This is a genomic window from Rhodococcus sp. KRD175, assembly GCF_017168275.1.
Classification (GTDB): domain Bacteria; phylum Actinomycetota; class Actinomycetes; order Mycobacteriales; family Mycobacteriaceae; genus Rhodococcoides; species Rhodococcoides fascians.
The window spans coordinates 375184-432516 of the sequence record NZ_JABFAQ010000015.1; the positions used below are offsets into that span (position 1 = coordinate 375184).

Consider the following 57333-nt stretch of genomic DNA (forward strand, 5'->3'; position numbering starts at 1 on the left):
TTCAGGACCAGTCATACCAGGGCGTAACGTCACTGTGACGTATATCGACGACGAGTGGTCCCGAAAACGGCAAGTTGGATCGAAAACTATTGTGATGCACTAGGTTTCGAGGATCTTCCCCGATCACCAGGTAGCGCGACCCCGTCGCCTATCCTGGTCGAGGAGAGAATCGGCTCCCCACCGAGAATCGAGCGGTGGAACGACTGCACGGAGGCTGAGGTACGCGGTGTCGGCGATGGTGACCGGAGTGACCCTCGGCTCGTTCGAACATCTGCCGGCACATTCTCGGCGGTGTAGCTTCTGGGTCCTCGATCCCACGTCCGACGGCGCGGCAGTGGACCTCGAATTCGAGAACGAGGTGTGGCTGTCGACGATCATGCTCGAGTGGGGATCGTGCGGACAGCTGTTGTCCGTGGACGGCAACACGATCGGGTGTGCGCTGTATTGCCCGCCCCGCGCAGTTCCTCGGGCGTCGACCTTCCCTACTTCGCCCGTCAGTCCCGACGCGGTCCTACTGACCCAGCTTCGTATCGACTCCCCGGCCGATGCGGATCTGCACTCGGCAACCCTGATTCAGGCCGTGGTCGGCGATCTCGTCAATCGTGGTGTTCGTGCCTTGGAGGCCTTCGGCATTCGCCACAATGCGGACGACGCGTCGCCGGCAATTCCCAACGCGACGGCACATGCGACGTGCTCGGCTGCGACATGCATGATCGACGCCGACTTTCTGGAGAAGGTCGGCTTCGAGGTGGTGGCGCCGCATCACAGGTTCCCGAGACTCCGCCTCGAATTGGATCGCGATCACGGGTGGAAGCAGGACGTCGAATCGGCGCTCGAGCAATTGCTGGTGGCGGCGAGTATCTCGGTGGTCGACATCGAACAGAAGTCGACGGTCGGAGCTCGCTGAACAACGGGCTCCGACCGATGGCTCGGGAGCGCCGTCGATCAGGGACGGTCGGCGGCTGCGAGTTCCTCGGCCAGTAGTTCAGCGAACGTGAACGTGCCGGTCGGTTGGTCGTCCTGACCCAGGAGGTACAACCGCTTGACGGCGATCAGGATTGCTTCGGCAATGATGTCGCGGAATCGCGGATCGCTCAGTACTTCGACGTCGGATTCGTTGGTGAGGTAGCCGAGGTCTATCTGGATGGTCGGCATGTTGGTGAGCCGCAACAGATCCCACGTGCGACCGTGACTGCGGCAATCGAGAAGTGGTGTGCGAGCAACGATTTCGCGTTGCACGTAGCTGGTGAGGACCTGGCCGATCATCGAGGTGGATCCGTGCGAGTTACCGAAGTGGAAGCTGGCCACTCCATTGGCCACAGGACTGGTGCTCGATGCGCAGCGCAGCGAGATCATCAGATCTGCGCCCCAGGCGTTGGCGGTCTCGGCGCGGTCGGCCACCGACGGGTTGGTGCCCCGTGCACGAGAGAGGAACGTTTCCATTCCGGTCGCCGCCATTCGGCCTTCGAGACGACTGGCCAGATCCCACAGAATTTCCGATTCGGAGACGCGTCCGAATGTGCCGTCGACGATGCGTCCGGTGTCGGCACCACCGAGATCGGGGTCGATGACGATTCGCTTACCCGTCAACTGTGGGCCGGATTTGCGTACGAGTTCTTCCTCGCTCATCGCGTGGGGCGATCCACCGGTGACGCGGGTTCCGAGGAGGTCGAGCGAACGCAGTGTCGCCGGGCCGCAGATACCGTCGGGTGCCAGACCGATCTCGCGTTGAAAAGACGACAGGCCCTCGTGCGTCTTCGGACCGAAGAAGCCGTCGACGCGCTCGTTGTAGAAACCGAGGTCCTGCAGGCGTGTCTGCAGGGTAGCGACGTCGTCGCCGTACAGCGGAGCGGACAGCTGGTAGATCAGCGTGCGGGCGCCGAGGTGGTAGGACGCTTCTTTGAGGGCGCGGTACGTGGCCGGACCGACGACGCCGTCGACCAGTAAGCCGCGATGCTGCTGGAACGCGCGGACGGCACCGTCGAGGGCCCGGTCGAACACCGATCCCGGGGCCGTCCAGTGGCCGTCGTCCATCGGGCCGGGCGGAACCACGGCCTCGTGGAGGAAACCGAGTGCCGAGAGAGTGCCGCGGACCTCGGCGACGGCGGGTCCGGAATCGCCGTGACTGAGCTCCTGCATCCTGGAAAAACCCTCTCGATCGTCCTGACGGTCAACACGCACTTCGATGCGCTGATGTGCCGACGCAAGCATCGGCACATCAGATGATTGTCGCAGAAAGACAGGCTTCTGCGGCAATCCACACCAAGCGTGGGTGAGTCAGATAACGCCTTCGAGGTCCTTGAGCAGCGCGGCCTTGCCCTTTGCGCCGACGATCTGCTTGACCGGCTTGCCACCCTGGAACAGGATCAGCGTCGGGATGGACATGACCTTGAAGTCCCGAGCCGCCTGCGGGTTGGCATCGATGTCGAGCTTGGCGATGGTCAGCTTGTCCTTGTGCTCGGCGGCGATCTCCTCGAGAACGGGAGCAACCATCTTGCACGGGCCGCACCAGGTGGCCCAGAAGTCGACCAGAACGGGCTTCTCGCTGGTCAGAACGTCGTCGACGAACGACGCGTCGGTGATGGTGACTGTGCTCTTGTCGTCGGACATGTGAATCTCCTCGGTGTGGGTCTGCAAACAGGTGGTGGGGCTACCGGTCAGGCGTTGACGGCGTCGACCGGCTGATCGGCGTGCTCGAGTGTGTTGGTGGTGATGTCGCCCTGCTCGGCCAGCCAACGCTCGGCGTCGATGGATGCGGTGCAGCCGGTACCCGCAGCGGTGATGGCCTGCTGGTAGACGTGATCGACGAGGTCGCCTGCAGCGAACACGCCTTCGACCGAGGTGGCCGACGTGGGCGATGCGACCTTGACGTAGCCGGCATCGTCGAGTTCGACCTGGCCCTTGACCAGCTCGTTGCGAGGATCGTGGCCGATCGCCACGAACATCCCGGTGACGTCCAGAGTCGTCTTCTCGCCGGTGACTGCATGTTCCAGAGACAGGCCGGTGACGCTGGTGTCGCCGAGCACTTCGAGAACCTTGGTGTCGGTGAGGAAACGAATCTTCTCGTTCTTCTTGGCGCGCTCGAGCATGATGCGCGACGCGCGGAACTCGCTGCGGCGGTGCACGATCGTCACGCTGCGGGCGAAGCGCGTGAGGAAGGTTGCCTCCTCCATTGCCGAGTCGCCACCGCCGATGACGGCGATATCCTGGTCGCGGAAGAAGAACCCGTCGCAGGTGGCGCATGCGCTGACGCCGCGTCCGAGGAGCTTCTCCTCACCGGGAATGGAGAGGTACCGAGCGGCTGCGCCCATCGCGAGAATGATCGCGCGAGCTCGGTAGGTCTCGCCGCCCGCCGAGACGGTCTTGATCGGCCCGGTCAACTCGAGCTCCTCGACGTCCTCGGTGCGGATGTCGGCACCGAAACGTTGCGCCTGTTCGCGCATCTGTTCCATCAGATCGGGGCCCATGATGCCCTCGCGGAAACCGGGGAAGTTCTCGACCTCGGTCGTCGTCATCAGCGCGCCGCCGAACTGGGTTCCCTCGAAAAGGATGGGCTCCAGCTCAGCGCGGGCCGCGTAGACACCGGCGGTGTATCCGGCCGGTCCCGAGCCGACGATGATGAGATCGTGAACCTTGGGGGTACTCAATGCAGACCTTCCGATCTTGTGCGGCGTGTTCTTGGCGTCGACGCGAAAGTGCACTGAGCACTGCCTATCGACGTACATCTGGTCAACACCACCCTAGAGGCAGTTGTTCCCCGGTGAGAGATGTGTCAGCCGATATCGCGACGCGTGAGGACATCGGGATTGCCGCCGCGGCAATCGTTGCCCACTGCCAGAGCGATGAACTGCGCCGGCCCGGCCCCGGCGAGGACGAGGAGAGTTCCCTGTCGGCCGTCGATTCGAACCTGACTGGATCCGAGAACGGTGGCGGCGGGGTCCACGCCGTTGGCGTCGAGACACGCGGCCAGGTCTGCCGGATCCGACAGGCTGCCGGGGTCTCGTTTACCGATGACGGTGAACGCGACGTTCGAGTCGAGATCGGTGGAATCGAGAACGAGGGACGAGTCGGGTGGCGTGGTCCCCGGGTCGGCTACGACGGGATCCGACGTGCCCGGGCTGTGCAGGACGGCGGCGAAGGTGACTGAACCACCCGCGAGAAGTGCTGCAGCAGCGGCGATTCCGACGATCACGTGCCGGCGTGTACGCGCGCTACGTGGAGGTCTGCGAAGCGGAAGGACATCGGCGGTACGGTCCGCCGACTCTGTGTCGGCCAGGGTCTCGAGGGTGCGATCGATCTGCCGGGCGACGTCGGCGGGAACGGGCACAGTGCCGTTCGGATCCTCGCCCAACTCGTGCAGCCGAGCAGTGACGGTGTCCAGTGTCGCCAGTATTCGCATCGCCTCGGCGTCGGCACGCACCAACGGCCACAGCCGACTGCTGACGTCCTCGGGTAGCGCATCTGCATGCAGATCGGCCAGCAACTCGGGTGAGAACGGGGCACCGGGTAGAGCGTCGGTGTTCGACGACACGTTCCTGCCTCCCTTCGCCGAGTCTTCTTTCCCTCTCACACGGTTTAGACGTGAGGGGTCTAGATTCGGTTCCCTGCGTCCTTGAGGTATGCGAGCTGCGTCGACAACTTGAGTCTGCCGCGAGCGCATCGACTCTTCACGGTACCGGTGGGAACCCCCAGCAACGCTGCGGCGTCGGCCACCGAGTAACCCTCCATGTCCACGACGACCACCGCCGCTCGCTGGTCGGGCGGCAGCGTCATCAGGGCCTGTCGGACGAGGATGCTGGTCTCGGATTCGGAGATTCGGTCCCGAGGCGACACCGGTTCGTGACTCTCGTTCTCGCTCAACGGAACCGACGGACGTGCCTTGTTTCGGCGAATGCGATCGAGGCACGCGTTGACGACGATCTTGTGCAACCAACTGCGGACTGCAGCGTCGGCGCGAAACGACCCGGCCGTTCGATGCGCGGAGAGCAACGCCTCCTGCAACGCGTCGGATGCGTCCTCGGGTGTGTAGCTCGTGCGGCGTGCCGTGAGCCACAGGTGTTCCTGATGGCGATGGATCAACGTGGCGAATGCGGTCGGCTCACCGGCTGCGTGAGCAGCCAACAATTCCGCATCCGTGCGCTCCCCCAGCGCCGAATCGATACGTTCGGTCATACGAAAACGGCTCCCCCCGTGTTAACGCATTGGGGGGAGCCTAGGCCATCGATACCGCGAAGTACGAAACGAACGCGATTTGCCTCTGTATCGCCGGTTTTACGTGTCGAAACCGATCCCGGAGATCGAGGTAGCGATGCGGCCACCCTGCTCTCCGAGGGTGGTGATCCACACCAGGACGTTGCCGGTGGGTTCGGTGCCGTCGAGCGCGATGTCGGTGCGGCCGTTCTGCAGAGTGGCTTCACCGAGCAGCGTGGTGTCGCCGAGGCTCGGTGAATCGTTGGGAGCGGACCTGATCTCGACGACCGTTCCCGGCGACGTCGATTCGATCCACGCATTCTTCAACGTCGACGACGGGATGGTGACGAGCAGTCCGACACCGTTCTTCAGCGCAGGGAACTGCTGGAAGTAGGAGTCGGTGGTCCACGCCGTGCTGGGGTTGTTGTCGATCACGTTCGATGCCGTACCCGGGTTGTCCGCAGACCCCTGTGGGGAGAAGACGCTGACATCGCTCATCGCGACGGGCCCACCTGTCGGTGCCGGGGGCGCAGCGGTGTCGCCGGCCGGCGGTGCGGCAGCCGGGGTCGTCAGTCCGAACTCCTGGCTGTCCAGCGGCGCATCGGTGCTGTCGCCCGCGATGGAGGTGAACAACCAATAGCCGGCGAACGCCAGAATCAGCACCGTCAGAGCGCCGAGAACGGCGATGGCGATGTTGGTTCGCGTCGACTTCGCCTTCTCTGCGGCCAGCTCTTCCGGGTCTGCGAGCGAGTGACCGCTGGCTCCCGGGGCACGCTGGCCCAGTCGCAGTGCCGGCATCAGGTCGGTCTTGTCGTTGACCACCGCGGCCTGATCGAGAACGTGCTGCACCGTCGCGGCGGTGCGAATGCCACTGTTCTGCTCGAGCGCTCGTACCGCGACGGCAGAGATCTCGAACGGAACGTCGGGGCGAATTTCGCGAGGCTCGCGCGGCGCACCCTTGTCGTCCCGATCGGCCGGACGCATGCCGCCGACGCTGCGCAGGGATGCCGCGTCACCGGGAACGACGGCTTCTCCGGTGGTGTCCGACAACGGCCAGCGTGCAGTGATCAGGGCGTAGAGCATGGCACCGAGACCACGGACGTCCGAACTGGAGTCGGCGTCCGCCAGAGTCGCGGGAAACGCCAGGACGGCGTTGCCGCTGGTACTGATGCGTACGCGATCGGGGTGGTCGATCGACAGCGCGCCGCCGCTGCGGTGCGCAGCCTCGGCCGCGGCGGCCAGGACCTTGATCGCACGAGCGGCACCGGTGGGGGCAGGAACCGTATCGGCCATCTCGCGCAGCGAGCGACCGGGAGTCCACTCGGCGACGACGATGCCGCCGGAGCTACCGCGCACCACGTCGAGCACCCGGGCGAGGCCGGGAGAGTTGATCCGACCGAGGCGCAGCGTCCGGGACAGGATTGCCTGCGGGCCCTGAGTGCGGTCGTTGGGTGACGCCGTGGACTGCTGATCGGCGTCGACGAACGTCAACGCGACCTCGCGGTCGAGCTTGACGTCGTGGGCCTGCCAGAACTTCAGCCCGCGAGCTCCACCGTGCGGTGCCAACAGGCGGTAGCGTCCCCCGGCCACCGAAGCACCGGGAATCAGCGTCGGTCCGCGAAGGGTGCGCCCGGGGGCGTCCGCGGTGGACTGGTCCTCGGCTGGTTTTTCGGCAGCTTTGTCCGTTGTCGGCTTCGGTGCTACTGGTGTGTCGACTGCAGCCGATTTCTTCGTCGCCTCCACCGGTGTGCTGTCGGTCTTCGGCTCGGCCTTGCTCGCGTCGTCGACCGGCAGCTTCGCCTTCGAGATGGAGACGGTCTTGTCGGACGGCTTTGCCGCCAGCGCTGCCTTGGAGATCGCGATCGTCTGATCCTTGGGAGCGGACGCTTTGGTTTCCTTCTTTTCGGTGGCCTCGGCACTCGACGCTGCCGCCGACTCAGGCGTGCTGGGTGTGCTCGGCTTCTCCGAAGAATCAGGTGCTTTCGAGTCCGCTGTCTTCGACTCGGGTGTTTTCGACTCGGGTGCTTTCGACGACGCAGCAGACTCGGCCTTCACGGGCTCGGTGCGGTCCTGGGTGTCGACTTCGACTCCGCCGCTCGTTCGGTCGGCTTCGTTTGCTGGAGACTGTGCCGGCCCCCCAGCAACATCGTCGTCGGTCACTGTTACTCCTTCAGGCGAATATGCCCCGTGTTGTTCTACAAGCGGTCGACCTGCAGGGGCGTCTGCCCCCGGGTGCCGTTGACCAGGGTACGGGAGTCGATCCCGCGCAGTGTCCCATGTGGGCTCGGTTCGAATAACCGGAATCACGCTGGTTTCCGCGGCAGCCGGATCAGGCACCGAACCGGACGTCACAGGCTCGGGCGGGGCCGACCGTCCGAGGACCCGGCGGACGAGCCGGCTCAACGCGACGGTGACGGCCAGTACTTCGGGAATCTTGCCGAACCACAGGATGGAGAACGTGATGCCGAGCATGATGACGGCGTCCATCGCGACGCGCACGAAGTTGCCGATCCAGCCGTTCGCCATGGCGTCGAATCCGACGATCCGGTCGATGGCGAGCATGGCTGCGCCGCCGGCCAGCGAGGCGATGAGAACCAGCCAGACAGTCTTCCCGACGTTGGCCATCCGCAGGTTGCCGAGGCTCTTGTGCAGCAGGTATCCGCCGATGACGGCACCGGCCGTGTAGCCGAGGCCGGTCGCGGTGCCGAGGAGCAGCACCACCTGCTCGGGATCGGATGCGACGATCGGCGCGAGCAACGACAGGCCGATCTTGACGGCGGTGATGCCGAGCACGATCCACGTCGGAGTCCAGGCCTGCTCGCGGGCGTAGAACACGCGCAGGTGGATCAGGACCAGGGCGTACGGGATAAGGGAGAACGCGGACCAGCTCACGGCCTCACCGAGCCGGTTGGCGTCGGGCGCAAACTTGCCGAACCCGTACAGCGCCTCGCCCACCCACGGCCCCGCGAAGGTCAGGAACACGACGATCGGGACCATCGCGACCATCGTCAATCGGGTGGCGACGGAGAGATCGTCGACGACCGAGGGCGTGTCACCGTTGGCGGCATTACGACTGAGTCGAGGCATGATCGCCGTCAGAACCGTGACGCCGAGAATGCCGTACGGCAGCTGCAGCACGATCCAGGCCTGGGAATAGATCGTGGGGCTCGCGTCGTCGGCTCCCGACGAGATGTTGGTGGCGACGATCAGACCGATCTGACTGATGACGACATAGAGCACGATCGCCGCCGCCATCGCGCCGAACTTCTTCAAGCGCGCGTCGAATCCCCACAGTGGGCGCAGGTCGATCTTCTCGCGGCGAAGCGCAGGGATCAACGCCAGCACCTGCGTGATGACACCGGTGGTGACGCCGAGGCCGATGATCAACAGCTGCGGGTTCGTCATGTCGACCGGGTTGACGGTGATCTCACCCGGCATCAGGAAGTAGATGCCGAACACCGCAAGTACCACGAGGTTGTTGAATACCGGTGCCCACGCACCGGGTTTGAAGTTCTGTCGGGTGTTGAGCACCGCGGTGAGCAAGCCGGAGAGCCCGTAGAACATCAGCGCCGGCAATACCAGATAGGTGAAGGCAATGGTCAGGTCCTCGTTGACCTTCGGATCACCGTTGAGCATCAGACGCGCCAGCAGCGGCGCAGCGATGGTTGCGGCCAACGCCACGGTGCCGAGCAGCGCGACCGCAATGGTGAAGAGGCGTCGGACGAAGTCACGTCCGCCGTCGGCGTCCTCTTGTTCTGCGCGTACCAGGACAGGAACGACGATCGCTCCGAGGACGGCACCGAGCACCAGCTCGGAGATCATGTTCGGCAGGATCGTCGAGACGGTGAACGCACTGGCCAGGCCGGCACCCAGGGTGGCCGTCATGGCTACTTGCTTGGCGAATCCGGTGATGCGGCTGACGAGGGTCGCCACCGCAATGGAACCGGAGGCGGCCAGCAACGACTTCTGAGGTCTGGGTTCGGACTGCGGTGGTGACTCGTTGCCGCCCGGTGGTGTCTGCGGCGGAGGGATGTTCCCCGACGGCGCGGCGGGTGGGTAGTCCTCGTCCCGGAACCGTGGGATGAGCTGAGTTGCGGAGTCGTCCGCTGCCGGTTGACCGTCGAGCGGGGGCGGCGCCGGATAGGAACGCATCTCGGGTCGCGGTTGTCGCTCCCAAGGGGCGGGGCGAGGGGGCGTCGTGCGCCGGAACACCTGCGCTGCGGGCATGCGTGACCGGGGCAGGTCGCCGTCGTACGGCACATTGCCTGTCATGGTCTCTCGTACCCTTCGTCGGCCGGGTCGGGTTGTCCTCGGAATCGGTGCCAGAGTCGTCGGCCTGCAAGCAACAGTAGGAGCGCGCCGGCGCAGGCGGTAATTATCGCGAGAGCTTGACCGTATGCGTTCGATCGAACCGACACCGTCGATACCTCGCCGAGCCGGGTGCCGTCGAGGGTGGTGACGGAGAAGTCGACCGACAGATTGCGTTTGTCGTCCACCTCGGCGGGCACGGTGATGGTGCGCGATCCGCGCGCCGGAAGTTGGGTCACCCCGACGTCGCTGATCGTCATCTCCGGTGGCGCGTCTACTCGGAGGAGCACGTTGACCGGCACCGGTAGGTCGTTGCGGGCCACGAGCAGCAGCGGACTCTGCTCGGAGGCCAGTGTGTAGACGCCGCCCGGGGCCAGCACGGTCACCGATCCGTAGACGGTGTCGAGTCCGACGCGGGTCGCGGTGAGACGGGTGCGTGCCATGGCCGCGGCGTCCTCGCCTTCGGCGCTGGCGCGACCCGCGGTCGACAGGGCGCGGAGCATGTCCTCCCGCAGCGGGGCGGTGTACAGGCGCGGAGTCAGTGCGGACTGGGGATCCTCGACCAGTGACTGCGCCAGGGTGTCCACGCGTGCGCTCTGTGTGCGCACCGTGTCGATGGCGGACGCATCGAGATCGGTCGGCACATCGATGCTGGTCACCGGGATGCCGGTGGGGGGCTCGGTGATCAGGCCGGGCAGCGGACGAGGCGTCGCCAGGCCCGAACGCAACAGCGAGGACACCGTCGACAGGATTGCCGACGGTTCGTCTCCTCCCGCGGTCCAGTACTGCGGCGGTGCGACGGTCACCGTGCGGCCGGGTCGATCGGCTCCGACGAGGGCATGGAAATTGATGGCACCGAGAGCGTCCTGCAGCCGTGCGGTGCGAGAGTCGGTGCCCAGGTCGAAGCGTTGATTCGCCGGGGTCAAGGCCGGGGTCGACGGGGTCGTCCCGACGCCGGCCAGTGCCGCGGTGGTCGCCGAGTCGTAGTGGGTGGCGGCCAAGGTGCCGGTCGGATCGGCGGCGGTCGGCGCGGTGTCGGTGGACACCAGCAGAGATGTCGGCGACGACGTGGGTGGGCTGATGCTGTTGTCGGCGACGAGGACGGTCCCGGTTCCCGACGATCTCAGCGCGTCCGCAGCGCCCGCGTCGACGCCGCCGGTGGGACTCCAGGTAAAACCGCGTACCGAGCTGATGCCGAGGATGCCGTCGACGATGTCGGCCGGGGCGGCGACAGCGCTGCTGAGCAGCGAGGAATCACCGATGTCGGCGACGGCGGCGAGGTCGGCCTGAGCGAACGGCAGGGCCGTCACGCAGGTGTTCGACGCCAGTGCCTCGAGCCGCGTCAACCACTGGGCTGCGGCCCCGCTGCCGGAGCCCTCCCGCGCGGAGCTGGCCGGATCGGCCGGGTTGTCGACGACGAGGTAGCCGCGGGTCATGTTCGAGACGGTGACCAGCAGGTCGGGATCGATGCCGATACACAGGCTCGACGCCAGTTTGCCGTCGGGATCGAGACCGGGCTGCGTCGCGAATTCCAGTGCTTTGAGCAGGGTGTCGAGCCGACCACCAGCGGCGAGCTGGGTCGCCAGGTCGTCGTCGATCAAGCGCACTCGATCGTCGATGGAACCGGGGATTCCGGCTGCGAGACGGGGAATGTCGGCGAGTGGCCACAACACCGTCATCGCTACGGGATTCCGGGTGTTGGGCGGTAGCGGCATCGCGTCGGGCGCTGCGGGGTCGAGCTGACCGGGATTCCGCGGCAGTCCCACGACGGGTAGCAGGAAGCGGGCGTCGTCGAGTCGAGCCGTCCCGCCATATTCGGGGGTTCCGTTGACGTTGAGAAGTAGGGGGTAGACACCGGGAGCGTCGATCCCGAGGGAGGGCTCGGTGCTGCTTCGTAGCTGCATCGACAGATCGAACTGGCGGCTCTGGTCCTTTTCCAGCGACTCCGCGACCGTGACGAAAGTCCCGACGCGGTCGAACCTTTCTTGGTCGAGGGTGAGCGAGGTCCGCAGACCGGACGTCGTGTCGATGGCCGCCGCGCCCTGTAGGCGAACGCTGACGTCGTCGACGCGTCGATCGCCGGTGTTCTTCACCGTCGCGCGAACCGTGACGAACGGATCGCTGCTGGTGGTGACCGTCGAGGGTGCGACCGTGTCGATGCTCAGCGTCAGGAACGGATCGCCGGACTGCGTCATCGGGGTATCGGGAACGGCGCTGGTCGTGCCGCTGGTGTCTCCGGCGGAATCTGGTTGCGCCGCGGCAGTAGGGAGCTGTTGGGGTACCAGTGCTGCGGTGCCGACGGCCGGCGCTCCAGCGAGGAAAAACGAGGTCAATGCGGCGGCAGCGACCTTCCGGGCCCGCACGATCACTTCCCGCCGGGCGTGGGTGCGTTCGTGTCGCCGCCGGTTGTCTGCTCGCCGTTCATGTCCTCGATGAGTCGGGTGGCGATGGCGGCAAGTTTGCGTTCGTCGGCGTAGGCGAGTCGGGACGGCAGTTCGCTGAGCGGTACCCAGGCGACTTCGGTGACCTCGAGATCCTCGTCGGACAGTTCACCGCCCAGGAAGCGGAGCAAATAGTGGTGAACGGTCTTGTGGACTCGGCGGCCTTCGGTGACGAACCAGTAGTCGATGCTTCCCAGCGACGCCAGCACGGTGCCGCGGATGCCGGTCTCCTCGGCGACTTCGCGCATGGCCGTCTGCTCGGCGGTTTCGCCCTGCTCGATGTGTCCTTTGGGCAGGGACCAGAGCAGGCGTCCGCGCCGGTCGGTGCGGCCGATCAGGGCTGCGCAGCGGGTGGCAGGCGGGCCGTCGAGGCCGTCGACCACCAGGCCTCCGGCAGAGGTTTCTCGGACGGTCCGCAGCTTGGGTGCTTCGGTGTCGGCGCGTGCTTGACGCCGCCGCGGGTTGCGGCGGCTCCTGTTCGCACGTTCGGCAGCAGACACCCGATCCATACTAGTTGCCTCGGCGCCCCGCCCCGGCTTGCCGCACCGTGGCCGATGGCCGAGACGATCCGGTCGGTACTGCGCCAGTAGGCTCTTCCACCGTGGCCGATCAGTCCCTGTCTTCCGTTTCCCCCGAGCACGCCGATGCGCGCCGGGAAAGGTTGCTGGCTGCAGCTGCGGTGACGTTGCGTGAACTCGCGCCGGTATTGACCCCGCTGGGCGCGTTGTTCGCCGCCGCGGGCCACGAGCTCTACCTCGTCGGTGGGTCCGTTCGGGACGCGGTTCTCGGTCGTTTGGAAACCGATCTGGATTTCACCACCGACGCCAGGCCGGAGGTCGTTCAGACGCTGCTGTCCGGGTGGGCGGACCATCAGTGGGATACGGGCATCGCGTTCGGAACGATCAGTGCGGCCAAGGACGGCCAGCAGATCGAGATCACGACGTTCCGCACCGATTCGTACGACCAGGTCTCGCGTAACCCCGAGGTGCAGTACGGCAGCAGCCTCGAAGAAGATCTCGTTCGACGCGATTTCACCGTCAACGCCATGGCCGTGCGGTTGGGTGCGGACGGCGTGCAGGAGTTCGTCGATCCGCTCGGCGGCATGGACGCGTTGCTCGAGGGCGTTCTCGATACCCCGTCAGCACCGGAAACGTCGTTCGGTGACGATCCGCTGCGGATGCTGCGCGCGGCTCGATTCGTGTCGCAACTCGGTTTCTCGTTGTTGCCGCGGGTGCACAGCGCCATCGTCGACATGGCCGATCAGATCGACCGCATCACCGCCGAGCGCATTCAGGTGGAGCTGGACAAGCTGATTCTCGGTGCCCACCCGATCGAGGGCATCGATGTGATGTGCGAGACCGGTCTGGCTCAGCGGATCATTCCCGAGGTGCCGAACATGAAGCTCGAAATCGACGAGCATCATCAGCACAAGGACGTGTACTGGCATTCGTTGACGGTTCTGAAGCAGGCCATCGATCTCGAGGACGGCGACCCCGATCTCGTATTGCGTTGGGCCGCATTGCTGCACGACATCGGCAAGCCCGATACCAAACGTAACGAGCCCGGCGGCGGCGTCAGCTTTCACCACCACGAGGTCGTCGGGGCCAAGATGGTGCGAAAGCGTATGCGCGCGTTGAAGTACTCGAAGAAGATGATCGAGGACGTCTCGCATCTGGTGTTCCTGCATCTGCGATTCCACGGGTACGGCAAGGGTCAGTGGACCGACTCGGCGGTGCGTCGCTACGCCACCGATGCCGGCGAGCTACTGCCCAAGTTGCACAAGCTGGTTCGAGCCGATTCGACCACCAGGAACAAGCGTCGAGCGGCTGCCCTGCAAGCCACTTACGACGATCTCGAAGAGCGCATCGCCCGCATCGCCGAGCAGGAGGACCTGGCGCGGGTTCGTCCCGACCTGGACGGCAACGCGATCATGGAGCTGCTCGGTATCCCCGCCGGTCCCGACGTGGGCAAGGCGTGGAAATACCTGAAGGAACTGCGCCTCGATCGAGGACCACTCTCACGTGAGGACGCCGAAGCTGCGCTGCTCGAGTGGTGGCCGACGCAGTAGCGCGTCCCGCGCACGTGCGCGGAACTTCGTAGCCCACTACGAGCTTCCACTCACGACGAGCGAAGCTCGGCCTTGACGAGATAGACGTTGTAGCTGTCCCACTCCGAGACGGTGAAGTACAGCTCGTTCGCCGTCGACCACGGATGAATGAAGCCCCCGTAGGTCTTGGGGTACTCGGCGGTATCGATCAGGGTGCTCGGGGCGGTCCACTCACCCTGTGGTGAATTTGCTTCGCGCAGAACGATATCGCCGCGTAACGGATCCAGATACGTCATTCGCCAGAGGTCTCGGGCCTCGTCGTGATGGACCGACAGTTCCCCGGCCATACCGTCGGCGATGGGGGTGGCCTCGTTCGATCCGACGGGAGCCCACGTGCCGTTCACCCAGTATTGGTAGGCGGTCTTGTTCAGCACGTCTGCCTTCGGGACGCGTGCCAGGCCGACCTGTCCGGCGCGACCGTTGACGGTGCCGAACATGTACACGTACTCCCCCGCCGGGACCATCGTCGACACCTGGAACTTGGAGAACCCGAAGACGTTGTCCCACTTGGCATGTTCGTCCTTGACCCAGGTGGACCCGTTGTCGTCCGAGTAGGCGATGCCGCCGTAGTTGGTCCACCACATGCCGGGGATCGTGCTCCAGCGCCGGATGGACATGTATGACATGTACTGCCGGTCGTCGATCGCGAACCCGGACGTGGGGATGACCGTGGTCTCCCAATTCTTGATCTTGCGCGAGGGCAAGAGTTCGGCTGCGTGACAGCGGGAGTCCTGCACCATCGAGTCCAGGGTCATACCGTCGGACAGGTCGGTGTCGGTGCTGTGTCCCAGTACGTTCGACCGCCAATCCTTCCCTCCGACCACACCGAATTCCCAACCCTTGCCGAAGGAATCGCCGAAAACGACGGCGACCTCGCCCGGCTTGCTCTCCCACATGATGCCGAGGTCGGTGCCGTCGACCTGCCAGCGCTTGTCGGTGCGGTTCTCCGATCCCGGTCCGGTCAGCTGTGAGACCACCTCGACGTGTCCGACGGCCGGTGCCACCGGCGGTACCGTCGTCGTCCCGGACTCCGCCGCAGTGACCGCGGGTGCGGGCGGCGGGGTTCCCGGAGTTCCACCGGGGCCGGGAATCGGGATGGGAATGGTCTCGGGCTGCGGGTCGATCTCGATGCGAGGGAACGGGAGATGGTCTGCAGAGCCGGTGGTGGGCGACTCCGTGGCGTCGGTGAGGTCGGGACAGGGGTCCGCGCACGGGTCGGCCGACGGCTCGGCCTGGACACGGGTGTTGTTCGGCGGCGGGTCGGGCACCGGCACGAGTTCGATCGACGGATACGGCACGGGGATCACCACACGATCCGGCAACGGCGGCAGCTGCGGCGGATTTCCGGGCCCGACGGGCTCTGGTGGGTAGTCCTTGGGGTCGAATCCGGTTTCTCCACAGGAATTCACCGGCGGCGGCGGGGCCGCGTACGCGGGGGGTGCGGCAAGGACGGCTGTACCTGCGGCAACCGCGATGATGCAGCCGAGCGACGTCGTGCGGCCATGCATGCGGTGCCCCCGTGTTGTCCGACGAAACCTAGCGGTCCGATACGGGAAGATACACCACGTCAGCGCGGTGCGCGCCTCGTGTTGAGTACCGCTGCGACGAAGCCGACGGCGTAGATTCCTGCTCCGACGAACACCAGCGCGTGCGCAGTGGGATCCTGGCTCAGCTCCGTGGCGTCGGGGCCGACGGCGAATGCGGCCGCGGCGAGGGCGCCGACGAACGCGACGTTGAACACGGTGTCCTGCAACGCGAAGACTCGTCCGCGATGCGCGTCGTCGATCTCGATCTGCATGGCGGCGTCCCCACTGAGTTTGACGGTCTGCCCGGCGATCCCGAGGAGAAAAGCTCCGAGCAGCAGACTGGTCTGGGTGAGGCCGGAGACGGCACCGACCTGAGCGGCGATGGCCAGGACGAGGGCCGTGGCGATGGTGCGGGTGCGGCCGAACCGCGGGACGGCGAACGGCGCGATGACGGCGGCGAGGAACATTCCGGTGGCCGTGGCTCCGACGGCAATGCCGAAGCCGGCGAGGCCGCCGGGCAGGGAACTCTGCGTGCTCTCCCGCAGCACCAGCACCATGATGAGGGTGTTGATGCCGAACACGATGCGGTGTGCCCCGATGCCGATCATCGCGGTGGTCACGCCCGGCGACCGCCACACCGCGAGGGCACCCGATTTCAGGCCGGCGGCAACATCTTTCAGCGGGTTGCCGGGCCGATAGTCCGTATCGGGACCGAGAGACCGCGGCGCGAACCGTCCGGCCGCAACAGCACCGACCACCGAGCCGGTCGCGGCCAGCCCCACGGCGACACCCGAACCGAAGTCCCCCGCTCCGACGGCACCGATCACTGCCACCGCCAGTCCCGCACCGGCCGCCGCGAAACCGGAGCCGACGGTGGCCAGTACCGAGTTCATCGGCACCAGCCACGATTGCCGCACCACATGCGGCAAGGATGCCGACGCGCCCGCCAGGACGAACCGACTGAGCCCGACGGTGGCCAGAGCCAACAGCAGCAGCGGCGTGGCGTCGACCCCGGCACACAGAAGCCCGGCGGTAGCGGTGATGAGAACGATGCGAACGATATTGGCCCACAACAGAACCGATCGACGATCCCAGCGGTCCAACAGCGCACCTGCGAACGGGCCCACCAACGAGTAGGGCACGAGCAGAACACCGAAACCGGCGGCGATCTCGGCGGGGTTGGTGGCGCGTTCGGGATTGAACAGGATGGCACCGCTCAATGCGGCTTGGAACAATCCATCACCGAACTGGCCGGCGAAACGAACGGTGGTGAGCTTGCCGACGCCCGGGGACTCACGTAGGCGGGTACGAAAGGAGGCGTCGTTCACCGACGGGACTCTATCCCGCGTCGGTCACACCGATACGGCGGGCTTGTCTGCCTTCCACCACGCGATCGTGGCGGCTGTGCCGTCGGCGAGCGGGGTGGGCTCGAGGCCGAGAACGCGCTCGCTGTGGCTGGAATCGAGGATGTAGGGGTCGCGGAACTGGTACAGGGTGTCCCCCAGCTCTTTCATCGGACCGGAAACGAGCCCCAGTGCTCGCATGACCCAGGCCGGCACGACACCGATCTTCGGGGTCGGCAAGTCCGCTGCAGCGGAGTACATCTCGATCATCTCCCGCTGAGTCACCGCGGGGGCGGTCGGTGCATGCAGGACGGTATTCCACGTGGACGGTCGTGCGGCCGCGACGATCATCGCGGCTGCGAAATCCGGCACGTACGTGAAAGAATGGGATAGGTTCGCGGCCCCGATCACCCGAATGGTCTTACCGGCGAGCACATTGGCGACCACACGTTCTCCCATGTGCGAGACCAGCACCCGTAGGCCGTAGAAGTCGGATGCCGCGATGCTGACGGTGGGGGTCGAGTGAGCGTCGCGTGCGGCCAGGAGTTCGGTGCGCACACCCAGCTTGCGGAACGTGGCATTTCTGGGTGAGTCCTCGCGGATGGGCCCGTCGACCCGGCCGTAGGCGTAGAGACTTTCGGGGAACACGACGACCGTGCCCGCGGCCGCGTCGAGCACACGTCGTTCCATCGCCTCGAGCTTGTCGCGCCACACCGTGTTCTCGTAGGCGGCGTGGGTGCAGTGATAGATGGCGGTTGCTCCGTCGACGTGCGCTCGGAGGTCGTCGGACTCGATGTCGACCGATCGCCGTTCGATGTTCGGATGCTGTGGCCCGCTGCCGGATCGAGTCAGGATACGCACCGTATGTCCCTGTGCAGCAAGCTGTTCGGCGATCGTCCAGCCGACGGGTCCTGCACCGGTGACGACGTGAAGTTCTGACATGGCTACTCCGTTTCGGTAAACGAGAGCGGTGCTCTCTGATGTGTCGAGTGTGCACCTCTGCTCGGAGAAAAGCAAGAGCAGTGCTCTCGGAAAAGAGCGGCAGTTACAGTAGCGAGCATGGCGAGCACTCCGCGTACCCGAGCCCGCGCCCAGACTCTGAGCGACATCACCCGCATCGGACGCGAGCACCTGGCCGCGGACGGTGCTGCGGCCCTGTCGCTACGCGCGGTCGCCCGAGATCTGGGCGTCGTCTCCTCGGCGGTCTATCGCTACGTCTCGAGCCGGGACGAACTACTGACCTTGCTCGTCGTCGATGCGTATTCCGAGTTGGGCGACGAGGTCGACGCGGCCGTCGACGCCGCGGACGGCCCTGCCGACAAATTCCGGGCGTTGAGCCGGGCGGTGCGTCGATGGGGACTTCGAGAGCCGGCCCGGTACGCGCTGCTCTTCGGCAGCCCCGTACCCGGCTACCACGCGCCCGCCGAACAGACCACCGGCCCGGGGACCCGGGTGATCACCACATTGGTAGCAGTCCTGCAGTCGGCCTGGGATATCCGTCGCCCGGACATCGAATCGGCACCCACCGAGTTGGCGTCGCTGCACGCAAGTTTCGAGGACATCCGCGCCCAGATGGACATGGACCTGCCCGACGAGCTCATCGCATTGGGCGTGATGGTGTGGGCGTCACTGTTCGGTGCGATCAACTTCGACGTGTTCGATCAGTACGGCGCGACGACGTTTGCCGACCGGGACGCGTTGTTCGAGTTCCAGTTGGGGATTCTGACGAAGATTGCCGGGCTCGAGTAGGACCGAGGACTGGCCGTCGTGCTTGTGCCACATCCGGCGGTGTGCGGTGCCACAATGGCTGATGTGGCAGCGCATGCGGAGGAACCCGAGGACCGGACGGCGTCGGCACTGCACGATGTTCGTCCCGGCAGTCTGCTGGTGTCGTCCATCGAACTCGTGGAGCCCACGTTTCGGCGCACCGTCATCTACATCATCGAACACAACGACGCGGGCAGTCTCGGCGTCGTGATCAACCGCCCCAGTGAGACCGCGGTGCAGAACGTGCTGCCCGATTGGTCCGAGCTCGCCGCGAAGCCGCGGGCCCTGTACGTCGGTGGTCCGGTCAAGCGTGATTCGGCACTGTGTCTGGCCACGCTGCGCACCGGTGCGTCGATCGACGGGGTCGCCGGTCTGCGCCGAGTCGACGGCCGGGTGGTGATGGTAGATCTGGATTCCGACCCCGCAGACATCGCGCAGTACGTGGAGGGTGTGCGCATCTTCGCCGGGTACTCGGGGTGGACGTTCGGGCAGCTCGAAGGTGAACTGGACCGAGAAGACTGGATCGTGTTGTCGGCCTTGGCTTCCGACGTGATCGGTCCGCCGCGCGTCGACCTGTGGGCGCAGGTTCTGCGTCGTCAGCCGATGCCGTTGGCGCTGTTGGCGTCCCACCCGATCGACGTCGAACGGAACTGAGAGCGGCTGCGCCGCACGTGCGCGGAACTTCGTAGCAGGGGTCGAGTTTCCACTCACGACCCAGGACACAACCTAGTGCGAAAAAGCCCGCGCGGTCGAGTGTCCGCCCGATTTCAGACCGTCGATCACCTCGTCGATGGCGATGCACAGCATGCGGCCGAGGTCTGCGCTGAAGCCCTCGCGGACGACGATTCTGAGTACGGCGACGTCGGTGGCGTTGTCGGGCATCGTGTACGCCGGCACCTGCCAGCCGCGGGCACGCAGTTCGTGGGACACGTCGAACACGGTGAACTCGCAGTGCTCTTTCAGCATGAACGACAGGACCGGGATGGCCGATCCGTCAGTGATCACGTCGATGTCTGGATGTCCCGCGAGATGAGTGCTGACGCGAACTGCGGTGTCGCGCAGTGCTCTCATGATGTCGGTGTAGCCGGACCGGCCCAGGCGCAGAAAATTGTAGTACTGGCCGATGACCTGATTGCCCGGCCTCGAGAAGTTCAGCGTGAAGGTGGGCATGTCGCCGCCGAGGTAGTTCACGCGGAACACGAGATCCTCGGGCAAGTCTTCCTTGGTCCGCCAGATGGCGAATCCGATTCCCGGATAGGTCAATCCGTACTTGTGTCCGCTGGCGTTGATGGACTTGACCCGAGGCAGACGGAAGTCCCATTCGAGCTCCGGGTACAAGAACGGTACGACGAAACCACCGCTGGCCGCGTCGACGTGAACCGGTACGTCGGGTCCACCGCCGCCGACGATCTCGTCGAGGACGGCGCAGATTTCCTGTACCGGTTCGAGTTCACCGGTGAACGTGGTGCCGAGAATCGCCACGACGCCGATGGTGTTCTCGTCCACCGCGTCCCGAACCTGTTCCGGGGTGATGACGTAGCGACCGCGCTCGACGGGCAGGTACTTGGGTTCGACGTCGAAGTAGCGACAGAATTTCTCCCACACCACCTGGACATTGCTGCCCAACACCAGGTTCGGGGTTCCTGTCCCGGCGCCCTTCGCCCGCCAGCGCCACTTGAGCGCCAACCCCGCCAGCATGACTGCTTCACTGGAGCCGATGGTCGAGACGCCGGTGGCCGACGACGGGTCCTCGCGGTCGAGGCCGGGTGCGTGGAACAGGTCGGCGACGATGTTGACGCAGCGTTCTTCGATGGCCGCGGTGGACGGGTACTCGTCCTTGTCGATCATGTTCTTGTCGAACGTTTCCGCCATCAGCTTTTCGGCCTGCGGATCCATCCAGGTGGTGACGAACGTCGCCAGGTTGAGGCGTGAGCTGCCGTCGAGCATCAGTTCGTCGTGGATGTAGCGGTAGGCGGCGTCTGGGTCGAGTTGATTCTCGGGGAGTCGCAGTGCGGGTACAGGATCGGTGGCGAGCCGGCCGGTGTAGGCGGCAGAGACGACGCCGTCCGTGTGCAGTTTCCTGGGCATTGTCTTCTCCGATTTCTCGACTGACACCAACCTAGTCCGCGACGACCGCCGCCGGGCTCGGTTCCGGTCGACGCGCGAAATGCTGAGCGATGACGGTGCACACCATCAGTTGAATCTGATGGAACAGCAACAGCGGCAGGACGATCAACCCGATGGGTTGGCCGACGAACAGCACGGCGGCCATCGGCAGTCCGCTCGCCAGGCTCTTCTTGGATCCGCAGAACAGCAGCACCAGACGATCCTCGAGTGAGAAACCGAACCACTTGCCTGCGTACCAGGTGATCGTCAGAACGAGGGCGAGCAGCAGGATGCACACGGCGACGACGATGCCGATGCGCCACAGGGCGACCGAGGACCACACGTGTTGATTCATCGATGCGCTGAAGGCGGAAAAGACGACCAGCAGAATCGATCCCCGGTCGACGAGCTTCGTCGACGCGCTGTGGCGGGTCAGCCAGCCCGTCACCCAGGGTCGGAGCAACTGACCGACGGCGAACGGGAGCAGCAGCTGCGCAACGATGTCGAGGATCGAGCTGGGATCGATGCTCGCCGAACCAGTGGTGGTCATCAGCGCGAGCACCAGCAGCGGGGTGACGAACACGCCGAGGATGTTGGAGAACGACGCGCTCACCACGGCACCGGCCACGTTGCCTCGGGCGATGGAGGTGAAGGCGATCGAGGATTGGACGGTCGAGGGCACCAGGCAGAGGAACAGCATTCCGGTGTAGAGGTCCTCGCTGAGCAGACTCGATTCGAGGACCCTCAGGGCCAGGCCGAGCGCGGGGAACAGCAGGTACGTCGACGCCAGGATCACCGAGTGCAAGCGCCAGTGTTTGACGCCTTCCCAGGCGTCACGTGGGGACAGTCGCGCGCCGTAGATGAGGAACAGCAGCCCGATGGCGACGCGTGTCACCCAGCCGAGAACGTCCTCGGCGGTTCCCGACGCCGGGAAGATGCTCGCCAGCGCGGCGACCGCGAAGATGCTCAGCAGGAAGGGATCCAGGACGGTGTCCCGCAACGCTTTCACTCGGCCACTCAGTCCGCAGTGGTGGTGCGGGCACGGTCGGTGAGGGTGTTGAGCGTTCCCGCGATCGTGTCGGCGGCTACGGTTCCGATGGTCAGTCGATCACCGTTGGCGAAGGTGACGAATGCCGCCGGCCCGGCTTCGGTGGCGACGGCGTAGTTGCCGCGGCCCTTCGCTCGAAGACCCCACCCGCCGAAGTCCTTGGCCGGGTTCACCGTCCGCACCGAGGCACCGGTGATCTCGGCGATGTCGTAGTCGAATGCCGCCATTCCCAGGCTCGAGACGTAGAGACCGTCGCTGTCGATGTGCACGGTGAATCGCAGTAGGGACAGGATCAGGATGGTCAGCGGAACGAACAGAAAGATCGGCCACGGCGAATTCGAGAGGTAGCACGTCACGCCGGCTCCGGCCGCAGACAGCGCGATCACCGTGACTGCGGCGACGCGGCTCGCTCCGACGGGAACCACCAGCGGCAGTTCGAGGCCGCACCGAGGTAGGTCGGTGTGCAGGGGTGCGGTGGCGACGACGCGTTGGCGGTGATCCCGCAGGCGCGTCGCTCCGAACAGTCCGATGGCGAACCCGGCAACGGTACCGACGGCGATGGCCCAGCCGGGAATGGTGACGCTCTGCTCGGTGGGTAGGTCGAGTTCGCGTGCGAGGGTCGCGATCTCCAGCACGCCGATCGTCCCGACGACGGTGAGCCCGATGATCAGCATCGTCCGACGCATGATCAGCAGCACTCGGGCCAGGGCGGCCACCGCGCTCACACCGCCCCCGACCAACACGATGACGATGGCGACGGTCCAGGCGTTGGCGAGCGGATTGGAGAAGTCGTCCGGCTGGGTTCCGCTGAAGTGAGTCGCCACCTGGTCCGGCAGGCGACCCTCCCACAGATAGGCCAGGACGAGGCAGAGAGCGGCAACCGCGAGCGGGAGGACGACGCCGAAGACGACTCCGGCCGGATCGAAGGTGCGCAGACTCCTCTGTTTCATGCGCTCAGCTCGGCTGGCAGGCGTCCTTGAGGCTGCACGAGATGCACGATTGTCCGCATCCGTCGGCCTCGGCGGGTGCCGGCACTGCCGCGGCTGCGCGGGCACCGATGGATCCGCCGGCTGCGGCGATGAACAGCGCTGCAGCGAGGGCAACGACCACTCCGACGACCGCTGCGATGCCGCTCAGTGCGAGTGCGGCTACGCCGCCGATGGCCAGTACCAGCGCAGATGCGGCTGTGGTCGGGCCGGCGACACGGTTCGCGAGGACGAACGTCTCGTCGTCGCGCATTGCCTCGGGGGTACGGACACCGGCGAATCGATTGCGCGGGAGCCGGCCGAGCAGCGACAGGGCAGCGACAGCCCCGACGACGAGGGCGAGCACGAACAACACAACCGAGACGATGACCACCTGGCCAGGATACGGCGCAGCGAGGTCCTGGTACCAGGCGGGCCGCGTCACACTTTAGGCTGGTAGGTGTGACCGATTCCGTTGAAGCATCCACCGAGTCCGTTCCCGAGTACCGCTACACAGCCGAACTCGCCGGGCGCATCGAGGAGCAGTGGCAGGACCTGTGGGAATCGCAGGGCACCTTCGACGCGCCCAACCCGGTCGGAGCGCTCGCCGGAGACGTCCCCAAGGACAAGCTCTTCGTCCAGGACATGTTCCCGTACCCGTCGGGCAGCGGCCTGCATGTCGGGCACCCCCTGGGCTACATCGCCACCGATGTATTCGCGCGGTACCACCGCATGCAGGGACGCAACGTGCTGCACGCACTGGGCTACGACGCCTTCGGGCTGCCCGCCGAGCAGTACGCCGTGCAGACGGGTACGCATCCGCGCAGCACCACCGAGGACAACATCGTCAACATGCGACGCCAGTTGCGTCGGCTGGGTCTCGGGCACGATCGTCGACGGTCCCTGGCGACGACGGATGTCGACTTCTACCACTGGACGCAGTGGATCTTTCTGCAGATCTTCAATGCTTGGTTCGACGACGAGCTCGGCAAGGCGCGCCCCATCTCGGAGCTGGAGGCGGAATTCGCCTCGGGTGAGCGGACATTGGACGACGGCCGCTCCTGGGAGTCGCTGACCGTCGGTGAACGCCGCGAGGTGATCGACGGCTTCCGTTTGGTGTACGAGTCCAACTCGATGGTCAACTGGTGCCCTGGCCTGGGTACCGTGCTGGCCAACGAGGAGGTCACCGCCGACGGACGTAGCGATCGCGGCAACTTCCCGGTCTTCCGAAAGAACCTGCGCCAGTGGATGATGCGCATCACTGCGTACTCCGATCGGCTGGTCGACGACCTCGAATACCTGGATTGGCCCGAGAAGGTCAAGACCATGCAGCGCAACTGGATCGGACGCTCTCGCGGAGCGCAGGTCTCGTTCTCCGGGATCGAGGTGTTCACCACCCGCCCGGACACGCTGTTCGGTGCCACCTACGTGGTGCTGGCGCCCGAGCACGATCTGGTCGACGGCATGGTGGCCGAGCAGTGGCCTGCCGGAATTTCGGACAAGTGGACCGGCGGCGCCGCGACACCGGCCGAAGCCGTTGCCGCATACCGCGCGTCGATCGCCGCGAAGTCCGATCTCGAGCGGCAGGAGAACAAAGAGAAGACCGGCGTCTTCATCGGTGCGTACGCCGAGAACCCGGTCAACGGTGAGCAGGTGCCGGTGTTCATCGCCGATTACGTGCTGACCGGGTACGGCACCGGTGCCATCATGGCCGTTCCGGGCCACGACGCACGTGACTGGGAGTTCGCGACGGCATTCGATCTGCCTGTGCGCGAGGTCATCTCCGGCGGCGATGTCACCGAGGCGGCTTACGTCGGCGACGGTGAATTGGTGAACTCCGGTTTCCTCGACGGCCTGCCGGTGGACGAGGCCAAAGCCGCCGTCATTTCCCGACTGGAGTCGGAAGGCAAGGGCCGCGGCACAATTCAGTACAAGCTGCGCGACTGGCTCTTCGCGCGCCAGCGCTACTGGGGCGAGCCGTTCCCGATCGTCTGGGACGCCGAAGGCAACCCGCACGGACTGCCCGATTCTGCTCTGCCAGTGGAACTTCCCGAGATCGAGAACTACGCCCCGGTGTCGTTCGATCCTGACGACGCCAGCTCCGAGCCGTCCCCACCGCTGGCCAAGGCCGACGAGTGGGTCAACGTCGAACTCGATCTGGGCGACGGACTGCAGACCTACACCCGCGACACCAACGTGATGCCGCAGTGGGCCGGTAGCTCTTGGTACCAGCTGCGCTACGTCGACCCCACCAACTCCGAGGCCTTCGCAGACCCGGAGAACGAAAAGTACTGGGTGGGGCCGCGTCCCGAAATCCACGGACCCAACGATCCGGGCGGAGTGGATCTCTACGTCGGTGGCGTCGAGCATGCGGTGTTGCACCTGCTGTACTCGCGCTTCTGGCACAAGGTGCTGTTCGATCTGGGTCACGTCAGCTCCAGCGAGCCCTACCGACGCCTGTACAACCAGGGCTACATCCAGGCCTACGCGTACACCGATTCCCGCGGGGTCTACGTTCCTGCAGCCGAGGTCGTCGAACGCGACGGCGGCTACTTCTATCAGGACCAGCCCGTCAACCGTGAGTACGGCAAGATGGGTAAGTCGCTGAAGAACTCGGTCTCACCCGACGAGATCTTCGCCGAGTACGGTGCCGACACTCTGCGTGTCTACGAGATGTCGATGGGTCCGCTGGACACCTCACGCCCGTGGGCGACGAAGGACGTCGTCGGCGCGCAGCGTTTCCTGCAGCGCGTCTGGCGACTGGTACTCGACGAGGTGACCGGCGAGGTTCGCGTCACCGACGCCAAGCCCACCGAGGACACCCTGCGAGTGCTCAACCGGGTGATCGACGGTGTGCACGCGGATTACGCTGCGCTGCGCGACAATACGGCCGGTGCCAAGCTGATCGAGCTGACCAACCACATCACCAAGGCGTACCCCGACGGTGCCCCGCGCGGGGTGGTGGAGCCGTTGATCCTGATGCTCGCTCCTCTGGCACCGCACCTCGCCGAGGACCTGTGGGGCAGGCTCGGACACGAGAAGTCGTTGGCGCACGGGCCATTCCCGCGCGTGGAGAAGAAGTGGTTGGTCGCCGATACCGTCGACTACCCCATCCAGGTCAACGGCAAGGTCCGCAGCCGCATCACTGTGTCTGCCGATGCAACGAAGGACGACGTCGAGAAGACGGCATTGGAAGATGAGAAAATCGTGGCCCTGCTGGACGGGAAGGCCCCGACCAAGATCATCGTGATCCCTGGTCGCATGGTGAACATCGTTCTGAAGTAGCTCTCGCCTCCGCCGAACTCGAAGTTATGGATGAAAATCTTGCGATTTCCGTCCATAACTTCGATCTCGCGGGGGTTTAATTTGTTGCATGTCACCAGCTGGTAGAGGGTTTGCGTTGAGGCTGATTGCCTCCGTCGTGCTACTTCTCGGGTCCGCGACGCTCGTGAGTGTCCCTGTTGCACAAGCAGATCTGGGACCCGGCTCGCCGGTTCCAGCGGATGATCCGTTCTACGATTGGGACGGCGGCCTGGACGTCTCCCCGGGAACGGTGCTGCGGTCGAGGCCCATGACGTTCCGTACCCCCAGCCAGCCGACGCCGATCTCGGGGAGTCAGGTTCTCTACAGAACTACCGACCAGCAGGGTGACGGCGTCGTCACGGTCGCCACAGTGCTGCGGCCCTTGATCCCCGGGCCGACGCGGATCGTCTCGTACCACATGGCGTACGACGCCCTCGGCTCGCAATGCAATCCCTCGTACACCCTCAGTGGCGGGTCCACGAGTCCCATTGCCGGCGCGGAACAGGCGGTCATCGCCGGTTACCTCGCAGCCGGCTACACCGTCGTCGTGCCGGATTACGAGGGCGAGGAGCTCGAGTGGACGATCGGGCGGCAGTCGGGCTACGCAGCTCTGGACGGCGTTCGCGCGGCCCAATCCTTCCTGCAGGTTCCGTCGAGCACCCCCGTCGGGATGATCGGGTACTCCGGTGGATCCGTCCCGACGCAGTGGGGAGCCGAGATCGCTCCCGAGTACGCACCCGAGCTCAATCTCGTCGGAGTAGCGGCCGGCGGGCTACCGGTCGACCTGGCTCACAACCTGCCGTACGTCAGCGGTAACAGAGGGTGGGCGGGTGTCATCCCGGCACTGATCGTCGCCTACGAGCGTGCGTACGGACTCGACCTGAACAGTTTCATCTCCGACTACGGCTTCGAGGTTATCGATCAGGTCGATCAGGAGTGCATTGCCCAGTTCGCCGACGACTACCCGACGCTCACCGACGCATCGATGGTGAAGGCCCCGTACACCTCCCTGCTGGACGTACCCGAGGTGGTGGCGGCGATCGACGACAACATCATGGGCAGCCAGGGCACTCCGCGGACGCCGATGTTTCTGGCCGTCGGTCACGCCGATCCGATCGGCGACACCGTCATGATCACCGGCGACGTGCAGGGACTGGCGTACGGCTACTGCGGCCGGGGCGTGGATGTGCAGTACGCGCAGTACGACGGCCTGACGCACAGCGACGCCTTCCCGGTATTCGAGGCGCAGAGCCTGCAGTTCCTGACCGAACGGTTCAGCGGTGGGCCGACGCACAGCAACTGTGTGACGATCCCGCCCGGCAATGCCTTGACCCCGACTTCGTAGTTCTCTCAGATGGCCCCGAGATCGGCAGACAGCCAGTGTTCGGGGCGCAGGTAGAACACCACATTCTCCTCGTGCTCTCGGTTGGCCATCTCGAGGTAGCCGTCGACCTTCTCCGGGGGCAGGTAACGGGCTGCCATGGCTCGCAGCAGCTGCGGGGTGCTCGGCTCCTCTCGCGCCACGGGGCCCTCGACGCTGACGTAGCGGATCGTCGGATCGGACTGCTCGATCATCAGAGTGAATCGCCCTGCAGTCCTGATCAATTGGGCCTTCTTCGAGGTGGCACCGGTCAACACCCAGGCTTCACCGCCGGGGGTGTAGTCGTACCAGATCGGTACCGTCAGCGGGCCACGGTCCGCCCCGGCCGCTACCGAGAGGGCGGCGATATGCGATTCGGCCAGATACTCTTCGCGTTCTGTCTTCGACAGTGCCATGAATCAACCGTAAGACTTCCCCGGGCGAAGTTCCAGACCTGATTCGACGCCCAATGTGGCCTGATCCTGGTCCGCCGTGGACAGTGGAGGGATGCCGATCGCCGAGCCGAAGATTGCGGGTAGCCCCGTCGGTCGCCGAGTCGTGCTCGGCCTGGTGTCGGCCGGGGTCGCGGGCATCGTCGGTGGGGGCGCGGTGCAGAAGGGTCTCGCGTCGGTACTCGGGCCGATCGGTAACCACGATCCGACGGGACTGATCGGACTGATTCCCGTGGGCGACAACTTTCGCTTCTATTCGGTGACGCAGGGCGCGCCGCGCAAGGACGAGAACTCCTATGCCCTGACGGTGGGCGGTTCCGTCGACACACCGCGCACGTTCACTCTGCAGGACCTCCGCTCGATGCCGCAGACGTCGTTGGTGCGTGACTTCCAGTGCGTGACGGGATGGCGTGTACCGGAAGTTGCTTGGAGCGGAGTGCGATTGGCAGATATTCTCGATGCCGTCGGACCCACCGCGTCGGCGACGTCGTTGCGGTTCACCTCGTTCGACGGCACGTATACCGAGAGTCTGACGCTCGAGCAGGCGCGACGCGACGACGTACTGGTTGCGTTGACCATGCTCGACGGCCCCGTCACCCACGATCACGGAGGTCCGGTTCGGCTGTTCGTCGCTTCGATGTACGGCTACAAGAGCATCAAGTGGATCGGCGGAATCGAGTTGACGGACAACGTGGTTCCCGGATACTGGGAGAAACGTGGATACGACATCGATGCGTACGTCGGCGAGTCGAACGGACGTCGAGATGACCCCACGAGCTGACGACCGCGCACGGTTCGACCGAGTCGAGCGGTACGTGCACTGGACAGTCGGGGTCTTGGTGATCGTGTGCATGGTGACCGCTGCGATTCTGTACATCGGGTCGCTCGCGGTGCTGGTCGGCAATCGCCCGGTGGTGGAGTTCGTGCACGTGTGGTCGGGCTTTCTGTTGCCGATTCCGTTGATTCTCGGTGCGGTCTCACGCAGCTATCGCACGGACCTCGGCCGTCTCAACAGATTTGTCGCCGACGACTGGAAGTGGTTGCGCTCCAAAGCACGTCGACTCGGGGCGGTGGGGGTCGGGAAATTCAACGCGGGTCAGAAGCTCAACGGCGCGCTCAGCGGCGGGTCGATTCTGGTGCTCCTCGGTACCGGCGTCGTCATGTACTTCTCGGCGTGGAGTCCACTGCAATGGCGTATCGGTGCAACATTCGTACACGACTGGTTCGCCCTGGGATTCGGGCTACTCGTCGTCGGACACATCACGTACGCGTGGAAAGACACCGAGGCCATGCGCGGAATGACACAGGGTGCCGTGACCAGGGAGTGGGCAGAGCACGAGCATCCGGAGTGGTGACAACAGTTCTGTCCAGCGTCCTCACCGCGGCCGTATCGCAACACCGGGCATCAGTATTCGCAGGACACCCTGCGCCACTTCGGTTGCGGACTCCGCAGGACGCGTCAGGCAGCGGAAGAGAATGTTGTTGGTCAACATGATTGCGGCTTCGAGTGCCGGTGCGTCGTCGCTGAACACGCCGCTTTCACGTCCGCGTTCGAGGATGGGGACCACAGCGGACGGGAGGTAGAGGTTTTCGATGACCGTCGTGATGGTGCTCGGTTGATGGAACTGTTCGAAGCTCAGCGCGAGCAGCATGCCCGAGCTCATGGCTCGATTGTCGATGACGAACTCGCCCAACGAAACCAACGTGCGTTGCAGTGCGGTGGCGGGGTCGACTCCGAGGCGTTCGTCGGCGCGACGCAGCCGGAGCACACGGTCGAATTCGGGCTTCAGCGCCGCAACGATGATGTCGACCTTGCTCGGAAACAGTCGTCGAAGGTCTTCTACGCGGATCTTCGCCGCCGCCGCGATGTCGGCCAGGGTGACCAGGAAGTAGCCGTTGTCGACGAACAGAGTTTCGGTCGCCGCGATCACGTCGGCCTCGAGGTCGGGCCGCAGAGCATCCGAGATTTCGCCCGGATCGGGTTGGGCAACGGTGCGGTCGGAATGCAGTGGGTCTATGGCCCACTGGAGAATCGAGTTGGTGGCCGATGCAACGTCGTCGGAGGACACCGAGCCCGGCGTGAGCACCTCCCGGAGCGCCAGCCCGTCGAGCAGAGCCCCGACGACCGCCGAGAGGTTTGTCAGCGACAGTGGTTGGCGCAACGATCCGCCGTGAGCCTGCACCGCTTGACCGATGATGGATCGCAGGTCGGTGTCGAAGCACTCGAACTCGGGGATGACGGCCTTTCGGGCACCGTTGTGGTCGGCAGCTAGCAGCACTGCGACGAGGCGACGTCGCATGAGACCGGACGTGAGGTCGTCGAACAGGGCCGACACCGGAGCTTTCACGTCCTGCGTGCCGGTAGGAGCAGCCGTGCCGGTGTAATCGAGTGTGAGGTGGTCGAGGAGGTCTTCGACGAAAGCTTCCTTGCCGCCGGACCCGCCGCCGCGAGAGTTACCGGGGTACGTGTTGTGGAAAGTTTGGTGCGACAGCCCCGCGCGTTCGACGACGGCCGAGATCGAGAGCGAACGCGCAAGATCGGTCGTGTCCATCTCACCGAGCAGGCGATATCCGGCCTGAAGGAACTGCTCCCGTGGGAGTGATTTCTGGTTCACCGACTACCGCCCTCGTCCACCTGCGCCGCATTGTTTGGATCTTGAACTATAGCAACTGGATGGTCCGGATCCCGCTGTTTAGTTTGAACTAAAGCATGGTGTAGCCGGATATGCTTTCTGGAGTAAAGCCTCGAATAAGCTTGTGTTGCATGGAGTTCGGCAACCGTGGTCAGATTCAGACCGGCCCGTAGGCCGATTGCATGAGGAGGCCAAGATGGTAGCGACGAATCATCGACCCCAACTTTATTCGCGAGTCTCGGCGTCGAACGGCGTCCGCTCTCCACTCGCTACCAGGACCGGCGGAGCAAGGCCCACACCTGCGCCTACGCGGGCTGTGCGGGTGTACACCTCACCGGGCCTGACCGCGCGTGAGATCACCGTGCTCAAGGCGTGGCTGGACTGCGATTCCAAGGTCGACGTGGGCGCACGCCTCCACATCGCATTGGGCACCGTCAACACGCACCTCACGAGAATCCGCGACAAGTACTCCCGCGTCGGACGCGCCGCTCCAACGAAAGCTGCACTCGTCGCGCGCGCCCTGCAAGACGGCATCGTGAAACTGGACGAGCTCTGACGCTGGATTGTCCGCGTTGCTGAAACCTGTGGATGCGTTCCCGAGCTCTTTGGCAGTCGCCGCCCCGGACCGTAAGCGATAGATCATCCGAGTGAATGAGAAGACTCCATTCGTCTACTGGCAAGGGTGAAGAGGGAGATGCAGTCGGTGCTGTAAACAACGCCGGGACGAACCTCATGTTGTGAGTGGAAACTCGACCCCTGCTACGAAGTTTCGCTCACCTGGTGCGGAGCACCAATTCCGTGGGGTGAGCATCGGCGGGGGTATCGATTGCGTTGCGCACTGCACGGGCAACGGTGCTGGGCTGCAAGAACTTCGAGCCGTCGTACTCCCCGCCTTCGTGCGCGACGATCTCCCGCTGCATCTCGGTGTCGATGCGTCCTGGGTGCACCGAAGTGACGCGCAACGTCGGCTCCTCGAGGCGCAGTGCATCAGCGAAGGCGCGGAGCGCGAACTTGCTCGCCGCGTAGGCACCCCAACCCGGGTTGGCGCGTATGCCGGCACCCGAATTGATCAGCACCACATGGCCTTCGGCGGAGCGCAGTGCAGGGAGTAGCAATCGAGTGAGTTCGACGACGGCGATGACGTTCACCTCGTACTGGCGACGCCAATCGTCCGCCGTCGACTCTTCGACCGTCCCGAGTGCTGCCACCCCGGCGTTGTGCACCAACACATCCAGAGAATCGATGTTCGACGCGGCAGCGGCCACCGCGTCCGGATCGGTCAGTTCCACCGGCCACGGGGTGGACCCGGACAGTTCCGACACAATGGGGGCGAGGGACTCGGTGGACCGACCACCCAGCAACACGTGATGGTCCGGAGCGAGCAATCGAGCGATATGGGCCCCGAGACCCCGGCTTGCTCCGGTCACCAACGCAGTACGAGTCATGAACTCAGGTTAGCTAGAAGCTCATCCCCGCCTCGGATGCCCATGCCTGGGTGGTGTTCGCGCCGTCGAGTTCCTCGCGAATGATGTCTGCGTGGCCGGCGTGCTGGGAGATTTCTCGAAGGATGTGCAGAACCGTGAATCGTGCACTCTGCCAGATTCGTTCGGGTGCCCACGGTGCCGTCGGGACAGGTACCGACAGTTCGAGGTCCAACGTTTCCAGCGCTGCCGAGGTGGCACCGGCCACCTCTTCCCATTCGGCGACGAGTCCGGCGACGGTCTCGTTCTCGGCCATCACGTACTCGCTGCCGGCGGCGGCCATGTCGAATTCGGCCGTCTCGTCCAGCTCTGCGATCACTGTCATCCAGTGGCGCTCGTTGCTGATCACGTGGTGCAGCAGTCCGCCGAGGGTCAGCTCGCTCGCGGTGGTGCGGGTACGCGCCTGTTCCTCGCTGATGCCGCGGACGGTGATGAGAAAGTTCGCGCGCTGTTCGGCGAGCATTTTCTGAATGTCGGTGTTCTCGGTGGCCATCGTTTTCCTCCTTGTAGCTGGTGAAACTCACACTAGGAGCGATCGCGGACACCTTCGGTCCGCAATCCAACCGAGCAGAAATCGGCCGCCGGACGCAAACTATCTGCATGGGCGATCGCGGTTTCACTTCCACGCAGCTGGCCGCACGTGCGGCGTATCTGCTCCGAGGCAACGACCTGGGCACCATGACCAGCGCAGCACCCAGGTTGTACCCGCACATGTGGAGTTGGGACGCCGCATTCGTTTCCGTCGGCTTGGCACCGTTGAGCGTCGAGCGGGCCGTCGTGGAGATGGACACATTGCTGTCGGCGCAGTGGAAGAACGGGATGATTCCGCACATCGTGTTCGCCAACGGTGTCGACGGCTACTTCCCCGGCCCTGCGCGGTGGGCCACCGGGACGCTGGCGACCCACGCTCCGATGAGTCCGCAGACCTCCGGAATCACCCAACCGCCCGTCCACGCGATCGCCGTGCAGCGCATCCTCGATCACTCCAAACGCCACGGCCGCACGACGCGAGCGGTGGCGGAGGAGTTCCTCGATCGCCGCTGGGGTGATCTGGTGCGGTGGCATCGTTGGCTCGCCCAGGCCCGCGACGTCGACGACAACGGACGCATCGCGCTGTTCCACGGCTGGGAGTCCGGCATGGACAATTCGCCGCGATGGGATTCGGCCTACGCCAATGTGGTTGCCGGTGAGATGGATCCGTATTTTCGCGAGGACAAGGCGGTCATCACGGACTCGTCTCAGCGGCCAAGCAATCTCGAGTACGACCGCTACATCTGGTTGGTGGAGGAGATGAAACAGGTCGGCTACGACGACGATGCGTTGAAGACCAAGATGAGCTTCGCCGTCGAGGACGTGTTCGTCAGTGCCATCTTCGCCGTCGCGTGCGACGTCCTCGCCACCATCGGAGAGGACCACTCGCGGCCGCGCTCGGATGTGCGCGAATTGCGCGGGTGGGCGGACAAGTTCCGCAAGGGAGTCATCGCGACCACCGACACGCGTTCGGGCGGGGCACGAGATTTCGATCTGCGGACGGGTCAGTGGATCGGCACGGAGACCATTGCCATGTTCGCGCCGCTGCTGTGCGGAGGATTGCCGCGCGAGCAGGAGCGCAATCTCATTCGGATCTTCGAGGGCACCCGGTTCTGCGGACATCCGGACCTGCGGTACGCGGTACCGCCGTCGACGTCCCCGGTGTCGAAGGACTTCCGTGCTCGCGAGTACTGGCGGGGACCGGTGTGGCCGGTGATGACATGGCTGTTCTCGTGGGCTTTCGCACGCCGCGGGTGGTCGGAGCGATCACTGTCTTTGCGAGACGAGGGTCTGCGTCAGGCGAGTGACGGCAGCTTCGCGGAGTACTACGAGCCGTTCACCGGCAAGCCGCTCGGCAGCATGCAGCAGTCCTGGACGGCCGCCGCCGTGCTGGATTGGCTCGGATGAGCCGGCCGGGTCAGCCGAGGTAGCTGTCGACCAGCGGGCCGACGACGTCGAACGAGGTGGCGTCGGGCACGAGGTACTTGGCGATCGTGCCGCAGACGAAGGGGTGCCACGCGGACCCTGAGTCGGTTCCCATCGAGGACACGGCGAGGATGTCGCCGAAGTAGATGCCCGGCAGGTGCCGCTGGGCGAGTTCGTCGTTGTGCGAGGCAACGGCGAGCAACTCTTCGGCGTGGCTGCGATCGATGTCGTCGCCCATGGACCCGAGCAGGTCGGCGCTGTCGGCGCTGGACCGAACGGGGTCGCTGTCGAGCAACGTCAGTGCACCGACCGTGACGCCGCGACTCTGCAGCTCGACGGCGATGGCGTGCGCGAGTACTCCACCGAAGGACGTGCCCAGCAGGTGTACGGCCCCGTCGGTCTGGATGCGAACGATGTCGTCGGCGTACTGCGAGGCCAAGGCGACGAGGGACTCCGCGAGCTCTCCCGACGTCGGGACCTGGACGCCGTAGATGGGACGCGCGTCGTCGACGTGTGCTGCGAGTTCCGCGTAGCAGTCGACCAGCCCGACGAGGGGGTGGATGCAGAACACCGGGTCGAGGTGGCCGGCCGTACGAATCGGTGCGATGGTCGGCACCGCGTAATCGGACGGGTCGAGTTCCGTGAGAGCCACGTGGATGCGATCGTTCACGACAGTCATGGGTGCGCCTCCGAGCCAAGAGAAGTAGTTCGTGTTTCTATGGTTTGTTCGTGCCGACTCTGGGTATGTCGCCGTCGGCAGCGTGAGTGTTACCCACGTCTCATCGAGAACGACTCAACCACGTCTCGGAACAGAACGCATTAGTGACTGTTCACCATCGTCGGCTCGGACCCACCGGGCGTCCCGCAGGTGTTTTCCCGACGTCGACGGGCGTCCACCTGCAGATCCAGTAGCCAGACCAGCAGTGCGGCGACCGCGAACACGGCCCCCGCAGCGCACACACCTGCCCACTCGAAATGCTTCCACGCCAACGTCCCGACGGCAGATCCTGCTGAGGCGCCCACGAAGTACGTCGTCATGTAGACGGAGTTGATTCGGGCGCGAGCAGCCGGTTCCAGGGCGTAGACGATGTGCTGGTTGCTCACGTGCACGCCCTGCAGTGCCAGGTCGAGAAGTACGAATGCGACCACGAACACCACCCAGTAGTGGCCGCCGACGGCGAACATCGGCCAGAGTGCGATCAGCAGAACCGCACAGGTACCGCTGGCCCATTGCACCAGTCCGCGGTCTGCGAGCCGGCCCGCGACGGAGGCCATCAACGCGCCGCCGACACCGGCCAATCCGATCAGTCCGATCTGGACGGCACCGAAACCGAACCTCGACGACAGCAACAGCGTCATCGTCGCGAACACCGTGCTCACCGACGCGAAGCCGAGACCGCCGAGCACCGCGCGAGTCCGAAGCCTGGGGTGGGTGCGCACCAGCCGAATCATCGACACCAGCGCCGAGCCGTAGGTGACGTCCGCCGTCACGGTGTTGCGTGGCAGCACCCGCCACAGGCCGACCGCGGCGATCAGCATCAACACCGTGGCCACACGGTAGACGCCCTGCCACCCCGTCACCGACGACAGCAGCCCCGAGATGCTGCGGGCCAGCAGGATGCCCGTCAGCAACCCGCCCATGACCACTCCGACGATGCGTCCCGCTTGCTCCGGGTGCGCCATCGACGCGGCGAACGGCACGATCACCTGCGCCGCCACCGAGAACAGTCCAGCGATCGCCGTGCCGACGAGGAGCCAGGAGAGGCCGGGAGCGAATCCGGTGATTGCCTGACCCGTCGCAGCGAGAATCATCAGCCCGACGCTCAACTTACGGCGATCGACGACGTCGCCGAGAGGCACGATGAGCAGCAGGCCGAGGGCATAGGAAATCTGTGCGACGGTCACCGAGGTGGCTGCGGCCGTCTCGGACACGTCGAATTCGGTGGCAATGAGGTCGAGCAGCGGCTGGTTGAGATAGTTGCCGCCGGCCGAGAGTCCGGTGGCGATCGCCATCAGGGCGACGACGGGGGTGCTCACGCCGGTGCGCGAGGTGCTTGCTGTCTTCACATGAACAAGGGTGCTCGTTGCACATCCAGCTGTCCAATAGAACGTTACGAACGATCGATCGTCTAAACAGATAGAGTTGCGAAGCGTGGAACTCAGACACATCCGGTACGCCGTGGCGGTCGCCGAAGAGCAGCACTTCGGGCGTGCAGCAGCTCGGCTGCGAGTCGCTCAATCGGCGCTGAGCAGCCAGATCAGAGACCTGGAAAAAGAGCTGGGCGTAGAACTGTTCGCGCGCACGAGCCGAAGCGTCACCATCACCCCGGCCGGACAGATCTTTCTCGAACGCGCGCACAGCGTGCTCGGTGCCGTGTCCCGATTGGTGGCCGACGTCGCGCCCGATCCCACGACCGCCATCAGGCGGCTGCGTATCGGCATGATTGCGCCTCTCGCCCGTGTCGATCTGGCCGCGGTGGTCGGCCGGATCTCCCAGCGATTTCCCAACACGTCGGTGACGTTGCTGCCGCGGCCGAGCGCCGACGTTCTCGACGGCATCGCACGCGGAGACCTCGATCTCGGAATCATCGGGCTCGCGCCCGGACGCCCACATCCGGGGTTGACCGTTACCGCCCTGTGGACCGAGCCACTGTCACTGTTCGTCGGTCCCGATCATCCTTGGGCTCAAAGGAATTCGATACGGTTGGCCGACCTGTCCGAGATGACGATGATCGACCGGCCGGCGGGAAGCGAGGCCAGACTGCAATCCGATCATGCATTCACCCGCTCGTCGGTTCCCCGTGGCCGCATTCTGGAGGCCGATTCGGCCGACCTCATCGGTAAACTCACCGCAGCAGGGTTGGGTGTGACACTGCTGCCGTCGTCCTTGGCGTCGATCCTCCCCGAACTGCACATGATCGACGTCATCGATGCACCGACCCGAACGGTGTCGGTGGTGACCAACCCCGAGCACGCGAATGCGGTGATCGCCGCCGTGGTCGAGGATTTGATCGCGTCGTCGGTGGCGAAGTGAACACCGCCCGATGCCCGTAGTCGAGGATTCGACTACGGGCATCGTGGCTCTATCGAAACAGTCTGGGCTAGGCGGACTTCCACACCGCGACGATGGAAGGCCGCGGTTGGGTGTCGCCGCCGTCGGGCCAGTGCGAGATCGGTGCGTCGGCGGTGGCGTCGTCGCTTTCACCCGGGTGCTGGACGCAGACCATGACGCGCTCGTCGGTGACGATGGGGCCACAGGTCTCGCCGCCGGCGGGGACGGTCAGGAACTGACGTGTCTCGCCGCGACGGGGGCCGTCGAGCACCACGGCGAACAGGCCGTCGTTGGAATCGAGGGCGTTGCCGTCGGTCGAGACCCACAGGTTGCCCTTCGAGTCGAACGCGAGATTGTCGGGGCACGAGATAGGGCTGACCTGACTCTTGTCGAATCCGCCGAAATACGTGTCGGCCTCGTTCGGATCACCGCAGACCAACAACAGGTTCCACGTGAACGACGTCCCGGCGTGGTCGTCGTCGAGTTCGAGTACCTGCCCGTTCTTGTTCTTGTTGCGGGGATTGGCCTCGTCGGCCGCCGCTTTGCCCTCGGTGCCGCGGTTGGAGTTGTTGGTCAGTGCTACATACACCTTGCCGGTCACCGGGTTCGGCTCGAAGTCCTCCGGGCGGTCCATCTTGGTTGCGCCCACGGAGTCACCCGCCTGACGGGTGAACACGGCCACCTCCTCGGCCGACATACCGTCGACGAGAGACTTGCCGCGGCCGTCCTCGCCGGTTTCGAGCAAGGGAATCCACGTTCCGCTGCCACGGAATTCACCGTTGGAGGGCAGCGCGCCCGAGCCGTCGATCTCGTCGGGCGTATCACCGGTGAGGCTGGCGACGTACAGCGTGCCGGCGTCGAGCAAGGTCAGGTTGTTGCGCATCGCGGCCTGGCCGGTGCCGGGCATCATCTTTCGGCTCGAGACGAACTTGTACATGTAGTCGAAGCGCTCGTCGTCGCCGCTGTACGCCACCACCGTGCCGTCGTCGGTGACGTGGATGGTCGCGGCCTCGTGCTTGAACCGGCCGAGAGCGGTGTGCTTGATCGGTGCCGACTGCGGATCCCACGGATTCACCTCGACGATGTAGCCGAATCGATTGACCTCGTTGGGTTCTTGCGCCAGATCGAATCGCTTGTCGAAGCGCTCCCACTTACGTTCGCTGGCGGCGCCTTCGACGCCGTAGCGCGACAGGCGCTTGGCCACAGTCGCATCCGTGACGCTTTCGGCATTGGCGAAGTACTGGTTGAAGTTCTCCTCGCCGGAGAGCACCGTTCCCCACGGGGTGAGGCCGCCCGAGCAGTTGTTGAACGTGCCGAACACCTTGGTGCCGGTGGGGTCCACGCTGGTCTTGAGGAAGTCGCTGCCTGCGGCGGGCCCGGTGATGACGAACTCGGTGGTGCCGGTGATGCGCCGGTTGTACTGGCCCATAGCGGGGGTGAGCTTGCCGGTGCCCGATTCGCCCTGCACCTGTACGACGGAAAGGCCGTGTGCCGCAAGGGCTACGTCGAACTGCTCGCGGGTGGGGTTCTCCGCGTCGTAGCCCTTGAACATTGCCGGTTCCGTGCTGTACTCGTGGTTGACCACCAGCAGGTGGGCGTTGGGCGTGCCCTCGATCGGCAGCAGGCCGGCGAAGTCGTTGTTGAAACCGAACTGCTTCTCCTGCGCCGCGCCGGTCTGCTTGTCGAAGTCGAAGGCCGGTGCGCCCGCGACGACGGCGTCGCCCCACCGAATGACGATGCCCTGCTCGTAACCGTCGGGAACGACGACGGCATCCTCGGTGTTCGGTTCCACTGCAACGAAATCCACGCCGTCGACGGGCGGAGTATCGGTTCCCGACGTACCCGTGGTTGCGCTACCGGTCGCGGCCGGCTCGTCGGTCGAACATGCGGCCAGTGCGCTACCGGCACCGACGGCGAGCACTGCCATGGCCCCGCCCTTGATGACGCCGCGCCGCGACATCGCGGTCTTGACGATGTCGCCGAAGTACTGGCCCTTCGACGTATTGGGAATCTCGTGGAAACAGGCATCGCCGCACTTGTACTTGCAGGTCAACGATGATCGTTTGGAGCTTCCGTCGTGAACGGCGAACAGGGGCAGTGGCTTCATGTCACGGCACGCTGTCACCCAAAAGCGAAAGTAAAGGAACGTTCAGGTGAAGTTGGGGAGAACGAGGTTGCCCTAACGTCCGATCGTCTGCCACAGCGGATCCGACGGTCCGATGTCGTAGGTGCAGTCCGTAGGCCGCGGATCCGGTACGAAAGCCCACAACAGCGCCCCTGCTGTACCAGCGGCACGCTGGCCGTCGATCTTCGCGGCAATACCGGTTGCTCGAGAATCGACATCGCCGCACGAGCCGGCGAGTTGACCGATCTCCCCGACCAGCAGGGGTTTGCCCACCGCGGCGCTCTGAGTGATCCGCCGCTGCAACCCGTTCCACTGATCTCCGGGCAGCGGCACGCCGTCGGCACCGTAATCGTGGTACTGCAACACATCGACGAAGGGCGACTGGGCGAGGTACTCGTACTCGTCACCCTGGCTTCCGCACTGGCCGCCGCCGGTGAGGCCCGCTGTGATCACAGTGCGAGGATCGACGGAGCGGAGCTGTTGTCCTGCAGTGTCGAAGAACGAGCGAAGCACCTCTGCAGCACCGGCCGTACACGTTCGGCTGGACCAGGAGCACGAGGTATCCGTGCACGAACTCGTCTCCGGTTCACCGACGAGCTCCCACGCAGCCAACGCCGACGAGTCCTTCCATCGATTCGCAGCGGTGAGCATCCATTGCTCGAAGCTGATCTTCGCGGTCGAGGTGGGCGTGCCGGGGGCCGTCGTCCAGCCGTCGACGTACCACTGCCTGTCTTTGAAGACGTTCCCCTCGCACGCCCCGTCCTGGGGTGACAGCACCGGTACGAGGAGTTGATCGTGAGCCTCGGCTGCGGCGAAGACCGCATCCATCGGCCCGAAGTCGAGGGCACCGGTGAATCGGTTGATCGCCAATGCCTGAAAGGCGTCGAACCGGGTCAGCGAATGCGGAGGAAGCGCCTCGAAGTAACTGTCCAGGTCCACCATCGCCCCGCATCCGGCATTGACCGACCAATCGGTGGCGAGTTGGTAGGCGTTGAACCCGGTCGGCCACCACGGTCGACCGTCGAGTGCGAGACCATCGGTGCTCGCGGAGACACGAGCGCCGGCAACAGGTGCCGCCGTGGCGGTCTCGGCCATGCCCGGTACGACCGTCGACATCAGGACAGCACCGAGAATGCACTGAAGAACTTTCGACGCGATGCGCATCGCCGTAATGGTAGACGCGGATGCGTAGATTCCGAAGCCGTCGATGACGAGCGGCTTTACCGAATTCGACTCCGCGCCGGAGGACATTGTCGGCTGTTGATCGACGGAATCGACAAAGAGCGAACTGAATCGCCGTTACAGTCGGAGAAACCGAATTCAACGGCGGGTTCTGGCGCTGTTTGCGTGCTGTGAGTATTGTGATCGGCACTCCGAAAGTCCTGCGCGCCAACGAGTCGCGCTATTCTCTTGACTCTCCGTTCATTTCGAAGACTGGACATTTCTCATGCGAATCGTTCGCGCTGCGTCTGTGACAGCTCTCGCCGTGGTCCCGATATTGCTTTCGGTGACCACAGCGTCGGCGCAACCCGGCGATCAGGACCAACCCACTGCTGCAAGCGCAGACGAGCTCTCTCGTTTCACTTTTCCCGAGTTGGGCTTGGGGCAGTCCACCACGGTCGACCTGACAGGACCGCGTACGAGGGTGACGGTGCCATCTCCTGCAGGGGCCGTTCCGTCGACCCTGAACGCGGTGCTGACCACGCCCGCTTGGCTCGATCGCGGGTGGGTCGACGTCGAATCGGACGGGCGTCCGATCACTCGTATCGCCCTCGACGGCGCTGCCCCGACCACTCCGGTGTCGATTCCGCTGGCCGCTACGCGAACGGTCGACGGAGTGATTCCACTCGATCTGATCCCTTCCGTCATTCCCGACGATCGCTACTGCCCCGATCCCGATTCGGACGCGGTCCGATTGATCGATGCGACCGTCGACTACTCGGGAGCGCCGGCCGTCCCGGGGACCATCGCTGATTTCCTACCGGTGCTGCTGCGCAAGTTGACGCTGTTCGTGCCCGCCACGCCTGACCGCGAAACTATCACCGCAGCAACAACTGTGGCCACATCCGTGGTACACCACTACGGTGCGCAGCCGGTCCAGGTAGAAGTGCGCCCGGACAGCGAGCTTCAGGGGGCGGTACCCGACGGCTCGTTCGAAAGATCGATCGTGCTGACGAAGAACTCCGACGCCGGTGCCGAGTTGATCTACCCCGTCGAGCAGGCTCCCCCACGGTTGTACCTCGCCGGTACGGGATCGGATCTCACCGATCAAGCCCGGTTGATCACCAGAGATCTCTCCCAGATCGCAATCGGCACCTCGGCATTGGCCGGACCGGGGGCACCCCAGGCTCGACTCGCACCCGATTCGATCACCCTCGACGACCTCGGAATCGGAGCCGTCTCCGGCACAGGAGGTTCCACGGCAACCGCATCTGTCGATATCGATCAGACGCGACTCGGACGATCGGCCGGGAGCGTGTCCGTGCACCTGATCGGCAGCTACACCCCGGGTGCCGGATCTGTGCGAGCCTCGGTCGACGGATCGCCACTCGAAGTCTGGGAGGCCGACGACACCGGCCGTCTCGATCGATGGATCGACATCCCGGATACCGCACTCTCTCGCGTGGGGACTCTCGATGTTTCCGTCGACCATCCGTCGGCCTCTTCCGGCAGCTCCTGCGCTGCCGCCGCCGAAACGACTGTCACCGTAGCCGGTTCGACGCTCGTGCGATCCACCGATTCGTCGTCACCGGTGCCACTGGGATGGCGGTCGATGCCGCAGGCCTTGATGCCGCAGTTCGACATAGCTCTCGCCGACGAGTCCTACGCCGGAGTTGTCCGGGCTGTCACCCTCGCGATCGGCTTGCAGCGGTTGTCGAGCCTGCCGCTCGATCCCGAGGTCGTATCGATGGAGCAGGCGCTCGACGGTAGCGCACCAGCCGTCGTGATTTCGCCTGTCGCAGAGCTTCCGGACTCGGTGACGCTGCCGCTGTCCTCGGTCGACGAGACGACCTTCCGAATCACGGACCCCGAGGCCGCGGGCGGTGCCACCGAGCTCACGGTGGATATCGCCGAGCCCTTGGCGACGATGCAGGTCACGTCGGTGCGCAGCAACGCCGTCCTCGTGGCGTCGTGGAATTCGGCACCGGACGAACTCGACGGCATGTTGTCCTGGCTCGATGCCGATCCGGCGCGGTGGTTTGCGCTGGACGGCGATATCCTCTTCGGCGCGCAGAACACGGAGCCGATGTCGTTGTCCAGCAGTGCATTGTCCGGAGCAGACGGCGCGGCGGCGGCCACAGACGACGGGACCTCCGATCGGATGGTGGTGGTCGTCGTCGGAGTCGGCCTGGCGGTACTTGCAGTCGGCGGCGTCGCTGCATTGGTGTTCGCCGTCCGATCACGTCGCTCGGCGCGCGATCCGGGTCGAGACAGCGGCTCGCAATGAGCGAGGATGGGCAGCTGCCGCGGTCTTTCACGCGGTTCAGGTTGTCTCGCGGCCCAATCGCCGTTCTGGTATTTCGGTGGTCCGTTCTGGTCTGCTGCGTGGTGGTGGCTTTCTTCTCCACCTGGGTGCGGCTTGCCCAGGAGGCAGCCGACGGAGCCATCACCGCATATGTTTTCGTGCTGCCGCTGCTGGCAGTGGTTGCGGCTCAGGGGGTGGCGCGGCGACGAGCCGACGAATTGCCCATCCACGACCGCCAGACCGACAACATAGTCGGCGGCATCGCGTTGCTGGTTTCCATCGCGATCAAGGCGCTGTGGCTACCCCGGTACGCAGACCAGTACGAACTCGCCCACTTGGATGTCTTGGCGGCACTTGCCTTCTTCTTCGGCGGGGCGATTCTGATGTTCGGGCTGCGGCCGGTCGGACGATTCTGGTCTGTGTGGCTGTTGCTGTTGGCGTTGAGTCCGCTGGGCTACCGGTTGGTCGCCATCGGATTCGGTGGCAGCAGGTTTGCGTATGCGGCGGTGATGGTGCTGCTGGCCGGCATCGCAGGTGCCATTGCCGTCGGCCGAACCGCACGTCGGGGTTGGCTGGGCTTCGGGTGCACGGTGTCGACCGGATTCGTCGTTGCCGCAGTCATGTTGGCGATGTGGCCACAAGTCGACATCGTCTGGTTGCAGCTCGTCCCGACCGTCGGCGCAGCCGCGGTCACGGGAGGTGCCTTCTATGTCGTGGCCCGTCGCGGTCGGTTCGACGCCCGGCAGCCGCGCCGGGTCGGGTCGCTCACGGCGAAGTGGTCGCCGAGCTCGAAGGCCGTTGCGATCGTTGCTGCGGTAGTTCTGTTCTTCGTTCCGCTGCCCGGTCGAATGGAGTTGTCGACGGTTGCGGGACCACCGGGACCGGTATCCGAGCCACTCATGCCACCCGTTGGCTTCACCCGAACGGACCTGCAGGAATTCGACTGGGTGAGGGCATTTTTCGGGCAATCGTCTTCGTTGGTTCGACAAACCATGCGAGCAGACGTCGGAAATCCCGCATGGGATGTTCGTGGGCGGCCACGGACGGTGGTGGTCGACGTGTTGTCCACTGCGAATCGGGCCAGTCTTGCTGTGTACCCGGAGAGCACGCTCTATCGGCTCTCCAACACCCGTACGAGCCATCCGCTGCGCATCGATCTCGGTCGCGGAGTGACGGGCTCCTTGTACACCTCCGTCAGTGACGCTCTGTTGCTCACCTGGACGAAGCTCGTATTCGATTGGGAACGAGGCGATGTGACGCAGCGTGTGACCATCATCAGCGTCGACAACCACGATGCCGATGCCGAGTTCCCACAACCGACGCCCTCGATGGCGTCGAATCTCGGAACTGCCATCGGGACGTTTCTGCGTGGGAATGCGGTGTCCGTCGACGACGATCCGGAGTACAAGGATCTTGAACTGCTGACCACCTTCGGGACCGGGTTGCTCCGCCAGCAGTGGCGCTCCGGGGACGGTTCGGCGAGATGAACGATTCTCGGAGTTCGCGGCCGTCGCCGCCCCGCGTCGGCACCGAAACGGCAGAGTTCAAAGCGGCGGCGCTCGACGATGCCATCAACGGGCTCGCCGTCCGAAATCCGTTGGCTTCGGCTGCGATTGCTTTCGTGCCATGGCAGAAGTACACGGCGATCGTGGCTGCGGTGCTCCTCGTTGCCTGTGTGGTGTTCGCCCCGATCGGGACTCTGCTCGCGGTCACGGTTCTATGCACCATCGGATATCTCCTGGCAATGATCGACCGCCTCCTGCTGTTCTCCCGCGGTCTCGACGCTGCCGCAATCGTCACCGTGACCGACGAGCAGGCTCGAGCGATTCCCGACGATCGGTTGCCGCTGTACACGATTCTGGTTCCGGCGTACGACGAGCCCGAGGTGGTGGGTGACCTCATTGCGGCGATGACGGGTCTGGACTATCCAGCCGAAAAGCTGCAGGTCCTGTTGCTGCTCGAAGAGGACGACGACGTCACCATCGAGGCCGCTGCGCGCAGCGGCGTCAGCGATCTCGTCGACGTCGTGCTGGTGCCTGCCGGCGATCCCCGCACCAAGCCGAAAGCCTGCAACTACGGCCTGCATTTCGCGACCGGGTCGATCGTGACGATTTTCGATGCCGAGGATCTGCCCGAGCAATTGCAGCTGCGTCGTGTCGTGGCGGCATTCGAGCGGCTGCCCGACACCGTGGCCTGTGTTCAGGCAAAGCTGGCGTTCCACAACGGTTCTCAGAATTTGCTGACCGGATGGTTCACCGCGGACTATGCACTGTGGTTCGGATACCTGCTACCGGGTCTGATGGCCAGCACGTCGCCGATCCCCCTCGGCGGAACCTCCAATCATCTTCGGCGCGATGTCATCGACGAGGTCGGTGCCTGGGACGGGTTCAACGTCACCGAGGATGCCGACCTCGGTGTCCGAATCGCGGCCTCGGGCTATTCCACGGCGGTTCTGGACTCGACCACCCTCGAAGAGGCGAACAGCGATCCGATCAACTGGGTACGCCAGCGGTCCCGTTGGTACAAAGGCTATTTGCAGACCTGGCTGGTGCACATGCGCAGGCCGCTCGCGACCGTTCGCGTGCTCGGACCGGTGGGCACCTACAGATTCACCCTGCTACTCGCGGGAACGCCCATCACCGCGTGCATCAACATGGTTTTCTGGTTCACCACGGCAGCGTGGATTCTCGGCCAGCCGACGCTGATCGCGCAACTCTTTCCGCCGTACATCTACTACTTCTCGTTGTTGTCTCTGGTGGTGGGCAACATCGCCACGATCTACATGTACTTGATCGCAAGCAGGGAGAGCGACAACGCCTACCTGTTGGTTCCGAGCCTCACGATGCCCCTGTACTGGGTGATGATGAGCGTGGCGTCCATCAAGGGCTGTTGGCAGTTGGTACGTAGTCCGTCCTACTGGGAGAAAACTTTTCACGGCCTGTCCGGACCCGCGCCGGAGACCGGCCCCAGCGAGGAGCAGACCCCATGACGTCGCGGACCCCAGCGGTCGTGTTCGGTACCGCTCTGGCGGGCTACCTGGCGGTGGGACTGACTCTGAGCATGCGGTTCGGCTACATGCTGGGGGATGCGCTGTCGCGAACCTCGGCTGCGCAGGCGGTGTTGCTCAGCCGGGATCCGCACGTCTCTGCCATCGGGTTCATCTTCACGCCGTTGACCGCGCTGGCACAATTGCCGATTGTCGCCTTCGCATCCTGGTGGCCGGGTATCACCCGGTGGAACATCTCGGGTATTGCCGTGTCGGCTGTGTTCATGGCCGGTGCAGTGGTGATGATCCACGGAATCTGCCGAGATCGTGGACTTCCCGGTCGTTACTGCCTACTGGTCACGGTGTTGTTCGCGGTCAACCCGATGATCGTCTTCTACGGAGCCAACGGCATGAGCGAGGCCGGGTTCCTGTTCTGTATGTGCTGGGCGGTGCGGCGGTTGATTCGATGGGTCGGCACCGACGATGTGCACGATCTCGTTCTGGTCGGCATCGCTCTGGCGCTCGCCTTCCTCACCCGCTACGAGGGTGTCGTCCCGATAGCGCTCACCGCGGTGCTCGTGGCGGCCGTCACGGCACTCCGCCGGGGTCGAGTGCATTGGAAAGAGATGCGGCGCAGAGCAATTCTCGACGCTGTACTCGTTGCCGGCCCCGGTGCGGCAGCCTTCCTGGTCTGGATTACCACGAGCTGGTTGATCACCGGCGAAGCGCTCGCGCAGCTGTCCTCCAGCTACGGAAACGCCGCGATTCTGGCGCAGTCCGGTGGGTCCAGTGGCGACTTGTTGAGCACCGGCCTGTTCTCCCTCGCTGCAATGATTGCCTTGGGGCCGACGTTGGCGGTGTCTCTACCGCTCGCGACGGTACTGGCGATACGTCGCCGGGATCTCGAGTTCTTGGTTGCCCCCGTGCTTCTGGGCGGGGTGCTCGCATTTCAGGCTGCGAGCTACATCACCGGCTCCACGTTCGGCTTCCTGAGATTCTTCGTGTGCGCCGTACCTCTGGCCGCTGTGGTTGCGGTGCAGCTGTTTCCGGCCGGTCCAGACCTGGCCACCCGACGCGCGGGTGCGTACCGAAGGAACCGCCCCGCCTTGCCTGCCCTGCGTTCCGTGGCCGCGGCCGGGGTCGTCCTTCTCTGTGCACTCGGTCTTCCGATCACCGGGTGGGCGATGGTGCAGCCGTCGTTGTCGAGTCAGCAGTACGCACTCGGGGCGCTCTTCGACCGAAATCCCTCGGCCGACGACCCTCGGGCTGTGGCAGCCCGGCGAATCATCGACTCGTTCTCCACCGAACGCCGACTCGCCTCTTATCTCGACAGTCAGGATCTACCCGAGGGCTCGATCCTGGTCGACACCGTCTACGGGTTTGCCGTCGTGGCGGCGTCGGAGCACCCGACCCGGTTCGTGATTCCGTCCGACCTCGACTTCACCAAGATTCTCAACGACCCGGCAACCGGAGGCGTGCGATATCTGTTGACCGTGCCGAACGAGGGCCGCGGGGTATCCGATGCGATCAACCGGCGGTACCCCACCATTTACGACAACGGCGCAGAACTGTATCCACTCGTTCTCGAAGTACCGAACGATGGTGCCGATCAACCGAACTGGCGCCTGTATCAGGTGCCAGGCTGACCGGTCGCTGCTACAGCACCTGCGAGAGGAATGTCTTCAGTCGATCGGTGTGCGGATCGTCGAACAACTGCTCCGGCGTTCCGGTTTCGACGGCGCTGCCGTGATCCATGAACAGGACCTTGTTGGACACCGACCGAGCGAAGCCCATTTCGTGGGTCACCACGACCATCGTCATGCCGCCCTTGGCGAGGTCGGCCATCAACGCCAGCACTCCCTTGACCAATTCCGGGTCCAGCGCAGAGGTGGCCTCGTCGAAGAACATCACCTCAGGCTTCATGGCCAGTGCTCGCGCGATGGCGACGCGCTGCTGCTGGCCGCCGGAGAGATTGCCCGGACGCGAATCCGCCTTGTTGGCCAGGCCCACCAGTTCGAGCTGCTCCATCGCGGCCGCGCGCGCCGCATCCTTGTTGAGCCCCAGCAGCTTCTGCGGCCCGAGCGCGATGTTGTCGGCGACGGTCTTGTGCGGGAACAGGTTGAAGTGCTGGAACACCATGCCGATGCGTTGACGAAGTTCGTCGGGATTGTCCTTCAGCACCGACTTGCCGTCGAGCAGGATGTCTCCCTGCTCGGGCTCGTGCAGGCGATTGAGGGCCCGCAACAGCGTGGACTTACCCGAGCCCGAAGGCCCGATGACAGTGGTGGTCTTACCTGCGTCGACATGCAGGCTCACCCCACGCAGAACCTTGTTGGTACCGAACGACAGGTGAATGTCCTTGCCGGTCAGAGAAACTGAAGTCACGTCGGCTACCTCTCCACCACGATGGATGTTTCGACGGGACCGAGGGTGCCCGAGGTGTCGGCCTTACCGGATCGCAGGCGTCGGTCGATGTAATTGACCAGGTGCGTCAGCGGGATGGTCAGGATGAGATAGAACAATCCGGCGGCCAGCAGCGGCGAGAGATTGCCGGTCTGGGCGGCGGTGTCCTGGCCGACGCGGAACAATTCTCGTTGCGAGGCAAGCAGACCCAGGAAGTAGATCAGCGAGCTGTCCTTGATCAACGAGATGAACTGGTTGACGATCGCAGGCAGCACGCGCCGAATGCCCTGCGGCACGACCACCAGGTTCATGGACCGTCGGTAGCTGAAACCCAGTGCGCGGGAGGCTTCGAGCTGCCCGGAGTCGACGCTCTGGATGCCGGAGCGGAAGATCTCACCGAAGTAGGCCGCTGCCATCAACGACAGCGCCAGGATGCCCAACGGGAACGGGCTTCTACTGCCGGTGAATTGGGTCAGCGTCGGGCCGAACCCGAGGCCGATGAGCAGGATGACCACGGCGGCGGGTAGTCCACGAAAGATGTCCGTGTACACCCGCGCCGGCCACCGCAGCCAGCGGGTGCGGGAAATACCCGCCACCGCCAGCCCGAGTCCGATCACGGTACCGATCACTCCCGACGAGGCCGCCAGAATGAGGGTGTTCGGCAATCCGACCGTAACCAGTTTGGGAATGGTCTCGCCGATCAGTTCCCAATCGAAGAACGTGTCGTACAGATTCGACAGAGTGCTCATGAGGTACGAGTGCCCTTACGACGCCGGCAGAACGGACGCCTTGCTGCCCGGCTTCCAGTCGGCGGGGACCTCACGGTCCGGGTACCACTGCTTCTCGAGCGTGCTCCAGGTGCCGTCGTCGACCACGGCGTCGAGGCCGGCGTTCAGGGCGTCGATCAACGGCTGATTGTCCTTGGCGACGGCGTAGGCGGTGAAGTTGGTGGTGTTGATGGTCTTCTCCAGAATGGAGACACCGTCCTCGGTCTTGACCTGACCGGTTGCCTGCTGCGACGGCGCGACCCAGGCGTCGACCTGACCGGACTTCACGTTCGCGTACGCGGTGTTGTAATCCGGGAACCGCACCGGCTCGATGCCGAGGGTGTTGGTGACGTAGTCGTCCTGCACGGTGCCCTGCACCACGGCGATGCGCTGATCGGCGTTCAACTCGGCGATCGTCTTGATCGAGTAGTCGTTCTTCGCGACCAAGGCCATCTCGCCGAAGTCGTACCCGTTGGTGAAGCCGACGGTCTGACGACGGGCGTCCGTGGTCGAGATGGACGACGAACCGGCGTCGTAGACCTTGTTGTTGACCGCTGCGAGCAGGCCCGAGAACTCGGTCGCCGAGAACTCGACGGTGAGGTTCAGCTTGGCTGCGACGGCTTTGAGCAGCTCGTTGTCGAAGCCGGTGAAGTTGCCTGCATCGTCGATGAAGATGTTCGGCGGCGCGTCGGACAGGGTGCCGACGTACAACGTTCCCGGCTTGATCAGACCGAGGTTCGCGGTGTCGATCTGATCGAGCGCGGTGACGCTGTCGGTCGTGTACTTGTCGAGCGAGGCCTGGTCGGAACCGGCCAGAGCGTTCTCGCCGGTGCCACCCGAGCTTCCGTCGGAACACGCGACGGCTCCGAGCGTGAGTGCGAGCGTCGCAGCAACTGCTGCGATGGCACGGCCTCGTAAACGACGTGTGTTCAAGATGAAGCTCCTAGGTGCAATCGGGAGGGACGAACGAGGCTATCGTGCCGATGGAGGCACACGACAATCACATTGCAGTTGTATGAAGCAACCCGCTTGTTCCCGAAATTCCCTCACCTCAATCGCGTTTAGCGGTGTGCGTCCCGCCACGCGATGGCCTCGCCCAGTTCCGTGAGGTCGTAATCCGGTCCCCCGGTACCGACGGTGAACAGCGTGGCTCCGGCGTCGACGAAGTCCTGCGCGGTGTCCGCGCCCGGCCACGAGACCGAGCGGGTGATGCCCGAGGTGTCCCGCCCGACGGTGGTGCCGTGCTCGGCGAGGATCTCGGATTTACGCTTCAGTGCATCGAGGTCGGCGAAGCTGTGCCAGATGTGGGCGTACTCGGCCACGAGCTTGAGGGTCTTCTTCTCACCGCCGCCGCCGATGAGGATCGGGATGTCGCGCGTCGGGGCCGGGTTACCGACGTCGAGGCGGTGCCGGATCCTGCCGAGGCTCTCCTTGAGCAGCGCCAGACGTGAACCGGCCGTACCGAATTCGTAGCCGAAGTTGTCGTAGTCCTTCTCGTTCCATCCGGCACCGATGCCGAGAATCAACCGGCCGCCGCTGATGTGGTCGACGGTGCGCGCCATGTCTGCCAGCAGGTCGGGGTTGCGGTAGCCACCTCCGGTGACGAGCGCGCCGATCTCCACGTTCGACGTCTGCTCGGCCCAGGCACCGAGCATCGTCCAGCACTCGAAATGCGCGCCGTCGAGGTCGCCGTACAGCGGATAGAAGTGGTCCCAGTTGAAGACGATGTCGACCCCCGCGTCTTCGGACCGCAGCACCGCGTCGCGGATCAGCTGATAGTCGGGCGCGTGCTGGGGCTGAAGCTGAACACCGATCTTGACGGTCATGTACGTCTCCTCGTCGTGTGGGCTGTCTCACCCATGATGCACCTCGTTTCGCGCGATGCACGTCGATCGAGATCAGCCGACTCGTACTCCGCTCTCGGCCATCATCGCTCGGAGGACGAACCCGGCCTCGGAGCCGACGATGTCGCCGACCAACGTGATGTAGCGATCGACGAACGCTCCGCCGTGCTGTTGCTCGTCCTCGTCACCGAAGTGGTGAGCCAGTTCGTGGAGCACCACCAGCTCGCGCAGCGCCCAGGCCCGATTGCCCTGATGCAGGGGTACAGCGATGGTCGCGGCGTCGCGTTCGTAGTGGGCGGCACCCGATCCGGATCTGGCCCGGACGGTCACCGTCCGACCGGCGTCGGGCCAGGTAGTCGCGATCCAGTCCAGCGCCAGCACCGCATCGACATAGCTCTGCACGGATTCCAACGAGGCGAACTTCCGCTCGATCGGCAGCGTGATCTGTGAGCCCAACACCGTCACGACGCGGTTGTCGCGCTCCTCGGCTCGATCGAACATGATCCGCACCATCTGTTCGGCGTCGTACACCGCCGACCGCTGCGCATCCCTCGGTCTGCTCACTCGTCCAGCTTAAGCAGGTCGAGTTGTTTCCGTACCGGCGCTCGCCTAAGGTTCAAGTGACAACGATTGTCGAAGTCATTCCCACTTCCAGGCTCAGGAGTTCGTCGTGCTCGTCGTCGAGAATCTCCGCATCGACGCCGGACGCACCCGCATCGTCGACGGCGTCTCGTTCGAGATACCCACGGGTCGACGCGTCGGCCTGCTGGGCGCCTCGGGTTCGGGCAAGTCCTCCATCGCCTCGGCTCTGGTCGGATACCTCCCGCCGGGCATCACGTGTTCCGGTCGCGTCGTCGTCGACGGCCACGATGTCGCCGGTGTTCCGACCCCGCGGCGGCCGCGCACCGCACGCCCGGCGATGGTCTTCCAGGATTCCGCGACGGCGCTGAACCCGACGGTCACCGTCGGCAAACAACTCCGCACGCCCGACGCCGCCGCGCTTCTCGCGCGAGTGGGTCTGCACGACACCGCGCGCGTCCTGGTCTCGCACCCACTCGAACTTTCGGGTGGGCAGCGTCAACGAGTCTGCATCGCAGTGGCATTGGCGCGCGAGAGCTCGCTCGTGATCGCCGACGAACCGACGACGGCACTGGACGTCCTGAGTCAGGCGCGCGTTCTCGACGCTCTGCGGCAGGTGCCGTCGCTGCTGCTGATCACCCACGACATCGCCGTCGCCGCGCAGTTGTGCGACCACCTGCTGGTTCTCGATTCCGGCAGAATCATCGAATCCGGTGCCACTGCAACGGTACTCAAGAATCCTTGCTCGGATCGAACGCGACAGATGATCGATGTGGCTCGGGCGGCCGATCCGTTCCGGCAGCTGGTTGCGTCGTGAGCCTGGACGAGTCTGCCGGTTTGGTGGGTACGGCACTCACGCGGCAGTACGAGAGGCACGGCACGTCGCACACCGCGTTGGATGCCGTCACGTTCGCAGTGCCGCCGACCGGGCGGATTGCCGTCGTCGGTGAATCCGGTTCCGGCAAAACGACACTGCTCCGCTTGCTGCTGGCCGTCGATGCCCCGAGCGGCGGAAAGATCGTGCTCGATGGGCAGACCGTCCGACCCGGATCGGCCGGATCGCTACGGTGGTTCCGCCGCCGTGTGCAGTACATTCCGCAGGATCCGGCGACCAGTCTCGACCCGCGCCGCAGCGTCCTCGACCTCGTCGCTACTCCGCTACGCCTACTCGGTATCGAGGGTGATCACCGAGCCAGGGCCACCGGCGCATTGTCTGCCGTCGGACTCGATGCGCACTTCCTGGCTCGCCGTTCGGCCGAGCTGTCCGGCGGGCAGAAACAACGAGTCGCCATCGCCCGAGCCGTGGCCTGCGCGCCGCACTATCTGTTGGCGGACGAGCCGGTCAGTGGACTTGATCCCGACCTCCGAGAGCAGGTGCTCGATGTTCTTGCCGGCCTACCGGGTGCGCTGCTGATCGTCAGCCACGACCTGTCGGCCGTGGCCAGACTCTGCAGCGACGTGTCGGTGATGCAGGAGGGTCGCATCGTCGAATCCGGTTCTGTTCGCAGCGTTCTCACTCGGCCCCAGCACGAGCACACCCGAGATCTGATCGACGCCGTTCCTCGGCTCACGTAACACAATCAGGAGCTACATTGACCAGCAACATGTTTCGCATCGGCGCGCTCGCAGCAGTGGGCACACTGACGCTCACCGGGTGCTTTTCGTCCAGTTCTGCCTCCTCCGACGACGGCGAGAACCGCGTGCGCGTGGCAATGCTGCAGCCACCTCGTTCGGGGTTGTCCCAGTTCAGTGACGACGCCTTCAAGCTGTCGCGCTGGTCCACCGCCGAGACGTTGATCGTTCTCGACGATCTCGGTGAGGCCGAGCCGGGTCTGGCCACCGCCTGGAACCGCGTGGACGATCGGACCTGGAACTTCGACATCCGGCCGGACGTCACGTTCCACAACGGAGTCCCGCTCGACGCAGCGGCCGTCGTCACCGCGCTCACCGCGGCCACACAGTCGGCCCCCAAGCCGCGCATCCTCGACGGCGTCGAGATGACGGTGACCGCCACCGACGCCGACAGCGTCGCCGTGACCACTGCCGACGTCGATCCACTGGTACCGCAACGACTGTCGAGCCCGCAGCTGGCCATCCTGGCACCCGACGCGTACTCGACGGGCAGCAGCAACCCCATCGGAACCGGCACCGGGCCCTTCGTGCTGAAGGCCGTGAACGGCACGTCGACAGCCACTCTCGACCGCAACGAGAACTACTGGGGAGAGCCGGCGAAGGTCTCCGGCATCGACGTCGACTTCGTACCCGACGGCACGGCCCGCGCCGCAGCGCTACGCAACGGCACAGCCGATGTGGTGGAGGCGATTCCGGTGTCTCAGGCCGCTAACGTCGATCAGGCACTCGTGCACGAGGTGCCGATGCCGCGCACCAACACCCTGTACCTGAACACCGAGTCCGGGGTCTTCGCAGACCCGGCCATGCGCGCAGCCGCACGCGAATCGATCGACCGCGACCGTCTGGTCGATCAGGTGTACGAGGGCCGCGCCGACGCCGCGAACGGACTGCTCGGCCCCGCTCTGCCGTGGGCCGCCGACCGGCCGTCGCGTACGCAGACCCCGGCCGGCGACGCCGCAGGGAAGAAGATCACCCTCGCCACGTTCACGGACCGAGCCGAACTCCCCGAGGTCGCGGTGCTGCTGCAGCAGGAGCTCGAAGCCAAGGGCTTCGTCGTCGAACAGGTCGTGCGCGAATATCAGTTCATCGAAACCGATGCTCTCGCCGGCGCTTTCGATGCGTTCATCCTCTCCCGCGCCACCGTGCTCGATTCCGGTGATCCGGCTGCGTACATGTACTCCGACTTCGCCTGCGAGGGCTCGTTCAACATCTCGCAGTTCTGCGACCCACAGGTCGACGTCGCGCTGGCCGACGCCGCAGCCACCGATCCGGGAGACGCTCGACGTACCGCGATCCTCGAGGCCGAGAAGTTGATCCTCGAGAAGGATGCCGCCGTACCGCTGCTGCACGAACGCGTCATTCAGGGCGAGTCCGAGAACGTGACCGGCGTGGCCCGCGATCCACGCGAGCGGACGCTGATCACCAACCAGACCGCCTTCGAGTAGGCAGTGAGAACGACTGTCTCACGGCTGCTCTCGGTGGCGGGCGTCGTACTGCTCGTCGGGATGCTGCCGTGGTTGTCCGACCGAGACCCCGCACTGAGCATTCTGCGGGCACGCTCCGCCGAGCAAGAAGCGACGCCCGAGGCCCTCACGGCCATCCGCAACGACCTCGGTCTCGACGCCGGGCCGCTACGGACCTTCTGGAACTGGCTCACCGGCCTCGCGTCGGGCAATCCCGGAACATCCTGGAACACCGGCAAACCCGTACTGCCCGGGGCGCTCGAGGCACTGTCCGTCTCGCTGACCCTGATGGGTTTCGCGATGGTCGTCGCGCTCGTGACGGCCGCTCTCGTCGTCCTGCCGAGCATGCGGGCCGGGCTGCGCGGCACGCCGAAGCGTACCGGCGGAAGCGTCGCCGCTGCCCTGACGTCCCTGCCCGAGTTCCTGCTCGCCTCGGTACTGGTGGTCGTCGGAGCAGTGTGGTTGTCGTTTCCGGCGTACGGGTGGAACGGGCCGGAATATGCGGTGTTACCCGCACTGGCACTGGGCCTTCCAGCGGGTGGCTTGATCGGTCGTCTCCTCGCCGACGCGGTAGCCGTGTCCTTCACCGAGGGATGGGTGATCACGTGGACGGTGGCCGGGTTCTCGCGGCGGCAGATCGCCGTCGCTGTGTTGCGCCGGGCCGTCCCCGGACTCGCCTCGCAGGTCGGTTTGATCATGGTCGCCATGACGGGCGGTGCAGTGGCCGTCGAAAAGGTCTTCGCCATACCGGGATTGGGGCGCTCGACGCTCGGTGACGCGCAGTCGCAGGACCTGCCCGCCCTGCAGATCGACATCTTGCTGCTGCTGGCCGTCAGTGCCGCCCTCGGTATCGCGGCGGAACTGTTGCGCCGTCTACTGCTCGGCAGCGCACTGCACGAGAAGGCGATGCCGATCCCGGCCGGGGTGTTCCACCCGTCACCGCGTCGGTGGATCGTTCCGATTGCAGCCGCATCGCTGCTCGCGGTGATGGTTCTGGTGGGGCTGCCACGAGACGGCCAGGTCACCACACGTGAGAAGTTCGCTCGACCATCGTCGGAGTTCCCGTTCGGAACCGACGCGTCCGGCCGCGACCTGCTCGCCCGAGTGGCGGACGGGGCCGTGCGGTCGATCGGCCTGTCGCTGGCGGTCACGCTGGCGGCCTTGTTCGTCGGGGTACTGCTGGGGCTGATTCCCCGAGCGACCCGAGGGCTCGTGGAGGTCACCAATGCCGCTCCGCCCGTCGTGACCGGCATCCTCATCGCCGCGATCTGGGGTCCCAGCGCCGGCGGGGCGGCTGTCGCGGTCCTGATCGTGACGTGGGCTCCACTCGCCGCGCACACCGCGGCACTCGTCGACGAGGCGCGAGCACAGCCCTACATCGCCATCTTGCCGACACTCGGTGCCGGCAACGGTCGAATCCTGTTCGGCTCCATCGTTCCCGGTGTGCTGCCGGCCGTGTTTCGGCACGCCATGATCCGGCTGCCCGGTGTCGCTCTGGCGCTCGCCGCCCTCGGATTCCTGGGCCTCGGTCCGCAACCGCCGACCGCGGATTGGGGACTGATCCTGTCCGACGGGGTAGCCGCCGTCGAGCGAGCACCGTGGGTCGCGGCAGCACCGCTGGCGTCGTTGATCGCACTGGCCGTCCTCGCCGTCTCCGTAGCCAGCGCGACGTCGGGGCGGGTGAGAACGACCGGTAGCGTTGACGGCAAAGTCGATGCAGGAGGGCGCGTTACATGAGTTCGAGGACCGACAAGTCGCCGACGCGGTGGCGGTGGTCGTTTCTCGTCGACCTCGGGCGCGCCACGCCCACGGTGCGATTGCTGGTTCTCACCCAGATGACGTTCAACATCGGCTTTTTCATGGTGTTGCCGTATCTGTCGGTGCACCTGACGTCCGATCTGGGACTCGGAGCGGCACTCGTCGGTGTCGTCCTCGGTATCCGAACGTTCTCCCAGCAGGGCCTGTTCTTCGTGGGCGGCACCCTCGCCGATCGGTGGGGCATCAAGCCGGTGGTCCTCGTCGGCTGTGTCCTGCGGGTACTGGGGTTCCTGGGCCTGGCCGCGTTCGATTCTCTCGCCGGTGTCGTCGCCGCGACGGTGCTGGTCGGGTTCGCGGCCGCATTATTCTCTCCCGCAGTGGAATCCGCGATCGCCATCGAGGCCGGTAAGAGCGAACGCAGCGGCGGCGCCACCCGGGTTCAGACCTTTGCGCTGTTGTCGGTGTGCAATCAGATCGGATCGTTCACCGGCCCACTCATCGGATCTCTGCTGTTGTTGGCCGACTTTCGGATCGCATGCCTCACGGCCGCAGTCATTTTCGTCCTCGTCATCGCCGCGCACATCAGATGGCTGCCGCGCGAGCCCGGCGAACACCGCGACGATCCGTGGCTCTCGGGCTGGACCGACGTGATCCGAAACCGCACCTTCGTGCTGTTCGCCGTCGCCATGAGCGCGCAGTTGGTGGCCTACAACCAGCTGTATCTGCTGCTCCCCCTCGAGGTCGAACGGGCCTGGGGAACCCAGACGGTACTCGGCTGGTTCTTCGCAATCTCCGCAGTACTCGTCGTCACGACGCAGTTGCCCATCACCCGACGCGTCGCCGCGGTCTCGCCGCGCATCACGCTGCCGATCGGATTTGCTGTCATGGCACTCTCTTTCGCGCTGGTGGCGGTCCTCAGTCCTCTGGAGCTGACGGGGCTCGTCGGCCTGATTCCGGCCGCCCTGTTCGTGCTGCTGCTGGCATTGGGACAGATGATCGCAATGCCGCAGGCGCGCGACCTCGTCCCCAAGATGGCTGCCGAACGGCGACTCGGGTCGTACTACGGATTCATGGCCTCCCTCGGCGGCATCGGGGTACTCCTCGGCTCGATCGCCGTCGGAGCGGTGATCGACGCGTCACCCGACACCGGCTGGGGAGCAGCAATCCCATGGCTGGTCGCTGCCCTGTTCCCCATCGCCAGTGTCATCGGCCTGCGAATCGTGTTGGCTCGACTCGACTGAGTTGGTTCTGGTGTCGCCGACGTCTGTCGGC

The 57333-nt window shown here is 65.0% G+C and carries 46 protein-coding genes and 1 pseudogene; 20 read left to right on the forward strand and 27 right to left on the reverse strand.

Annotated elements, in window-relative coordinates:
• Positions 1–226: 226 nt before the first annotated feature.
• Positions 227–907 (forward strand): hypothetical protein, encoded by a 681-nt coding sequence (locus J1M81_RS22105; protein WP_027495010.1) that lies wholly within the window; start codon positions 227–229, stop codon positions 905–907.
• Between the two features lie 38 nt (positions 908–945).
• On the opposite strand, the gene J1M81_RS22110 is transcribed toward J1M81_RS22105, so the two are convergent.
• From J1M81_RS22110 to J1M81_RS22145, 8 genes are all read right to left on the reverse strand, one after another.
• Positions 946–2139 carry an N-acetylmuramoyl-L-alanine amidase gene (locus J1M81_RS22110; RefSeq protein WP_032371397.1) on the reverse strand — a complete coding sequence of 398 codons (1194 nt, stop codon included), beginning with the start codon at positions 2137–2139 and terminating at the stop codon, positions 946–948.
• A 138-nt stretch (positions 2140–2277) separates the two neighbouring features.
• The gene (gene trxA, locus J1M81_RS22115; RefSeq protein ID WP_008711582.1) at positions 2278–2610 is read right to left on the reverse strand and encodes a thioredoxin; all 333 of its coding nucleotides are present in this window, start codon (positions 2608–2610) and stop codon (positions 2278–2280) included.
• A gap of 47 nt (positions 2611–2657) precedes the next feature.
• Entirely contained in the window at positions 2658–3647 is a 990-nt protein-coding gene (gene trxB / locus J1M81_RS22120; RefSeq protein WP_027495012.1) for a thioredoxin-disulfide reductase, read from the reverse strand.
• Positions 3648–3772: 125 nt separating this feature from the next.
• Positions 3773–4531 (reverse strand): hypothetical protein, encoded by a 759-nt coding sequence (locus J1M81_RS22125; protein WP_206498845.1) that lies wholly within the window; start codon positions 4529–4531, stop codon positions 3773–3775.
• A gap of 59 nt (positions 4532–4590) precedes the next feature.
• Positions 4591–5172, reverse strand: a complete 582-nt coding sequence (gene sigM, locus J1M81_RS22130; protein WP_045841535.1) for an RNA polymerase sigma factor SigM — start codon at positions 5170–5172, stop codon at positions 4591–4593.
• Positions 5173–5271: 99 nt separating this feature from the next.
• Positions 5272–9462: a murein biosynthesis integral membrane protein MurJ gene (murJ, locus tag J1M81_RS22135; protein ID WP_241258329.1), complete on the reverse strand. Its 4191-nt coding sequence runs from the start codon at positions 9460–9462 to the stop codon at positions 5272–5274.
• Positions 9459–11867, reverse strand: coding sequence for a glycoprotein (locus J1M81_RS22140; RefSeq protein WP_206498846.1), 2409 nt, complete (start codon positions 11865–11867; stop codon positions 9459–9461). Before J1M81_RS22140 ends, murJ begins: the two co-directional genes overlap by 4 nt.
• Complete coding sequence (locus J1M81_RS22145; RefSeq protein WP_032373580.1) at positions 11864–12439, reverse strand: NUDIX hydrolase; 576 nt, start codon at positions 12437–12439, stop codon at positions 11864–11866. Before J1M81_RS22145 ends, J1M81_RS22140 begins: the two co-directional genes overlap by 4 nt.
• A gap of 101 nt (positions 12440–12540) precedes the next feature.
• Here J1M81_RS22145 and J1M81_RS22150 point away from each other — a divergent pair, with 101 nt between their 5' ends.
• On the forward strand, positions 12541–14007 hold the full coding sequence (locus J1M81_RS22150) for a CCA tRNA nucleotidyltransferase (protein WP_206498847.1): 1467 nt from the start codon (positions 12541–12543) through the stop codon (positions 14005–14007).
• A gap of 50 nt (positions 14008–14057) precedes the next feature.
• Here the strand turns inward: J1M81_RS22150 and J1M81_RS22155 are convergent, their stop codons facing one another.
• From J1M81_RS22155 to J1M81_RS22165, 3 genes are read right to left on the reverse strand one after another with little or no spacing between them, the layout of a single operon-like run.
• Positions 14058–15554: a DUF4185 domain-containing protein gene (locus J1M81_RS22155; RefSeq protein ID WP_206498848.1), complete on the reverse strand. Its 1497-nt coding sequence runs from the start codon at positions 15552–15554 to the stop codon at positions 14058–14060.
• A 59-nt stretch (positions 15555–15613) separates the two neighbouring features.
• A complete protein-coding gene (locus J1M81_RS22160) occupies positions 15614–16900 on the reverse strand; it encodes an MFS transporter (RefSeq protein ID WP_027495019.1) in 1287 nt (428 codons plus the stop codon).
• Positions 16901–16924: 24 nt separating this feature from the next.
• Entirely contained in the window at positions 16925–17857 is a 933-nt protein-coding gene (locus tag J1M81_RS22165) for an NAD-dependent epimerase/dehydratase family protein (RefSeq protein ID WP_206498849.1), read from the reverse strand.
• Positions 17858–17974: 117 nt separating this feature from the next.
• Here J1M81_RS22165 and J1M81_RS22170 point away from each other — a divergent pair, with 117 nt between their 5' ends.
• Both J1M81_RS22170 and J1M81_RS22175 read left to right on the forward strand, forming a co-directional pair.
• The gene (locus J1M81_RS22170) at positions 17975–18664 is read left to right on the forward strand and encodes a TetR/AcrR family transcriptional regulator (RefSeq protein ID WP_027495021.1); all 690 of its coding nucleotides are present in this window, start codon (positions 17975–17977) and stop codon (positions 18662–18664) included.
• 54 nt (positions 18665–18718) lie between these two features.
• Positions 18719–19336 (forward strand): YqgE/AlgH family protein, encoded by a 618-nt coding sequence (locus J1M81_RS22175; protein ID WP_032400878.1) that lies wholly within the window; start codon positions 18719–18721, stop codon positions 19334–19336.
• A gap of 72 nt (positions 19337–19408) precedes the next feature.
• Here J1M81_RS22175 and J1M81_RS22180 read toward each other — a convergent pair whose 3' ends face one another.
• From J1M81_RS22180 to J1M81_RS22195, 4 genes are read right to left on the reverse strand one after another with little or no spacing between them, the layout of a single operon-like run.
• A complete protein-coding gene (locus tag J1M81_RS22180; RefSeq protein WP_032399393.1) occupies positions 19409–20770 on the reverse strand; it encodes a glutamate decarboxylase in 1362 nt (453 codons plus the stop codon).
• Between the two features lie 31 nt (positions 20771–20801).
• Positions 20802–21797 (reverse strand): bile acid:sodium symporter family protein, encoded by a 996-nt coding sequence (locus J1M81_RS22185; RefSeq protein WP_045841541.1) that lies wholly within the window; start codon positions 21795–21797, stop codon positions 20802–20804.
• A gap of 8 nt (positions 21798–21805) precedes the next feature.
• A complete protein-coding gene (locus tag J1M81_RS22190; protein ID WP_206498850.1) occupies positions 21806–22786 on the reverse strand; it encodes a DUF1648 domain-containing protein in 981 nt (326 codons plus the stop codon).
• A gap of 4 nt (positions 22787–22790) precedes the next feature.
• Entirely contained in the window at positions 22791–23195 is a 405-nt protein-coding gene (locus tag J1M81_RS22195; RefSeq protein WP_027495026.1) for an SdpI family protein, read from the reverse strand.
• A gap of 68 nt (positions 23196–23263) precedes the next feature.
• Here J1M81_RS22195 and leuS point away from each other — a divergent pair, with 68 nt between their 5' ends.
• Positions 23264–26086 (forward strand): leucine--tRNA ligase, encoded by a 2823-nt coding sequence (leuS, locus tag J1M81_RS22200; protein ID WP_045841542.1) that lies wholly within the window; start codon positions 23264–23266, stop codon positions 26084–26086.
• A gap of 88 nt (positions 26087–26174) precedes the next feature.
• Complete coding sequence (locus J1M81_RS22205; RefSeq protein WP_206498851.1) at positions 26175–27449, forward strand: lipase family protein; 1275 nt, start codon at positions 26175–26177, stop codon at positions 27447–27449.
• Positions 27450–27454: 5 nt separating this feature from the next.
• Here the strand turns inward: J1M81_RS22205 and J1M81_RS22210 are convergent, their stop codons facing one another.
• Complete coding sequence (locus J1M81_RS22210) at positions 27455–27880, reverse strand: pyridoxamine 5'-phosphate oxidase family protein (RefSeq protein ID WP_027495029.1); 426 nt, start codon at positions 27878–27880, stop codon at positions 27455–27457.
• Between the two features lie 91 nt (positions 27881–27971).
• Here J1M81_RS22210 and J1M81_RS22215 point away from each other — a divergent pair, with 91 nt between their 5' ends.
• Both J1M81_RS22215 and J1M81_RS22220 read left to right on the forward strand, forming a co-directional pair.
• The gene (locus J1M81_RS22215; protein ID WP_206498852.1) at positions 27972–28697 is read left to right on the forward strand and encodes a molybdopterin-dependent oxidoreductase; all 726 of its coding nucleotides are present in this window, start codon (positions 27972–27974) and stop codon (positions 28695–28697) included.
• Positions 28681–29271, forward strand: coding sequence for a cytochrome b/b6 domain-containing protein (locus J1M81_RS22220; RefSeq protein WP_241258330.1), 591 nt, complete (start codon positions 28681–28683; stop codon positions 29269–29271). The genes J1M81_RS22215 and J1M81_RS22220 overlap by 17 nt, the downstream gene beginning before the upstream one ends.
• A 21-nt stretch (positions 29272–29292) precedes the next feature.
• On the opposite strand, the gene J1M81_RS22225 is transcribed toward J1M81_RS22220, so the two are convergent.
• Entirely contained in the window at positions 29293–30531 is a 1239-nt protein-coding gene (locus tag J1M81_RS22225) for a TetR/AcrR family transcriptional regulator (protein ID WP_206498853.1), read from the reverse strand.
• A 340-nt stretch (positions 30532–30871) separates the two neighbouring features.
• On the opposite strand from J1M81_RS22225, the gene J1M81_RS26515 reads away from it, so the two are divergent.
• A complete protein-coding gene (locus J1M81_RS26515; RefSeq protein ID WP_032367970.1) occupies positions 30872–31105 on the forward strand; it encodes a LuxR C-terminal-related transcriptional regulator in 234 nt (77 codons plus the stop codon).
• Between the two features lie 217 nt (positions 31106–31322).
• Here the strand turns inward: J1M81_RS26515 and J1M81_RS22235 are convergent, their stop codons facing one another.
• On the reverse strand, positions 31323–31994 hold the full coding sequence (locus tag J1M81_RS22235; RefSeq protein ID WP_206498855.1) for an SDR family oxidoreductase: 672 nt from the start codon (positions 31992–31994) through the stop codon (positions 31323–31325).
• A 13-nt stretch (positions 31995–32007) separates the two neighbouring features.
• Entirely contained in the window at positions 32008–32523 is a 516-nt protein-coding gene (locus J1M81_RS22240) for a DinB family protein (RefSeq protein WP_206498856.1), read from the reverse strand.
• A 107-nt stretch (positions 32524–32630) separates the two neighbouring features.
• Between J1M81_RS22240 and J1M81_RS22245 the strand changes: the two genes are divergently transcribed.
• Positions 32631–33968 carry an amylo-alpha-1,6-glucosidase gene (locus J1M81_RS22245; RefSeq protein ID WP_167328992.1) on the forward strand — a complete coding sequence of 446 codons (1338 nt, stop codon included), beginning with the start codon at positions 32631–32633 and terminating at the stop codon, positions 33966–33968.
• 10 nt (positions 33969–33978) lie between these two features.
• Here J1M81_RS22245 and J1M81_RS22250 read toward each other — a convergent pair whose 3' ends face one another.
• Together J1M81_RS22250 and J1M81_RS22255 are read right to left on the reverse strand one after the other, a co-directional pair.
• On the reverse strand, positions 33979–34665 hold the full coding sequence (locus J1M81_RS22250) for a thioesterase domain-containing protein (protein ID WP_027495037.1): 687 nt from the start codon (positions 34663–34665) through the stop codon (positions 33979–33981).
• A 140-nt stretch (positions 34666–34805) separates the two neighbouring features.
• A complete protein-coding gene (locus J1M81_RS22255; RefSeq protein ID WP_241258380.1) occupies positions 34806–35999 on the reverse strand; it encodes an MFS transporter in 1194 nt (397 codons plus the stop codon).
• 139 nt (positions 36000–36138) lie between these two features.
• On the opposite strand from J1M81_RS22255, the gene J1M81_RS22260 reads away from it, so the two are divergent.
• Complete coding sequence (locus J1M81_RS22260; RefSeq protein ID WP_032385226.1) at positions 36139–37020, forward strand: LysR family transcriptional regulator; 882 nt, start codon at positions 36139–36141, stop codon at positions 37018–37020.
• 67 nt (positions 37021–37087) lie between these two features.
• Here the strand turns inward: J1M81_RS22260 and J1M81_RS22265 are convergent, their stop codons facing one another.
• Positions 37088–39145, reverse strand: a complete 2058-nt coding sequence (locus J1M81_RS22265; RefSeq protein ID WP_032373428.1) for a PhoX family phosphatase — start codon at positions 39143–39145, stop codon at positions 37088–37090.
• A gap of 72 nt (positions 39146–39217) precedes the next feature.
• The gene (locus J1M81_RS22270; protein WP_135045441.1) at positions 39218–40279 is read right to left on the reverse strand and encodes a cellulase family glycosylhydrolase; all 1062 of its coding nucleotides are present in this window, start codon (positions 40277–40279) and stop codon (positions 39218–39220) included.
• A gap of 391 nt (positions 40280–40670) precedes the next feature.
• On the opposite strand from J1M81_RS22270, the gene J1M81_RS22275 reads away from it, so the two are divergent.
• The 4 genes from J1M81_RS22275 to J1M81_RS22290 all read left to right on the forward strand — a co-directional run bounded on the left by J1M81_RS22275 (position 40671) and on the right by J1M81_RS22290 (position 47261).
• Positions 40671–42611 carry a hypothetical protein gene (locus tag J1M81_RS22275; RefSeq protein WP_206498857.1) on the forward strand — a complete coding sequence of 647 codons (1941 nt, stop codon included), beginning with the start codon at positions 40671–40673 and terminating at the stop codon, positions 42609–42611.
• A gap of 98 nt (positions 42612–42709) precedes the next feature.
• Entirely contained in the window at positions 42710–44116 is a 1407-nt protein-coding gene (locus J1M81_RS22280; protein ID WP_155289504.1) for a hypothetical protein, read from the forward strand.
• A complete protein-coding gene (locus J1M81_RS22285; RefSeq protein WP_206498858.1) occupies positions 44113–45618 on the forward strand; it encodes a glycosyltransferase in 1506 nt (501 codons plus the stop codon). Before J1M81_RS22280 ends, J1M81_RS22285 begins: the two co-directional genes overlap by 4 nt.
• Positions 45615–47261 (forward strand): glycosyltransferase family 39 protein, encoded by a 1647-nt coding sequence (locus J1M81_RS22290; RefSeq protein WP_052062925.1) that lies wholly within the window; start codon positions 45615–45617, stop codon positions 47259–47261. Before J1M81_RS22285 ends, J1M81_RS22290 begins: the two co-directional genes overlap by 4 nt.
• 10 nt (positions 47262–47271) lie before the next feature.
• On the opposite strand, the gene J1M81_RS22295 is transcribed toward J1M81_RS22290, so the two are convergent.
• The 4 genes and pseudogenes from J1M81_RS22295 to J1M81_RS22310 all read right to left on the reverse strand — a co-directional run bounded on the left by J1M81_RS22295 (position 47272) and on the right by J1M81_RS22310 (position 51193).
• The gene (locus J1M81_RS22295; RefSeq protein ID WP_174557188.1) at positions 47272–48000 is read right to left on the reverse strand and encodes an amino acid ABC transporter ATP-binding protein; all 729 of its coding nucleotides are present in this window, start codon (positions 47998–48000) and stop codon (positions 47272–47274) included.
• Between the two features lie 5 nt (positions 48001–48005).
• A pseudogene (locus J1M81_RS22300) lies at positions 48006–49721 on the reverse strand (ABC transporter substrate-binding protein/permease).
• A gap of 125 nt (positions 49722–49846) precedes the next feature.
• Positions 49847–50611 (reverse strand): LLM class F420-dependent oxidoreductase, encoded by a 765-nt coding sequence (locus J1M81_RS22305; protein WP_032367654.1) that lies wholly within the window; start codon positions 50609–50611, stop codon positions 49847–49849.
• Positions 50612–50683: 72 nt separating this feature from the next.
• Positions 50684–51193 (reverse strand): TIGR04338 family metallohydrolase, encoded by a 510-nt coding sequence (locus J1M81_RS22310; RefSeq protein ID WP_032367655.1) that lies wholly within the window; start codon positions 51191–51193, stop codon positions 50684–50686.
• Positions 51194–51299: 106 nt separating this feature from the next.
• Here J1M81_RS22310 and J1M81_RS22315 point away from each other — a divergent pair, with 106 nt between their 5' ends.
• From J1M81_RS22315 to J1M81_RS22335, 5 genes are read left to right on the forward strand one after another with little or no spacing between them, the layout of a single operon-like run.
• The gene (locus tag J1M81_RS22315) at positions 51300–52025 is read left to right on the forward strand and encodes an ABC transporter ATP-binding protein (RefSeq protein WP_206498859.1); all 726 of its coding nucleotides are present in this window, start codon (positions 51300–51302) and stop codon (positions 52023–52025) included.
• Positions 52022–52783 carry an ABC transporter ATP-binding protein gene (locus J1M81_RS22320; protein WP_206498860.1) on the forward strand — a complete coding sequence of 254 codons (762 nt, stop codon included), beginning with the start codon at positions 52022–52024 and terminating at the stop codon, positions 52781–52783. The genes J1M81_RS22315 and J1M81_RS22320 overlap by 4 nt, the downstream gene beginning before the upstream one ends.
• A gap of 17 nt (positions 52784–52800) precedes the next feature.
• A complete protein-coding gene (locus J1M81_RS22325) occupies positions 52801–54285 on the forward strand; it encodes an ABC transporter substrate-binding protein (RefSeq protein ID WP_230595169.1) in 1485 nt (494 codons plus the stop codon).
• 3 nt (positions 54286–54288) lie between these two features.
• Positions 54289–56040 carry an ABC transporter permease subunit gene (locus tag J1M81_RS22330; protein WP_206498861.1) on the forward strand — a complete coding sequence of 584 codons (1752 nt, stop codon included), beginning with the start codon at positions 54289–54291 and terminating at the stop codon, positions 56038–56040.
• Entirely contained in the window at positions 56037–57302 is a 1266-nt protein-coding gene (locus tag J1M81_RS22335; protein WP_206498862.1) for an MFS transporter, read from the forward strand. Before J1M81_RS22330 ends, J1M81_RS22335 begins: the two co-directional genes overlap by 4 nt.
• Positions 57303–57333 lie beyond the last annotated feature (31 nt).

Coding starts and splice junctions, on each gene's coding strand:
- J1M81_RS22110 (WP_032371397.1), bottom strand. CDS start 2,139: ATGCAGGAGCTCAGTCACGGCGATTCCGGACCCGCCGTCGCCGAGGTC.
- trxA (WP_008711582.1), bottom strand. CDS start 2,610: ATGTCCGACGACAAGAGCACAGTCACCATCACCGACGCGTCGTTCGTC.
- sigM (WP_045841535.1), bottom strand. CDS start 5,172: ATGACCGAACGTATCGATTCGGCGCTGGGGGAGCGCACGGATGCGGAA.
- murJ (WP_241258329.1), bottom strand. CDS start 9,462: ATGACAGGCAATGTGCCGTACGACGGCGACCTGCCCCGGTCACGCATG.
- J1M81_RS22155 (WP_206498848.1), bottom strand. CDS start 15,554: ATGCATGGCCGCACGACGTCGCTCGGCTGCATCATCGCGGTTGCCGCA.
- J1M81_RS22165 (WP_206498849.1), bottom strand. CDS start 17,857: ATGTCAGAACTTCACGTCGTCACCGGTGCAGGACCCGTCGGCTGGACG.
- J1M81_RS22170 (WP_027495021.1), top strand. CDS start 17,975: ATGGCGAGCACTCCGCGTACCCGAGCCCGCGCCCAGACTCTGAGCGAC.
- J1M81_RS22175 (WP_032400878.1), top strand. CDS start 18,719: ATGGCTGATGTGGCAGCGCATGCGGAGGAACCCGAGGACCGGACGGCG.
- J1M81_RS22180 (WP_032399393.1), bottom strand. CDS start 20,770: ATGCCCAGGAAACTGCACACGGACGGCGTCGTCTCTGCCGCCTACACC.
- J1M81_RS22190 (WP_206498850.1), bottom strand. CDS start 22,786: ATGAAACAGAGGAGTCTGCGCACCTTCGATCCGGCCGGAGTCGTCTTC.
- J1M81_RS22205 (WP_206498851.1), top strand. CDS start 26,175: ATGTCACCAGCTGGTAGAGGGTTTGCGTTGAGGCTGATTGCCTCCGTC.
- J1M81_RS22210 (WP_027495029.1), bottom strand. CDS start 27,880: ATGGCACTGTCGAAGACAGAACGCGAAGAGTATCTGGCCGAATCGCAT.
- J1M81_RS22215 (WP_206498852.1), top strand. CDS start 27,972: ATGCCGATCGCCGAGCCGAAGATTGCGGGTAGCCCCGTCGGTCGCCGA.
- J1M81_RS22220 (WP_241258330.1), top strand. CDS start 28,681: ATGACCCCACGAGCTGACGACCGCGCACGGTTCGACCGAGTCGAGCGG.
- J1M81_RS22235 (WP_206498855.1), bottom strand. CDS start 31,994: ATGACTCGTACTGCGTTGGTGACCGGAGCAAGCCGGGGTCTCGGGGCC.
- J1M81_RS22240 (WP_206498856.1), bottom strand. CDS start 32,523: ATGGCCACCGAGAACACCGACATTCAGAAAATGCTCGCCGAACAGCGC.
- J1M81_RS22245 (WP_167328992.1), top strand. CDS start 32,631: ATGGGCGATCGCGGTTTCACTTCCACGCAGCTGGCCGCACGTGCGGCG.
- J1M81_RS22250 (WP_027495037.1), bottom strand. CDS start 34,665: ATGACTGTCGTGAACGATCGCATCCACGTGGCTCTCACGGAACTCGAC.
- J1M81_RS22255 (WP_241258380.1), bottom strand. CDS start 35,999: ATGGCGATCGCCACCGGACTCTCGGCCGGCGGCAACTATCTCAACCAG.
- J1M81_RS22265 (WP_032373428.1), bottom strand. CDS start 39,145: ATGAAGCCACTGCCCCTGTTCGCCGTTCACGACGGAAGCTCCAAACGA.
- J1M81_RS22270 (WP_135045441.1), bottom strand. CDS start 40,279: ATGTCGACGGTCGTACCGGGCATGGCCGAGACCGCCACGGCGGCACCT.
- J1M81_RS22285 (WP_206498858.1), top strand. CDS start 44,113: ATGAACGATTCTCGGAGTTCGCGGCCGTCGCCGCCCCGCGTCGGCACC.
- J1M81_RS22290 (WP_052062925.1), top strand. CDS start 45,615: ATGACGTCGCGGACCCCAGCGGTCGTGTTCGGTACCGCTCTGGCGGGC.
- J1M81_RS22305 (WP_032367654.1), bottom strand. CDS start 50,611: ATGACCGTCAAGATCGGTGTTCAGCTTCAGCCCCAGCACGCGCCCGAC.
- J1M81_RS22335 (WP_206498862.1), top strand. CDS start 56,037: ATGAGTTCGAGGACCGACAAGTCGCCGACGCGGTGGCGGTGGTCGTTT.